This window comes from Gemmatimonadaceae bacterium (assembly GCA_020851035.1).
Classification (GTDB): domain Bacteria; phylum Gemmatimonadota; class Gemmatimonadetes; order Gemmatimonadales; family Gemmatimonadaceae; genus JACMLX01.
This window is the reverse complement of the sequence record JADZDM010000025.1, coordinates 230,382-288,052: the sequence shown is the minus strand read 5'-3', so window position 1 is coordinate 288,052 and position 57,671 is coordinate 230,382. Positions and strand designations below refer to the sequence as shown.

At 70.7% G+C, this 57,671-nt stretch carries 44 protein-coding genes and 2 tRNA genes (2 of these 46 cut by a window edge); 21 read left to right on the top strand and 25 right to left on the bottom strand.

Going from position 1 to position 57,671, the window contains the following annotated elements; genetic code table 11:
- The 5 genes from IT355_18580 to IT355_18560 form a co-directional block, all read left to right on the top strand.
- Positions 1 to 1,535, top strand: the 3' portion of a protein-coding gene (locus IT355_18580; protein MCC7055285.1) for a TonB-dependent receptor. It extends 571 nt beyond the left edge of the window; only the last 1,535 of its 2,106 coding nucleotides appear in the window; the start codon falls outside the window, past its left edge; it ends in the stop codon at positions 1,533 to 1,535.
- A gap of 134 nt (positions 1,536 to 1,669) precedes the next feature.
- Positions 1,670 to 2,059 (top strand): nuclear transport factor 2 family protein, encoded by a 390-nt coding sequence (locus tag IT355_18575; protein MCC7055284.1) that lies wholly within the window; start codon positions 1,670 to 1,672, stop codon positions 2,057 to 2,059.
- Between the two features lie 193 nt (positions 2,060 to 2,252).
- Entirely contained in the window at positions 2,253 to 3,584 is a 1,332-nt protein-coding gene (locus IT355_18570) for a flavodoxin family protein (protein ID MCC7055283.1), read from the top strand.
- Between the two features lie 124 nt (positions 3,585 to 3,708).
- On the top strand, positions 3,709 to 4,167 hold the full coding sequence (locus tag IT355_18565; protein ID MCC7055282.1) for a hypothetical protein: 459 nt from the start codon (positions 3,709 to 3,711) through the stop codon (positions 4,165 to 4,167).
- Positions 4,168 to 4,232: 65 nt separating this feature from the next.
- Positions 4,233 to 4,691 (top strand): hypothetical protein, encoded by a 459-nt coding sequence (locus IT355_18560; GenBank protein ID MCC7055281.1) that lies wholly within the window; start codon positions 4,233 to 4,235, stop codon positions 4,689 to 4,691.
- 83 nt (positions 4,692 to 4,774) lie between these two features.
- Here IT355_18560 and IT355_18555 read toward each other — a convergent pair whose 3' ends face one another.
- From IT355_18555 to IT355_18545, 3 genes are read right to left on the bottom strand one after another with little or no spacing between them, the layout of a single operon-like run.
- Positions 4,775 to 5,545, bottom strand: a complete 771-nt coding sequence (locus tag IT355_18555; protein ID MCC7055280.1) for a DUF4397 domain-containing protein — start codon at positions 5,543 to 5,545, stop codon at positions 4,775 to 4,777.
- 10 nt (positions 5,546 to 5,555) lie between these two features.
- On the bottom strand, positions 5,556 to 7,190 hold the full coding sequence (locus IT355_18550) for a RagB/SusD family nutrient uptake outer membrane protein (protein ID MCC7055279.1): 1,635 nt from the start codon (positions 7,188 to 7,190) through the stop codon (positions 5,556 to 5,558).
- 3 nt (positions 7,191 to 7,193) lie between these two features.
- Entirely contained in the window at positions 7,194 to 10,265 is a 3,072-nt protein-coding gene (locus IT355_18545; protein ID MCC7055278.1) for a SusC/RagA family TonB-linked outer membrane protein, read from the bottom strand.
- A 571-nt stretch (positions 10,266 to 10,836) separates the two neighbouring features.
- Between IT355_18545 and IT355_18540 the strand changes: the two genes are divergently transcribed.
- The gene (locus IT355_18540) at positions 10,837 to 11,286 is read left to right on the top strand and encodes a DUF2892 domain-containing protein (protein ID MCC7055277.1); all 450 of its coding nucleotides are present in this window, start codon (positions 10,837 to 10,839) and stop codon (positions 11,284 to 11,286) included.
- Between the two features lie 149 nt (positions 11,287 to 11,435).
- On the opposite strand, the gene mmuM is transcribed toward IT355_18540, so the two are convergent.
- Genes mmuM through IT355_18520 form a run of 4 tightly spaced genes read right to left on the bottom strand, consistent with a single transcriptional unit; the run spans position 11,436 to position 14,864 of the window.
- Positions 11,436 to 12,392, bottom strand: a complete 957-nt coding sequence (gene mmuM / locus IT355_18535) for a homocysteine S-methyltransferase (GenBank protein MCC7055276.1) — start codon at positions 12,390 to 12,392, stop codon at positions 11,436 to 11,438.
- A 13-nt stretch (positions 12,393 to 12,405) separates the two neighbouring features.
- Positions 12,406 to 12,669 carry a hypothetical protein gene (locus IT355_18530; protein ID MCC7055275.1) on the bottom strand — a complete coding sequence of 88 codons (264 nt, stop codon included), beginning with the start codon at positions 12,667 to 12,669 and terminating at the stop codon, positions 12,406 to 12,408.
- Complete coding sequence (locus IT355_18525; GenBank protein ID MCC7055274.1) at positions 12,666 to 14,099, bottom strand: radical SAM protein; 1,434 nt, start codon at positions 14,097 to 14,099, stop codon at positions 12,666 to 12,668. Before IT355_18525 ends, IT355_18530 begins: the two co-directional genes overlap by 4 nt.
- 3 nt (positions 14,100 to 14,102) lie before the next feature.
- Entirely contained in the window at positions 14,103 to 14,864 is a 762-nt protein-coding gene (locus IT355_18520; GenBank protein ID MCC7055273.1) for a prolipoprotein diacylglyceryl transferase, read from the bottom strand.
- 244 nt (positions 14,865 to 15,108) lie between these two features.
- On the opposite strand from IT355_18520, the gene IT355_18515 reads away from it, so the two are divergent.
- Both IT355_18515 and IT355_18510 read left to right on the top strand, forming a co-directional pair.
- Entirely contained in the window at positions 15,109 to 15,327 is a 219-nt protein-coding gene (locus IT355_18515) for a hypothetical protein (protein ID MCC7055272.1), read from the top strand.
- A gap of 46 nt (positions 15,328 to 15,373) precedes the next feature.
- Complete coding sequence (locus tag IT355_18510; GenBank protein ID MCC7055271.1) at positions 15,374 to 16,399, top strand: hypothetical protein; 1,026 nt, start codon at positions 15,374 to 15,376, stop codon at positions 16,397 to 16,399.
- Here the strand turns inward: IT355_18510 and IT355_18505 are convergent.
- On the bottom strand, positions 16,396 to 17,406 hold the full coding sequence (locus IT355_18505) for a Gfo/Idh/MocA family oxidoreductase (protein ID MCC7055270.1): 1,011 nt from the start codon (positions 17,404 to 17,406) through the stop codon (positions 16,396 to 16,398). The two genes, IT355_18510 and IT355_18505, sit on opposite strands and share 4 nt — an antisense overlap.
- A complete protein-coding gene (locus IT355_18500) occupies positions 17,403 to 20,582 on the bottom strand; it encodes a PD40 domain-containing protein (protein MCC7055269.1) in 3,180 nt (1,059 codons plus the stop codon). Before IT355_18500 ends, IT355_18505 begins: the two co-directional genes overlap by 4 nt.
- A 156-nt stretch (positions 20,583 to 20,738) precedes the next feature.
- Between IT355_18500 and IT355_18495 the strand changes: the two genes are divergently transcribed.
- Both IT355_18495 and IT355_18490 read left to right on the top strand, forming a co-directional pair.
- Positions 20,739 to 21,047, top strand: coding sequence for a helix-hairpin-helix domain-containing protein (locus IT355_18495; GenBank protein MCC7055268.1), 309 nt, complete (start codon positions 20,739 to 20,741; stop codon positions 21,045 to 21,047).
- A gap of 410 nt (positions 21,048 to 21,457) precedes the next feature.
- Positions 21,458 to 22,948 carry a nitronate monooxygenase gene (locus IT355_18490; GenBank protein MCC7055267.1) on the top strand — a complete coding sequence of 497 codons (1,491 nt, stop codon included), beginning with the start codon at positions 21,458 to 21,460 and terminating at the stop codon, positions 22,946 to 22,948.
- A gap of 74 nt (positions 22,949 to 23,022) precedes the next feature.
- Here IT355_18490 and IT355_18485 read toward each other — a convergent pair whose 3' ends face one another.
- The gene (locus IT355_18485) at positions 23,023 to 24,222 is read right to left on the bottom strand and encodes a membrane dipeptidase (GenBank protein ID MCC7055266.1); all 1,200 of its coding nucleotides are present in this window, start codon (positions 24,220 to 24,222) and stop codon (positions 23,023 to 23,025) included.
- A 125-nt stretch (positions 24,223 to 24,347) separates the two neighbouring features.
- On the opposite strand from IT355_18485, the gene IT355_18480 reads away from it, so the two are divergent.
- The 3 genes from IT355_18480 (at position 24,348) to IT355_18470 (ending at position 25,941) form a co-directional block, all read left to right on the top strand.
- A complete protein-coding gene (locus tag IT355_18480; protein MCC7055265.1) occupies positions 24,348 to 24,956 on the top strand; it encodes an MBL fold metallo-hydrolase in 609 nt (202 codons plus the stop codon).
- A 107-nt stretch (positions 24,957 to 25,063) separates the two neighbouring features.
- Positions 25,064 to 25,450, top strand: a complete 387-nt coding sequence (locus IT355_18475) for a VOC family protein (GenBank protein MCC7055264.1) — start codon at positions 25,064 to 25,066, stop codon at positions 25,448 to 25,450.
- A gap of 191 nt (positions 25,451 to 25,641) precedes the next feature.
- Complete coding sequence (locus IT355_18470) at positions 25,642 to 25,941, top strand: hypothetical protein (GenBank protein MCC7055263.1); 300 nt, start codon at positions 25,642 to 25,644, stop codon at positions 25,939 to 25,941.
- Positions 25,942 to 26,023: 82 nt separating this feature from the next.
- Here the strand turns inward: IT355_18470 and gltB are convergent, their stop codons facing one another.
- Positions 26,024 to 30,622, bottom strand: coding sequence for a glutamate synthase large subunit (gene gltB, locus IT355_18465; protein MCC7055262.1), 4,599 nt, complete (start codon positions 30,620 to 30,622; stop codon positions 26,024 to 26,026).
- A gap of 120 nt (positions 30,623 to 30,742) precedes the next feature.
- On the opposite strand from gltB, the gene IT355_18460 reads away from it, so the two are divergent.
- Positions 30,743 to 30,825 (top strand) — tRNA-Ser (locus IT355_18460).
- 142 nt (positions 30,826 to 30,967) lie between these two features.
- Here IT355_18460 and IT355_18455 read toward each other — a convergent pair.
- Positions 30,968 to 32,521, bottom strand: coding sequence for a serine hydrolase (locus IT355_18455; protein ID MCC7055261.1), 1,554 nt, complete (start codon positions 32,519 to 32,521; stop codon positions 30,968 to 30,970).
- Between the two features lie 65 nt (positions 32,522 to 32,586).
- A complete protein-coding gene (locus IT355_18450) occupies positions 32,587 to 33,468 on the bottom strand; it encodes a formamidopyrimidine-DNA glycosylase (protein MCC7055260.1) in 882 nt (293 codons plus the stop codon).
- A 282-nt stretch (positions 33,469 to 33,750) separates the two neighbouring features.
- Here IT355_18450 and IT355_18445 point away from each other — a divergent pair, with 282 nt between their 5' ends.
- Both IT355_18445 and IT355_18440 read left to right on the top strand, forming a co-directional pair.
- The gene (locus IT355_18445; GenBank protein ID MCC7055259.1) at positions 33,751 to 34,758 is read left to right on the top strand and encodes an NAD-dependent epimerase/dehydratase family protein; all 1,008 of its coding nucleotides are present in this window, start codon (positions 33,751 to 33,753) and stop codon (positions 34,756 to 34,758) included.
- Complete coding sequence (locus IT355_18440) at positions 34,755 to 36,227, top strand: hypothetical protein (protein ID MCC7055258.1); 1,473 nt, start codon at positions 34,755 to 34,757, stop codon at positions 36,225 to 36,227. The genes IT355_18445 and IT355_18440 overlap by 4 nt, the downstream gene beginning before the upstream one ends.
- Before the next feature lie 42 nt (positions 36,228 to 36,269).
- Here the strand turns inward: IT355_18440 and IT355_18435 are convergent, their stop codons facing one another.
- Together IT355_18435 and IT355_18430 are read right to left on the bottom strand one after the other, a co-directional pair.
- Complete coding sequence (locus IT355_18435) at positions 36,270 to 37,952, bottom strand: amidohydrolase (GenBank protein ID MCC7055257.1); 1,683 nt, start codon at positions 37,950 to 37,952, stop codon at positions 36,270 to 36,272.
- A 40-nt stretch (positions 37,953 to 37,992) separates the two neighbouring features.
- Positions 37,993 to 38,652 carry an SGNH/GDSL hydrolase family protein gene (locus IT355_18430; protein MCC7055256.1) on the bottom strand — a complete coding sequence of 220 codons (660 nt, stop codon included), beginning with the start codon at positions 38,650 to 38,652 and terminating at the stop codon, positions 37,993 to 37,995.
- Between the two features lie 211 nt (positions 38,653 to 38,863).
- Here IT355_18430 and IT355_18425 point away from each other — a divergent pair, with 211 nt between their 5' ends.
- Entirely contained in the window at positions 38,864 to 40,669 is a 1,806-nt protein-coding gene (locus tag IT355_18425; protein MCC7055255.1) for a GMC family oxidoreductase, read from the top strand.
- A gap of 143 nt (positions 40,670 to 40,812) precedes the next feature.
- On the opposite strand, the gene IT355_18420 is transcribed toward IT355_18425, so the two are convergent.
- Positions 40,813 to 41,205 carry a BON domain-containing protein gene (locus tag IT355_18420; protein ID MCC7055254.1) on the bottom strand — a complete coding sequence of 131 codons (393 nt, stop codon included), beginning with the start codon at positions 41,203 to 41,205 and terminating at the stop codon, positions 40,813 to 40,815.
- Between the two features lie 524 nt (positions 41,206 to 41,729).
- Between IT355_18420 and IT355_18415 the strand changes: the two genes are divergently transcribed.
- From IT355_18415 to lexA, 3 genes are all read left to right on the top strand, one after another.
- Positions 41,730 to 41,818 (top strand) — tRNA-Ser (locus IT355_18415).
- Between the two features lie 79 nt (positions 41,819 to 41,897).
- Entirely contained in the window at positions 41,898 to 43,346 is a 1,449-nt protein-coding gene (locus IT355_18410) for a glutamate--tRNA ligase (GenBank protein ID MCC7055253.1), read from the top strand.
- 45 nt (positions 43,347 to 43,391) lie between these two features.
- A complete protein-coding gene (gene lexA, locus IT355_18405; protein MCC7055252.1) occupies positions 43,392 to 44,042 on the top strand; it encodes a repressor LexA in 651 nt (216 codons plus the stop codon).
- Here lexA and IT355_18400 read toward each other — a convergent pair whose 3' ends face one another.
- From IT355_18400 to IT355_18385, 4 genes are read right to left on the bottom strand one after another with little or no spacing between them, the layout of a single operon-like run.
- Positions 44,043 to 44,945, bottom strand: coding sequence for a hypothetical protein (locus IT355_18400; GenBank protein ID MCC7055251.1), 903 nt, complete (start codon positions 44,943 to 44,945; stop codon positions 44,043 to 44,045). It abuts the gene before it with no gap.
- Positions 44,942 to 46,126, bottom strand: a complete 1,185-nt coding sequence (locus tag IT355_18395; protein MCC7055250.1) for an aminotransferase class I/II-fold pyridoxal phosphate-dependent enzyme — start codon at positions 46,124 to 46,126, stop codon at positions 44,942 to 44,944. The genes IT355_18400 and IT355_18395 overlap by 4 nt, the downstream gene beginning before the upstream one ends.
- On the bottom strand, positions 46,126 to 46,746 hold the full coding sequence (locus IT355_18390; protein ID MCC7055249.1) for a fumarylacetoacetate hydrolase family protein: 621 nt from the start codon (positions 46,744 to 46,746) through the stop codon (positions 46,126 to 46,128). The genes IT355_18395 and IT355_18390 overlap by 1 nt, the downstream gene beginning before the upstream one ends.
- A gap of 36 nt (positions 46,747 to 46,782) precedes the next feature.
- On the bottom strand, positions 46,783 to 49,371 hold the full coding sequence (locus tag IT355_18385) for a hypothetical protein (protein ID MCC7055248.1): 2,589 nt from the start codon (positions 49,369 to 49,371) through the stop codon (positions 46,783 to 46,785).
- Positions 49,372 to 49,578: 207 nt separating this feature from the next.
- Here IT355_18385 and IT355_18380 point away from each other — a divergent pair, with 207 nt between their 5' ends.
- On the top strand, positions 49,579 to 50,226 hold the full coding sequence (locus tag IT355_18380; GenBank protein ID MCC7055247.1) for a VPLPA-CTERM sorting domain-containing protein: 648 nt from the start codon (positions 49,579 to 49,581) through the stop codon (positions 50,224 to 50,226).
- A gap of 114 nt (positions 50,227 to 50,340) precedes the next feature.
- Here the strand turns inward: IT355_18380 and IT355_18375 are convergent, their stop codons facing one another.
- The 5 genes in view from IT355_18375 to rsmI are tightly spaced (each overlapping or abutting the next) and all read right to left on the bottom strand, a layout consistent with a single transcriptional unit that may run on beyond the window.
- Positions 50,341 to 51,603 carry a hypothetical protein gene (locus IT355_18375; GenBank protein ID MCC7055246.1) on the bottom strand — a complete coding sequence of 421 codons (1,263 nt, stop codon included), beginning with the start codon at positions 51,601 to 51,603 and terminating at the stop codon, positions 50,341 to 50,343.
- Positions 51,600 to 53,309, bottom strand: coding sequence for a hypothetical protein (locus IT355_18370; protein ID MCC7055245.1), 1,710 nt, complete (start codon positions 53,307 to 53,309; stop codon positions 51,600 to 51,602). Before IT355_18370 ends, IT355_18375 begins: the two co-directional genes overlap by 4 nt.
- A complete protein-coding gene (locus tag IT355_18365) occupies positions 53,306 to 56,740 on the bottom strand; it encodes a hypothetical protein (protein ID MCC7055244.1) in 3,435 nt (1,144 codons plus the stop codon). Before IT355_18365 ends, IT355_18370 begins: the two co-directional genes overlap by 4 nt.
- Entirely contained in the window at positions 56,737 to 57,453 is a 717-nt protein-coding gene (locus tag IT355_18360) for a DUF4159 domain-containing protein (protein ID MCC7055243.1), read from the bottom strand. Before IT355_18360 ends, IT355_18365 begins: the two co-directional genes overlap by 4 nt.
- Positions 57,450 to 57,671: the final stretch of a 16S rRNA (cytidine(1402)-2'-O)-methyltransferase gene (rsmI, locus tag IT355_18355; GenBank protein MCC7055242.1), read on the bottom strand. 600 nt of this gene lie beyond the right edge of the window; the window shows 222 of its 822 coding nt (coding positions 601–822); its start codon lies off the right edge, out of view; it ends in the stop codon at positions 57,450 to 57,452. Before rsmI ends, IT355_18360 begins: the two co-directional genes overlap by 4 nt.

Sequence of the window (57,671 nt, the reverse complement as noted above, 5' to 3'; positions counted from 1 at the left end):
ACATCGGCCGCCTCTCCACCCTCGCCGCGGAACGCATCGAGGTGGTGAAGGGCCCCTCGAGCGTGGAGTACGGCAGCGAGGCGCTCGGCGGCGTGATCAACCTCGTCACCGCGGCGCCGTCCGTGACCGGCCGCCTGGACGCCACGGTGCGCACCGGCGGGCTGGGACGCCGCGAGTCGAGCCTCGAGCTGAGCGACACCTATGGGCCCCTCGGTGTCCGGTTCACCGGCGGCTGGCGCGAGAGTGACCGCGTGACGGCCATCGATGCATCGGCCACGACCCTCGACCGCGTGTACGACTTCCGCAGCGACGCGCGGCTCCGCCTTGCCGAGCGCGTGCTGCTGCGCGGCGACCTCTCGTGGTCGCAGCAGCGCCAGCGCTGGCCCGTGGGCGCCGGCTTCAACGGCTTCATCGACAACCGCGCGCTGCAGGGGTTCGTCGAGCTGCAATCGTCCACCCTCGGCGGCCAGTGGCGCGCCCGCGTCTTCAGCCAGGGCTACACCTACCAGTTCCGCGAGGCCCTCGGCCTGCTGCCCGTGCGTGGGTCCGCCGACTCGCTCGAACAGCGGGAGCAGCTCACCCGCGCGCTGCTGGCCTACACCACCGCCATCGGCACGCGCTCGGGCTCGCACACGATCGATGCCGGCGCGCAGCTCTCGCGTCGACGCATCCGCTCACCGGGCAAGATCGATGGCGACGTGGCGGATGATCGCGTGGCCGAGCTCTTCGCCCGCGACGCCTGGGCGCTCGGCAGCGTCGTGCTCACCGCGGGCGCGCGGGCGTCCCGCAGTGGCATGTGGGGGAACGCGTTCTCGCCCAGCACCGGTGCCACCTGGCAGCCCGCACCGTCATGGCGGCTTCGCGCGAACGTGGCGCGCGGGTTCCGTGCGCCGTCGTTCAAGGAACTGCGCTACACCTTCATCAACGGTGCCGCGGGCTACCAGATCACCGGCAACCGCGACCTGCGTCCCGAATCATCGTGGAGCACCAGCACCGGCGTGACCTGGGCCCCGCGCAGTGACGTCACCATCGAGGTCGAGGCGTACCGCAATGCGCTCACGAACCTCATCGCCACGCGGGCCACCGGCGTCAATGCCGCCGGCCTGATCGTCTACCAGAACATCAACGTCGATCGCGCGCGCACGGCGGGGGTGGAGACCGGACTCCGCATCACGCAGGCCACGCGGGAGCTCGTCCTCGGATACGACCACCTCCGCGCCCGTGACCTCGCGACCGGCGCCACGCTCGATGGTCGCGCGCAGCACACCGCCCGCGCCGCCCTGTCGCAGCGGTGGCCGTCGTGGCGTGACCTGACCACCGATCTCGCGGCGCGGTACACCGGCAGCGCGCCACGCGGCACCGAGCGACTCGCGGGCTTCCTCTCGGTCGATGCGCAACTGCGCCTGCCGCTGCCCCGCGCCCTGGAACTGTCACTGGCCGCCACCAACCTGCTCGACGCCCGCCCCGCTGGCTGGACGGCAGCGTGGCAGCGGCAGCTCACGGTGGGGTTGCGCGGGCGCTTCCAGGGGAACTGAGGTCGCCGGCACGCCTGACGGCGAGCGCGCATGCCGGCAACCCGTTGCCGCGGCGTGACAGCGCCGGCATTGCGCGTGCCTTCCCCCCGCCCTAACGTCTGGCCGCTGCGCCAGACATTCACCCGGGGAGACCGATGACGAACACCGCACCGTTGGGCACGATGGAGGTGGCGAAGACGCTGGTCGACCTCTGCCGCCAGGGCCGGAACGACCAGGCGATTGCGCAGCTGTACTCCCCGGACGTCGTCAGTGTCGAGGCCGGGAGCCCCGAGCCCGGGGTTTCCCGCGAAGCGCGCGGCCTCGACGCCGTCGTCGCCAAGGGCACGTGGTGGGTGGAGAACCACATCGTGCACGACTCCAAGGTCGGCGGCCCGTGGCCACACGACGACCGGTTCATCGTCACCTTCACGTACGACATCACGCACAAGCCGTCCGGGCATCGCTTCGTGATGGAGGAGGCAGCGCTCTTCACGGTGGTGAACGGCAAGATCACGCGCGAGGAGTTCTTCTACAGCATGGGGTGACCTGGCTGGCGATGCGATCCCATGCGATGGCACGGGGTGGCACCGACGAGAGGAATACTCTCCGGTGCCGCCCCGTCGGGTGGCACACCACGCGCGGTCAGGGGAACGCCTACCACCGGAGTACGAGCGGCATGGCATCGTTCGCCCTCTGGCCTCGCCACGATGTTGCCAGCCTCCCCGAGCCCCGCCTGCCATGCGCGCCCTGATCCTGAACGCGGCCCCTGGCCCCGATCCGCAGCTCGATGAGCTCACGGCGCGCGTCGCCTCGGATTTCGTCGCCCGCCGCTATGCCGTGGAGACGTTCGCGCTGCGGGACGTGCCGGTGGCCTACTGCCAGGGCTGCTTCGAGTGCTGGACGAAGACCCCCGGCATCTGCAAGATCGACGATGCCGGCCGCGACCTCTCCGCGGCGTTCACCGTGTGCGACGTGGTCGTGCTGGTCACGCCGGTGCTCTTCGGCAGCTACTCCTCCGAGGCGAAGAAGGTGCTCGACCGCACGCTTGGCACGCTGCTGCCGTTCTTCCGGCGCATCGATGGCGAGGTGCACCACGTGCCGCGCTACAAGTACCCGCCGGCCCTCGGCGTGATCGCGGTGCTCGATTCGCCTGACCCGGATGTGGAGCAGGTCGTCCGGGTGCTCGCACTGCGCAATGCGATCAACTTCGGCGCACCGCTCCATTCGGTGGGCGTCGTCCATCGCTCCGGCCAGTCCGGCGCCGGCTTCGCGGCGTGCGACGCGCTCGTCAGCACCCTCACGGCCACGGCCGCCCGCGCCACGATCGAGGAGATCGAGGACGTGGACACGCTGCTGCCGGTGACGCCGCTGGCGCCGGATGCACCGCGGCCGACGCGCGCCATGCTCCTCATCGGCAGCGCGAAGCCACACGGCACCAGCACCTCGGAGTCGCTCGGCAGCGTGCTGCTGGAGCGACTCGCGCTGCACGGGCTGGACGTCTCCATGCGCTACGTCCAACGCGAGGCCCACGACGCGGCGTCACTGCACGCCTTCGCCAGCGCGGTGCGTGCCCACGACCTCCTGATCGTCGCCGCGCCGGTGTACATCGATGCGCTGCCAGCGCTCGTCACGCGGGCACTGGAGGCGATCCTCTCGGATCGCCAAGGTGATGCCGAGCCGCCGCCGCTGACGGTGGCGATGGTGCTCAACTGCGGCTTCCCCGAGTCGCGGCATGCCTCGGTGGCGCGCACGATCGGGGCGCTCTTCGCACGGCGCGCCAGGGCCCGGTGGGCGGGCGCGCTGCAGCTCGGCGGCGGCGGCGCCATCCACGGCGAGAAGCTCTCGGCGGCCGGACGGATCGTGCACCACCTGCCGCCACTGCTCGAGGATGCGGCGGCATCGCTGGCATCGGGGCGGTCGCTCACCGCTGCCGTCCGTGACGGATTCCGGCAGCAGCTCATGCCCACCACCCTCTACATGGCCGCGGGGGATGCGGGCTGGCTCTGGACCGCCTCGCACGAGGGAGCCCTCACGCGGCTCTGGGAACGACCGGCGGGCGCGGCTGGGTGAGCACTTCGTCCCGTCACCCGGGACCCCCTCCGGCGCATGCAGGTCCCGCTGCGCCGAATTAGTATCATGCGTGCGTCACGCCGCCGCGGCTGGCGCGCACTGCCATCCTACCCCCGGGGTCTCCATGCGCCGTCTCCTGCGTCCCGTGCTGCTCGCCGCAACCATCGGCCTCGTCGCGCCGACCACCGCGCGTGCGCAGGTGGTGGTGCAGGATACCCAGCCGCAGCCGGTGAAGAAGCGGCGCGGGGACATGATGCGCCTCACGAAGGAAGACTTCGAGGGCAACGGCAGCACCTTCGTCACCGCCATCGACATCATCCGCACGCTGCGCCCGCGCTGGCTGAACCCCACCATGGGCCGGATGGCCCAGGCCGGCGGCGACGGACAGCCCGGCGGCGGTGCCACCGAGATCATCGTCTACATCGACGGCAACCGGCAGCCATCCCTGAACGAGTTGATCACGCTGCGCGCGGCGCTCGTGCTGGAGATGCGGTACCTCGACCAGAACCGGGCGATCCAGATGCACGGGCCCGGGCATGAGCTTGGCGTGATCGAGGTGAAGACCACCGGCACGCCGCGCTGAGATCGCCATTCGTCCGGTACCCTCGCAGGACGATCGGAAGTCACTCCTCACAGATCGTTGCCCAGATGATCCGACGACGTCACCTCCTCCTCGCAGTGGCAGTCGCAGCCCTCACGCCGGTCGTCGGACACGCGCAAGACACCGCGGCGGCTCCACGGGCGGCACCGGCCAGGAAGAAGCGTGGTGACCTCAATCGCATCACGAGGGACGATCTCGAGGGTTCCATCGGGGCATACGTGAGCGCGCTGGACATCATCCGGGGGCTTCGTCCGCGCTGGCTCACCTCCGGGGGGATGGGGCGGGCGATGCCGGCGAACATCGGCGCCGACCTCCGCTACGGCGCGACCGAGATCGTCTACTACATCGATGGCACGCGCCAGCCATCGGTGAACGAAGTCAGCGTGCTCCCGGCGACCAGTGTCGCGGAAATGCGATTTCACGACCAGAATCGCGCCGTGCAGATGTTCGGGACGGGTCATGAGCTCGGTGTCATCGAGATCACCACGACCGCAAAGGCTCGCTAGCGTCGGCCACTGCGACCCCACCGTACGACGAACGCCCCCGGCAGCCTGCCGGGGGCGTTCGTGCCTGCACACTGCACATCCACCTACTGGTTCGCCGTGTTGTCCAGGAACGGGCGGTTGGTGGCCGTGGCCGAGGTGATGGTGATGTCACCGCGGGCCGAGACGGTGTAGACCTTGCCCGCCGAGAACGACACCGCCGTGCGGGCGATAGCGTTGGTGGACATGCCCGTGAGCCGTGCGGAGATGTCGTACACGCCGCCGGGGATCGCGATGAACGTGCCGGCACCCTTGTAGGCCACCTCGGTGCCGATCGCCGTCTCGGCCAGCGTGGTCGTGTGCTTCACGTACAGCGTGAGCGGCGCCGCGTTCGAGACCGCGTTCACGAAACGGACACGCGCCTGCGTGAAGTCCACCGCCGTGCTGAACGGATCCTCGACGATGAACGCATCCACCGTCTTCGTCGCCGTGCTGTACGGCCCGCTCTGGTAGAACGAGTAGGCCTTGCCGTCCACGAGCGTGGTGGTGAGGCTCGAGATGGCCAGGTCCTTGTCGGTGGCCGCCGCGATCTTGCCGGTGAGTGTGACCTCGCCCGGGTCGACTGAGGAATAGAACCCGCCCGACCCGACGGCACCGTAGGCCACGCCGGTGACAGCCTCAGTGCCCGTGGCCGAGGTGATGGCGGTCATCTTGATCGCGTTGGCGTAGAAGTTCACGCCCGGCGCGCCGAGGCCGAAGTTGTAGAACCGGATCCGTGCCCGCGGCACGGCGGAGGTGAGGTCCTGCACGGCGTTCTTCTCGCACGCGGCGAGGGACACCGCCCCGAGGAGCATCACCAGGGATCTGAAGAGTTTCATGGCAGTGCGCTCAGGGGAGGGTGATCCACATCGGCTTCGTGTGGTAGTCCAGCGCGAGCGCCCCGATGGTGCCGAGGCTGGCGCTGTTCCACACGTACTCGGAGTTGAAGCGCGGACGGATCCGCTGCACGATCTTCCCGCCGTTGTCGGGATAGAGGTTCGTCGGCGGCGCGAAGCCGGGGTAGACCTGTGCCGCACCGGCCGGATCGAGGTCGGTGTAGTGGTGGCGGCGCATGTCCATCCAGAGCTCGTTGTGGCCCCAGCCCCACTGCGCGATGTACTTCTGCGACATGATCTGCGTGAGCGTCAGGTCGCCCGGCGCCAGCGGCACGATCACCGGGTTGCCGAGGAAGGCCGCCTTCTCGGTGGCCGTGATCTGCGTGGGCGACTGGTTGTTGTCCAGGTTCCGCGCATTCACGAAGTCGAGGTGCGACGAGACGCCGTTGCGGTAGGCGAGCAGCGCCGTGGCCAGGTCACCCTTCCGGTACGCCGCCTCGGCCTTGATGAACTGCAGCTGCGCGTAGGTCATGGCCGGCATCTTCGCCTTGTCGTCGAAGAAGTAGCGGCCCGGCTGCTGCAGGCCACCCGTGCCGGGGAACCCGTAGAAGTTGTTCGGCTGCTGCGCGGTGGTGAGCGCCCCGACCCCGACGACGTTGATGTCGAGGCCGCGGTACACGCCGTCCGGCGCGGCCGGCAGCATCCGGCTCAGGCGCGGATCCACCACCCCGCCCAGCGCGGTGCCGTTCAGCAGGCCGACCACGAACTGCGTGGGCCGGTAGTTCTGCATGTTGGCACGCGTGCGGCCGAAGAAATTCATGTCGTCGTTCTGCGTCGCCGGGTAGGTCAGCAGCGCATCGTCCGCGTTGCTGGCGAACGCCAGGTCCACCAGCTTGATCACGCTGTCGGGGTTGTACGACGCCTTGTTCGAGTAGTGGTTCAGGTTCAGCGCCAGCATGCCGTAGGCGAGCTTGAGCCACTTCGCACGGTCACCGTTGTAGATCTTGTCGGTGCGGGCGAGGTAGGCCTGGTCCACCGCCCCGTCGGCGCGCTGGAGGTTCTTGATCGCCTCGCCCAGCAGCCGCTGGATCTCCTGGTACGCGAACTCCTGCGTGTCGTAGTTGAACACGAACTTCGACTGGTCGATGGCCTCCTTGACGATGATCTCGCCGTGGAGGTCGGTGGTGACCTGCCAGCCCCACGCCTTCAGGACCTGGCCCACGCCCAGCAGGTCCCAGCGCTGCTCGGCCTCGGCCTTCGTGTTCATGTCCACCAGGTTCTGGCCCAGGCTCCAGTACACGTCACGCCACTGCTGCGCGCCGTTGTCGCTGGACGGGTCGTAGCCCATCCGGTCCCAGGTGGAGAGCGACGTACCCGGCAGCGACCACTGCTGCGTGTAGCGCCCCACGAACCGGGCATCGAGCTGGGGGGACGTCACGAACCAGTGCAGCATCGGCGCCAGGTACAGGTTCGCCGAGACCACCTGCGGCCCGTTCGGGTTGGTGTTGACGTCGAGGAAGTCCTTGCAGCCGGCGGTGACCACCAGCAGGCTGGCGACTGCCGCCGTCCGGGTGGCCTTCCCCAGCGTCCGTCCCATGCGATTGGCGCGCGTCACGCGCACTCCCGTGGCTTCAGTGATGGATGACATGGCTCAGTACCTCACCGTCAGCCCGAACGCGAGGCCGCGCGGGATCGGGAAGTTGCCGTAGTCGATGCCCGACGCCCCGGAGCCGCCCACGGCAGCCGTGTTGCCGTTCACGATCGGGTCGAGGCCGGTGTAGTTGGTGAACACGAACAGGTCGGTGCCCGTCACGAAGACACTCGCGTCGCGCGCCATCAGGTACTTGCCGGGCATGCTGAAGCGCAGCGTCACGTCGCGCAGGCGCACCCAGTTGATGTTCCGCTCGATGAACAGCTCCTCGCTGATGTTCTCGTAGTACGCCGTCTGCGACGACGGCAGCACCACGATGTTGTTGGCGGTGGGCGTGGCGGAGTTCTCCTTGCCGTCGCGCAGCACGCCATCGATCACCCGGGCCTGGTCGCGGTCCAGCGTCCGGTTGCTCAGGCCACGCGATGTCAGGAACTGCTCGGTGGCGTTGAACACGTCCCCGCCCTTCCGGATGTCCACCAGGAAGTTCAGCGAGAAGCGCTTGTACCGGAACGTGTTCGTCAGGCCGATGGTGAAGTCGGGCTGGCGATCGTAGCCGGCATCGACGAACGCCGTCGAGCGCAGCGGCAACCCGGTGGTCGGGTCGATCAGCAGCTTGCCGGCGGTGTTCCGCAGGTAGAACTGGCCCGTCAGCGAGCGTGTCGAGAGGCCCGGCGCGGTGCCGTTGCGGATGTTGCCGAACAGCCAGGTGTCCGACACGTACGACTCCGGCAGCGCGTTCGGCAGCCGGAGCACCTTGCCCCAGGCATGCTCGAAGTTCGCCAGCACGTCCCACGTGAACCCGCGCTTCACCACCGGGCGGGCGCGGAGCGTGATCTCGGTGCCCTCGTTGCGCGTCACCGCCCCGTTCAGGTTGAACAGGATGAAGCCGGTCGCGTAGCTGCCGCGGATGTCGTTCACGATCTGGTCACGCGTCTGCTTGCGGTACCAGGTCACGTCCAGGCCCAGCCGGTCCTGCAGGAAGCTCAGCTCGGCGCCGAACTCGTACGACCGCGCGAACTCCGGCTTGAGCGCCAGGTTCGGGCCGGTGAAGCCGTAGCCATAGCCGCCGTTGGCCGTCGTCTTGCTCTCCAGCGACGGGCGGTACGCATACGGACGTGCGTCCTTGCCCACCTCGGCGTACGCCGCGCGCAGCTTGCCGGTCACGTACTTCGCCACCGACGGGAAGGCATCCGAGAACACGAAGCTGCTCGAGACCGAGGGATAGAAGAAGCTGTTCCGCTCGGTGGGGATCGTCGACGTCCAGTCGTTGCGCCCCGTCACGTTCACGAACATGTAGTCCCGGAACGACAGCGTCGCCTGCCCGTAGGCACTCACCAGCCGGCGCTGCGCCAGCGTCGTGCGGTTGGTCCGCAGCACCGTGTTGTTGATCGACACGAAGTTCGGGTCCAGGAAGTCCTGGCCCTTGAGCGCGTTGGCCTGTGAACGCAGGTCCGAGATCGAGTTCCCCACCAGGCCGCTGATCGAGAAGTCACCCACGAGCTTGCGGCTGTGCAGGTTCAGGATCGTCTGCGAGTTCAGGTTGCGCGTCACGTCGGTCGCGAGGTCCAGCACACCGTTGTAGGTGTTGCCGTACACGCTCTCCGGGTGCCGCAGGATCTGGTTCTCGTTGGTGTAGCCGTCGGAGCCGAACGTGGCGCGGATGTCGCCCCAGGAGAACGGCGTCAGCACGAGGCCGAAGTTCGCGATCAGGCGCCCGTTGGTGCTGGTGATCGCATTCCGATCGACGTTGAAGTACGGGTTGTCGGTCTCGGTGCTCGCGGCGAGGTTCGTGATCCGGCGGCGGGTGCCGGCCGGCGTCAGGTAGTCGCTGGCGTTGTCCGTCTGCGGCCACAGCAGCAGGCCGATCAGCGGGCCGTTGGTGCCCTTGTACACCTGCGAGTTGTCCGACTGCGCGTACTGGATCGACAGGTCGGCCTTGAGCCAGCTGGTGACCTGCGCCTGCGTCGCGCCGCTGAGATTCACCTTGCGGTAGTCCGAGTTCGGCACCACGCTGCCCTGGTTATCCGCCGACACCGAGATGCGGTAGTTCAGCCGGCTGTCCGCCGAGGCGCCGCTGAAGGCCAGGTTGTGGTGCTGAGTCATCGCCGGCTGGAAGAAGCCGTCGATGTTGTCGTAGAACGTGGTGCCGGCCGAGTACGGCGCGCCGAAGTACGAGAAGGCGCCGAGGGTGCCCCCAGAGATCGTCGACGGGCCGTAGGTGCGCTGGAGCGTGGGCCGCGCGCGCGTCTGGTCGACGCGGAACCGGTTGCTGTACTCCAGGCCACCACCCACCCGCCCGCGCTTGGTCGTGATCACGATCGCGCCGTTGGCGGCGTCGATGCCGTAGAGCGCGGAGGCCTCGGGCCCCTTCAGCACCACCATCGACTCGATGTTCTCCGGGTCGATGTCGGCGGCGCGGTTGGTGAAGTCCAGGCCGCGGTTGTTGAACGCGGTCACCGAGCCCGGCGCGTCCGACGCCAGCACGTTGGTGTTCAGCGTCTTGTTGTCCATCGGCAGTCCGTCGATCACCATCAGCGGCTGGTTGCTGGAGCTGATCGAGCTCACGCCGCGGATCGTGATCGACGACGAGGCGCCCGGCACGCCGGAGGTGCTCGTCACCTCCACGCCCGCCACGCGGCCCTGCAGCGAGTTCACGAAGTTCTCGCGGCCGGTCTGCGCGATGTCGGCACCGGCCACCGTCTGCTGCGAGGTGCCCAGGTTGCGCTGCACCGTGGTCTGGCCGAGGGCGGTCACCACCACCTGGTCGAGGGCGGCCGCCGTGTTCTCGAGGATCACGCGGATGGTGTTCTCGGCCCCCACGGTCCGCTCGCGCGGCAGGTAGCCGATCCGCCGGAAGCTGAGCACCTGCCCCACCTCGGCGCGGATCGAGAAGTCGCCCGCATTGTTGGTCATGGTGCCCTGCCCGGTGCCCTTCACGGTCACCGCGACACCCGCCAGCGGGATGCCTCCCTCACGTGACACGTTGCCGGTCACCGTCTTCTGCTGCGCGAGGGCCTGCGTCGCGAGCAGGGCGGTGCCGAGCAGTGCCGTGAGCACTTGTCTCATCTTCATTCCCTGTACCGGGTTGTGGTGGTCAGCGCGGGATGGCGGATTGCCAGGGGCATGCATCGCGTTGCGCTGAGCGCACTGCCTGACTGCTGGTACGACACCTGCATGGGTTGACCTGCATGGAGTGACCGACGTGCGATGTGAGCCGTGCGATGCGGGCCAGCAGACACGCACAGGCGCGTGCGAGGGCGACCGGGTCACCGGGAACGCCGCAGGCAGCCGATCCGCCGCGCTGGCGCACCGACCTGCGTCCGCTGGAATACCACGCACCGCGCCGCGCGCGACGCATGCGTGCTGGCACGCTGCGTGGGAGGTCAACCTGCAACCATTCGTGGGCGCAGCGGTCAGTGCGCGATAGGCTACCGCACGTGCACGATGCTGTCAAATCGCACGGTCACCGCGCACGCATCGACACCGTGCACACCGCGCGCCATTGACACACCGGTCACCCGTCCTTCAGGCCCGCGCGCCGCACGACACGGCGTGAATCCTTCGCGGCGGTTTCGGGCTCTCCTGCATGCACGCCACGATGCACGCCACGATGCAGCCCGACCGAACCCGTCACGGAGCACACATGACTCATTCCCGACCGATCCTGTTCCTTTTCGCTGCCGCGATCGTCGCGATGCCGGCCGCCACACACGCCCAGGCCGCGGCGGCGCTGTCCGGTGACGTCGCGATCGCCAGCACCGCCGGTGGCCCGCGCCTCGACGCCGCTTCGGTGACGGCGCAGCGGGTGGAGTCCGGCGCGCTGCGCGAGGTCGCCGCGCCGCGCCGCGACAACGGCTTCGCGTCGAGCGGGTTCGCCCAGTTCATGTCCAGCCCTGCCGGCCGCATCCTGCGCGTCGTCGCCGGCGCCGGCATGATCGGTGGCGGCATCGCGGCCGACAGCAAGGCCGGCACCACCGTCGCCGTCATCGGCGCCGTGCCCCTGCTGGCGGGTACGTTCGACTTCTGCATCCTGTCGCCGCTCTTCGGCGGGCCGCTCAAGGGCCGCGACATCCGCGCTGCCGCCTCGAAGTAACCGCGGCACCCGCACCCATCGCCGTCAGGAGGCCGCGCGCCCAGCCTGGCGGCGATGGTGCCGCGTGGACGGAATGCCGGCACGCGGTCGGCCGGTGCTGACCCGGGAGCGGACAGGAATCCGCGGTCCGAGCCCGCGGTGCGGCACACTCAGGCGCCACGCTCGGCGGTGAGTTCGCGCACCAGCGCCGCGATGTCTGCCGGTGTCGTGCGACAGCAGCCGCCGAAGATCGTCGCCCCGGCGTCACGCCAGACCGGCGCGCCACTGGCCAGCGAGAGGCCGTCGCGATCCGCCGTCCAGCGACGCTCGGCCGCCAGCCAGCACTCGCCGGAGTTCGGATAGACGAGGATCGGGGTGGCCGTCACCGCGCGGGCCGCGCGCACGAGTGACTCCACATGCGCGGGCGCCGTGCAGTTGATCCCCACCGCCGCCACCTGCGGGTCACCGTCGCACTCCGCCACCACCTCGGCGAAGCGTTCGCCGCTCGGCAGGCGTGCGCCATCCTGCGCCGTGAAGCTGAACCAGGCCTGCACCCCGGGCACCTCGTGCAGCAGCCGGCGCAGGGCGCGCGCCTCGGCCGCACACGGGATCGTCTCGCACGCCAGCAGGTCGGCCCCCGATGACGCCAGCAGGTGGAAGCGTGCCCGGTGCCACTCGACCAGTCCCTCCTCGTCGAGGGCGTAGTCGCCGCGGTACTCCGACCCGTCGGCGAGGAAGGCGCCATACGGACCCACCGACGCCGCCACCAGCGGACGTGCACGTCCCGTGCGGTTCGCCGCCACCGCCCAGAAGGCGTCGCGCGACTCGACGGCGAGCTGCACCGCGCGCCGCATCAGCGCGGCGGCGGCGCCGGCATCCAGCCCCCGCCGCCCCAGCCCCTCGAAGGTGGCCTGGTACGTGGACGTGATCGCGATGTCGGCCCCGGCCGCGACGTAGTCGTCGTGCACGGCGCGGATCAGCGCCGGCTGTTCCAGCAGCACCCGCGCCGACCAGAGCGCGTCTGAGAGATCGGCACCGCGACGCTCCAGTTCCGTGGCCAGCGCGCCATCCACGATCACCACGCCGCGCGCGGCGAGGAACGGGGCGAACAGGGCCCCTGCCGTCACGGCGTCACGCGTGTCACGGCAGTTCGTCGGTGGAGCGGATGCTGCCGGTCATCACGCGCGGTGCGCGCGAGCGCCGCACCCGTCGCACGACGTACGCGATCACGCCGAACACCAGCAGCGCGCCCACCCCGGTCACCGTGGCCGCCGTCGCGAAGTCCCCGTTGCCGGTGCCACCGTGCTTGCTGGCGTACTCCATGAACATCGCGCCGCAGAACGAGAGCACGAGCCCGATCGCACCGGTGATGAACAGGGCGATCCCCACCAGGATCCGCTTCACGACGGGCTCCGCGGTGTCACCTGGTACAGTGCCTCCACCTCGCCACGCCGCTCGGCCAGCAATGCGCGCCGGTCGTCGCGGTACAGCAGGTTGAACGACTCGAAGGGAATGATCCGCCCGTCCGGCTGCACGATGTGGACGCAGCTCTTCTTCATCGCGCGCACGTCGAACGCCGTCGCGTCCATGAAGGCCATGATCAGCACGCGGAAGACGCTGTCGTAGCCGATGCCCGGCGCGTCCACCGCCGGCAGGCAGCAGAGCAGTGAGGCGAGGTGCGTCGCCTGCGACTCCGGCGAGTGGTTGGTGGCGAAGAGCCGGAACACCTGGTCCTTGAGCGCCGGGTCCTGCTCGAAGACGATCGTGTTGCGGTCGCCCGCCAGCAGCACCTCGGGGGGCAGGAAGCGCGTGAGGGGCACGATGCCCGCCGGCGTGCGCAGGGCGTAGCCCATCGCCAGCGCATCGGCGTTGCACGGCACCGGGATCACGTCGTCGGGCTGGAAGATCGGACACTGGTCGAGCAGGCGCTGGCGCACCTCCGTCAGCGTCAGCCGCGCGGTGGTGCCCGGCACGCCGTCCAGCCGGCCGGCGAACTGGATCGGCTGCAGCGTGACGCCCCGGATGCACGGATGCTGCGTGGCCCACTGCACCACGTCGCCGATCTCCTGGTCGTTCACGCCGGCGGCCACGGTCATCACCAGCGTGGTGGAAAGCCCCACCCGGTCCAGGGCGGCCACGGCATCCTCGCGGATGCGGCGCAGGTCGGCCCCGCGCAGCGTCATCAGCGCGTCACGCTGCAGCGAGTCGAACTGCAGGTACACCTCGAATCCCGGCGCATACGTCGCCAGCCGCTCCGCGAACCCCGGTTCGGTCGCGATGCGGATGCCGTTGGTGTTCAGCATCAGGTGGTGGATCGGGCGCCGCTTCGCGGCATCGAGGATCGCGAAGAAGTCCGGGTGCGTGGTCGGCTCGCCGCCGGAGATCTGCACCACGTCGGGCGTCCCCTCGTTGGCCACGATCGCGTCCAGCATCCGCTCGATCGTCGCCAGGTCGCGCCGCTCCGTGCGGTGCGGGCCGCTGGCCGCATAACACACGGGGCACGACAGGTTGCAGTGGTCCGTGACCTCGAGGATGGTGAGGCAGGAGTGCTGCATGTGGTCGGGACAGAGCCCGCAGTCGTACGGACAGCCCCACGCCATCGGGGTGTTGAAGCGCTCCGGCATCTCGGGCGGCTTCATGTACACCTCGCGTCCCAGCCGCCAGAACTTCTCGTCCGACGCCACCAGCACCTTCGCGTGCCCGTGCGCCGGACACCACTTGTGCATCCACACCGCACCGTCACGGATGACGAGCTTGCCCTCGATGCGCCGCAGGCAGTGATCGCAGAGCGACACCACCTGGTCGTAGTACAGGAACGGCCGGGTCCGGGGCATCGGTCAGGGTGCAGGGAGCACAGCAGGCAGCGGCGCACCCGCACGCCGCGCACGGAACAGCCAGACAAACCACGTCACGCCACCCAGCGCGGCCCACTGGATCGCGGTCAGCCCCGCGTAGCGCGCCACCGGCAGCGTGCCGGTCGCGACCGGCCCGAAGGGCGGCTTGAGGAACTCGAGCACGAATCGCAGCACGCAGTACCCGAGCAGCAGCGCTGCAAATCGCGCGCCCGTGGTGGCCGTCCACCGCCGCCGGATCGCCACGAACAGCAACGTAACGGCGAGCATCTCGTACAGCGCGACGGGGTGCCGCGACAGGCCATCCCCGTAGTCCCAGCCCCATGGCAGCGTGGTGACGGTGCCGTACGTCTGGTCCCAGAGCCCCGAGAGCTGGCAGCCCATCCGCCCGATCACGAGCCCCGCCGTGATGGGCGCCACCCACGCATCGCCGGTCGGCACGCGCCAGTCGATCAGCCGCTTCCCCACCTCCACCGCCACGGTGCCGCCAAGGAAGCCGCCCAGCACCGACTTGCCCGCGAGGAAGAGCCGGGTGTCGTCCTGGGCCAGCAGCGCCGGCAGGTGTTCGAGCACATGCAGCACCTTCGACCCCACGGCGGCCCCGAACACCGCGCACCCCAGCAGCAGGAAGCGGTCGCGCGCCGGCGGCTGCAGGCCCGCACTCCGTTCGCGCCAGTAGAGCCGGCCGGCCACGAAGTAGGCAAGTGCCTCGAGCACGAGGTGCGGGAGCGTCGAGGTGGCGGACACATCCCAAAGCTGGGCAGGACGCACCCGGTCCGGCACCTCCCCGACGGTGCGGGGCTACAGTGCCCGCGCCACCGCAGCTATCGTCCCGTCACTGCAGCGGACCGCACCGACGGGATCGCCGTCGCGTCGTCCGAGCCCCCCCGCCATGCCGAATGGCTCGACACGCCAGCACCGAGGCCATGATGATGCACCACGCGCTGTCATTCCTGACGGACGGCGTACGCGCCGGCATCCGGGGAATCCGATGACACCGCCGCCGAGGCTCGATCCCGAGGCCGGCGGGTTTCCCAGGGGCATCTCGCAGCCCGCCCTGCGCGCACTGGCCGGCGTGAACGTCACGCAGGTCGAGCAGCTCGCGACCTGGACCGAGGCGGAGATCGCGCTCCTGCACGGCATGGGTCCGAAAGGCGTGCGGATCCTGCGAGATGCCCTGGCGCTCCGCGGGTTGAGCTTCCGCACCTGACACCCGCCCGCGGGACAGGACACACCTTCACGATCCGGAGCGCGACATGACATCAGGAAGCCACCCGATCCGACGGGTGTCCGGCGTGGCGATGGCCGCCCTGCTCCTCGCCGGCCGCGCGGGGGCACCCGGCGCGCAGCCCGCACCGGCCGGCACCCTGGTCGTGACCAACAAGGGGCCTGCGACCGCAACCATCATCGACATCGCGAGCGGCACCGTCCTCGCGACGCTGCCCACCGGCCAGGGGCCACACGAGGTCGTGATCACCCGCGCCGGCGGCACCGCCGTGGTGTCCGACTACGGGGCGCAGGTGGGCGGCAGCACGCTGACGGTGATCGACGTGGCGCAGCGGCGTGTGGCGCGCACGATCAGCCTCGGCGAGTACCGTCGCCCGCACGGCCTGGTCATGCTGCCCGGTGATTCCGCCGTGGCTGTCACCTCCGAGGCGAACCGGGTGGTGCTGGTGGTGCACATCGCGCGCGGCGAGATCCTGCGCGCCGTGCCGACGCAGCAGGCCGGCTCGCACATGGTGGGGGTCGCCGCGGACGGCCGGCGCGCATGGACCGGCAACATCGGCAGCCACAGCATCTCCGAACTCGACCTCGTGGCCGGTACCTTCGTGCGGAGCATCTCCGTGCCGGCGCAGCCGGAGGCGATCAACGTCACCCCCGACGGACGCGAGGTGTGGGTCGGCAGCAACGCGACGGGCGTGGTGAGTGTGGTCGACGTCACGACCGGCGCCGTCACCCCCGCCGCAACGGGGCTCGGCTGGCCGTACCGCGTGGCCTACACACCCGACACCGCAGTCGCGCTGGTGCCCGACCTGCGCGGCGAGGTGCTGCGCTTCATCGACCGGCGCACCCATGCGGAGCTCGCGCGCCTCGCCCTGGCGGGCACCGCACCCCAGGGGATCGTGGTCGCGCCGGACGGCCGGTTCGCGTACCTCTCGCTGAGCGCGAAGGGCACGGTGGCGGTGATCGACCTCGCGACACGGCGCATCGTGCGCGAGATCGCGGCCGGCGAGACGCCGGATGGCGTGGCGTATGCAGCGCCGCGGATGTCCAGTCGCTAGGTGCCGCCCCGCTCCGTCGCCACCAGCGCCCTCAACCCGTCCAGCATCGCCGCCACGTCCAGCGATTCCGCCTCGCTGATGCCGTTCCACTCCGCGCCCCGCACGTAGCCCGCGAACGCCTCTGCCTCCGCGCGGAAGCCGTTCATCCGTGCCACCTCGATCTCCTCCCACGCGTCGCGCCGACCCGTGCCGCGCCTGATCCGGATCACCGGCGGTGGACCCAGGTCGGAGTGGTTGGCGAACGTGGTCTCGATCGACCCCGCATCACCCGCGATGAGCGCCTGGCGGTGCACCGCCGTCTCGAAGCTGCACGCCGCCTGCGCCAGCATTCCATCCGCGAACTGCAGCGACACGATCGCCGCGCGATCCACGTCGAGCGCGTCCCAGTGCCCGAGCGCCTGCATGGCCACGGGTGCGGCGCCACTGATCATGCGGATGAGGCTCAGCGGATAACTCCCCAGGTCCATCAGCGCACCACCGGCTAGCTCCGCATCGAAGCGGATGTCGGTGCGGTCCACGAGCGGGAACCCGAAGCTGGCCTGCACGAGCTGCACCCTGCCGATCGCCCCCTCCGCCAGCAGCTCCTGCAACCGCAGCGTCTGCGGCTGCGAGCGGTACGGGTATGCCTCGACCAGCCGCACCCCGCACGCGCGGGCGGTGTCGTACATCGCCATCGCCTCGGTCACGGTGGCAGCGAGCGGCTTCTCGCACAGCACGTGCTTCCCCGCCTCCATCGCCCGGATCGACCACGCGCCGTGCAGCCCGTTCGGCAGCGGCACGTACACGGCGTCCACGTCGTCGTCGGCCAGCAGCGCGTCATACGACGCGTGCACCACGAGCGCCGTGCCGGTGTCGCGCACGAAGGCACGCGCCCGCGCCACCTCGCGGCTCGCGATGGCCGTCACCGCTACGGCCGGCGAGCCCGCCACGCCGGCCACGAAGCCGCGTGCGATGCGCGCCGCGCCAAGGATGCCGAGGCGGAGTGGGGCGGCGCGCCGCGGTGTCATCGCAGCCGCGCGAGCAGGTCGGCCACCGCCGCGTCGAGCTGCGAGTCACGCGCCGTGTACGACTCGCCCACCGGACGCACCACCAGCCGGTCCACCGGCCGCGGCACCAGCTCCATGTCCGCGCCATCCGCACCCTGGATCCGGATGAACGGCATCCGCAGGGTCGTGCCATCCACCAGCGTCGCACCCGAGGTGTAGATGATCCATCCCGACGTCGGCTCACCCACCACCGTCCCGAGCTTGAGCGCGCGCCACCCTTCCGTGAAGTCTTCGGCGTCGGACAGCGAGTGCTGGTTCACGACCAGCACCGCCGGCCGGTCGAACGAGCGCTGCCCGAGCTGCAGCCGCGCCGGCGCGCTGGGCGAGTCGCGGCGCGTCATCGTGAGGTACGGCCGCCGCGCGAACACGTCCAGTGCGTAGGCATTCACGAAGCCGCCGTTGTTGTTGCGCACGTCCACCACGATCCCGTCGCGGCCCTGGTTCTCGGCATCGATGTCGAGGAACAGCTGGTCCAGCGACCCCTGGCCCATGTCGAAGAGGTGCACATACCCCAGGCGTCCGTTGCTGGCCTGCGCCACGTAGGCGCGCCGTTCTTCCACCCACTGCCGGTACGCCAGCCCCTTGTCGGTGGCGGCATTCACCGGCCGGAGCGTCACGTCACGCTCGACACCCGCCGGCGTCGCGAGCCGCAACGTGGTGCGGCGGTCGATGCTGTGGGCCAGCAGCGAGTCCAGGTTCATGCCGCGCGTGATGCGGGTGCCGTTCACCGACACCAGCACCTCGCCCACGCGGGCATCGGTGGCGGTCGCGAGCGGGGAGAGTGGCGTGATGTCCGCGATCACCAGCCGGCCGCCGGCCTCGTAGGCCGCGCGCGCGAACCGGGCCCCGATGCGGCCCGTCGAGGGGGGCTGCGACGGTGGGCCGCCAGCACCCGAGTGCGACGCGTTGAGCTCGCCGACCATGAGGTTGAGCAGGCGCCGGAACTCGTCGGCCGTGCGTGCCCCGCGCACCTGCGGCGCGAAGGTCGCGCGCACGGCGTTCCAGTCGGCACCATGCATCTTCGGATCGTAGAACCCGTCACGCTGGTACGACCACGCCTCGTCGAACGCCGCCAGCCGCTCGGCCGCCACGTCGACATCCATCTCACCGCGGACGCTCACCGTGCGTGCGGCGCGCGTCTCCACCACCACCGACGTGATGCGGCCCGCCTCGGTGAACCACGCCTCGCGCCCGTCCGCGGCGTACTGCACCGACGACTTTCCACCGGGCGTGGTGGTGAGCTGGCGCGGCGCGGGCGGCTCGGCCGCGAGCGGGTCCAACGAGTAGATGTAGAGCGCCGGCGGCCCCGCGAACTGCCCCACCAGCAGCAGCGTCCGGCCATCCGGTGACAGGTCGCCCAGCGAGAACCCGGTGAGCACGACACTCGCGCGCCGGCGGATCCCGTCGAAGGCGATCGTGGTCCGCGGGGCCGGCCGCGGCGCGGTGCGGGCGCTGTCGCGTGACGTGGAATCGCGCGCCGCCGGTGGACGCGCCGTGTCGCGGACGGGCACGGTGGTGAAGAGGTCGCGGAACTGGTCTTCGCGGAACCGGGGCGTGCGCGGCACGAGGTCGATGCGCACGATCGCCGTGGCCTCGGTGCGCTGGCTCGTGTCGTAGAGCAGGAACTGCCCGTCGCGGCTCCACACGATCGAGCCGGCGAAGGCGTTGGCGAGGAAGCTGACGGCCCGCTTCGCACCACCGGCGGTGGGCACCACCCAGGCATTGGTGAAGCCGCGGTCCTCGGTGCTCAGGAACGCCACCCACGCATCATCCGGCGACCACGCGATGTCACCCGATCCCGCCAGCGGCGGCTTGCCGAAGTGGCCGGTGGTGAGCTCGCGATCGTCCGTGCCGTCCACGCCGACCACGCGGAGGCTGCGGCCGTTGTGGTGGTACGCGATGCGTCGCCCGTCGTGCGAGCGCACCGGCGAGACATCCACGCCGCCACGCGTGAGCACGAGTTCCTCGCGCGTCACGACGTCGGTGCGGACCAGTCGCCACTCGTCCCCGCGCTTGCTGCTGTAGACGAGCCGACGGCTGTCGGGGAGCCACACCGGTTCGTCGTCGGGCCCCGGGTTGGCCGAGATCCGCACCGCCTCCCCGCCCTCCTTCGCGCCGGTCACCCAGACCTCACCCCGCGCCACGAACGCCACCTTCCGTCCGTCGGGCGACACCGCGAGTGCGCTCGCACCGGTGGTGACGGTGGCGCGATCCGCATCCGCGACGGCCGGCGCCCCGCGCAGCGTGACCGGCACCTCACGCGTCTGGCCGCTGGCGATGTCATGGCGCCAGATCGTGAAGTTCCGCTCGAACACGATGGCCGACCCGTCGGCGCTGATCGATGGCCAGAGCACGCGGCCGCTGGTGAAGGCCGTCACACGGCGCGGCGCACCGCCTGCCACGCCGCGCTGCCAGAGGTTCTCCACACCGGCGGTGTCGCGCACGTAGAACAGCGACTGTTCGTCAGCGCTCCACATCGGCCACTGGTCCTTGCCGTCGCCGCCGCGGCTCACGGCGGTGTACGTGGGCACATCGCCGGACAGCGTCACGATCCAGAGCTCGCTCTCGTCCAGGTGCGAGTGTCCGCGCCGCCACCACTGCGCGGCGGTGGTCCCGCGCGCCGTGATCGCCACCCGCCGGCCATCGCGTGACGGCGCGGGCCAGTACTCGCTGGCGTACCGGTCGCCCGCCACGATCATCGGCGTCCCGCCGCCACTCGGAACGCGGAACACGTCGTTCATGCCCGCGATGTCGCGGCTCGACGAATGGAACCAGAGCCACTGCCCATCCCGCGACCAGGCACCCAGCACATCGGGCGCATCATCGAAGGTGATGCGTTGCAGTGCGCCGCTGGCGAGGGTGAGGACGTAGATGTCCCCGTTGCCACTGCGGGTGCTGGTGAACGCCAGACGCGTGCCGTCAGGCGACCAGAGCGGCCGGCCCTCCGTGGCGGGGTGTGACACGAGCAGGCGTGCGTCGCCGCCGGCCGCCGGCACCGTCCACAGGTCGCCACCCGAGGCGAAGACCAGCTCGCGGCCATCCGGCGACAGTGACGGCTCGATGAGCGTGGGGCGCGGCGCCTGCGCGTGCAGAGCACCGGCGGCAGCGGTGGCGAGCAGCAAGGCACGGATCATCATGGGGGCGTCGCGGTGGGAGGGCGTCGGGTCATCGGCGCAGAGGCGGGGTGGCGCGGTGCCGAGGCCAGCGCGCAATATGTGGTGGCGCCTGCCAGCGCTGCCGCGGCTCGTTGCCGACGGCCCGGCACTGCCGTTCCTGTCTTTCCACCTGGATCAATGCGCGCCGACCGCAGCAGTGTCACCCGCTTCGAGCAGATCCCGAACGTCGGCCGGGCCACGGCGGGCGACTTCGAGACGCTCGGCCTCTCGTCGCCCGCAGCGCTGGTCGGGATGGATCCCTTGGCGCTCTATGACAGGCTCTGCCATGTGACCGGTCAGCGACACGACCCCTGCTGCATCGACGTCTTCATCGCGGCTGTCCGGTACATGGAAGGGGGGCCGTCGACGCCCTGGTGGCACTACACGGCGGAGCGGAAGGCGCAGGTGGCCGCACGTGCGGCGCATCGCGGGCGTGCCACGGAGTGACGACCTCATCCGCTGGAACCGGAAACTGAGGCGCGGGACAGACGTCGCCCCGCGCGGCAGCCGATCCCGGAACGGAGGGGTGACAGGACAGACGCACGCGGAGACCGGCCGCGCGTCATGTCCCGGGCGTGTCGAGGGAGTCCGCAGCGTTTCTGGCAGACTGGACTGCACCGAATGGGACCGGGCACTGCCATCGCGTACCGACGGTTGATGATCATTGCGTGGCCGCGATCCGACACCCCCCACGCAGGGACTGAGGTCTTGCGACTGCCCCGGCCGAGCTCGACCGGATAACTTTCCGAAAGGGTTTGCCTGACAGGATGTGAGGCGTCCCAACGTTTCGGCCGCCGATCTGGCGGGATACTCTCCACGATTGCGGCGGTGGCCAACTTGGTCAGCGCGCCACCCGAATGCCATTTCTCATGTCTGTGACGTCTGCACTTCCGAGCATCATTCAGGGTGGCATGGGTATCGCCGTCTCGAACTGGGTCCTGGCGCGCGCCGTTGCATTGCGCGGCCAGCTCGGAGTGGTGTCGGGAACGGCGATCGACACGGTCCTCGTGCGCCGATTGCAGGATGGTGACGAAGGGGGCCACATCCGCCGCGCCATGCAGCGCTTCCCGCTGCCGAAGGTGGCCGAGGACGTGCTGGCGAAGTACTTCGTGCCCGGCGGCCGACCGGCCGAGGAGCCGTATCGCCTGCTGCCCGTGTACCGCCAGAAGGTCTCCGACGCACGCCAGCAGGTGACGATGCTGGCCGCGTTCGTCGAGGTCTGGCTCGCCAAGGAAGGGCACGAGGGCAAGGTCGGCATGAACCTGCTCACGAAGATCCAGATGCCCACGCTGCCGCTGCTGTACGGTGCGATGCTCGCCGGCGTGGACGTGATCCTGATGGGTGCGGGTATCCCGCGCGAGATTCCCGGCGCGCTCGATGCGCTGGCCCGCCACGAGGCCACGCAGATCCGCTTCGACGTCGCCGGCCTGGCCTCGGGCGAGTCCGAGTACCTCAAGTTCGACCCGCGCGCGGTGAACCCGATCGCGGATGCGCCGCTCCCGCGCCCGCTGTTCTTCCCCATTGTCTCCGCGGCATCGCTGGCGCAGACGCTGGCGCGCAAGGCGAACGGCCGCGTCGATGGCTTCATCGTCGAGGGCCCCACGGCCGGCGGCCACAACGCGCCGCCCCGCGGCACGCTCACGCTGGATGCGAGGGGCGAGCCGATCTACGGAGAGCGTGACGTGGTGGACCTTTCCAAGATGCGCGAGATCGGCCTGCCGTTCTGGCTCGCCGGTGGCTCCGGGTCACCGGCGGCGCTGGCGCACGCACTGGCCGAGGGCGCCGCGGGCATCCAGGTCGGGACATTGTTCGCGTTCAGCAACGAATCCGGCTTCACCGCCGCGATCAAGCGCGACACCATCGACGGGGCACTCGCCGGCGAGTTGAGCGTGCGGACCGACATCCGCGCCTCGCCCACGGGCTTCCCGTTCAAGCTGATCGAGCGCCGTGGCGTGGCGAACGAGGACAAGCGGGCGCGCATCTGCGACCTGGGCTACCTGCGCGAGGCGTACAGGCGCGAGGATGGCCGCGTGGACTACCGCTGCGCCTCCGAGCCGGTCGACACGTACGTGAAGAAGGGTGGCCTGGTGGAGGACACCATCGACCGGCGCTGTCTCTGCAATGCGCTCGAGGCGTGCATCGGCCAGCCGCAGGTCACCGAGGACGGCGGCGAGGAGCCGGTGCTCGTCACCAGCGGTGACGATGTCGTGCACCTCGCGAAGTTCCTCAACGGCCGCACGAGCTACAGCGCGGACGACGTGCTGGACTTCCTGCTGTCCACGCCCGCACCGACCGCCGCCTGTGCAACCGATGCGGCCGTGAACACCGGCGCCACCGCCGCCGTCTGACCGGCGCGCGGGGACCCACGTCGCACCGGGGTGCGGCCCAGGGACACGGGCCGCACCCCGTCGTGTCTCCGCCGTCAGCCCCGCCAGATCTCCGTCAGCACATGGCGGGCATTGTCGCCCAGCACGCCGCGGATGTTGCCGTCGGACCAGCGTCGGCGGATCAACCCCTCCGCCACATCGAACATCCGCTTCGGGTGGTCCAGCCCGGCCACCGTCAGCATCCGCTCGCCGTTCGCATCGACATGCATCCGGTAGCGGTCGAAGTTGGGCGTCGGTGGCACGCTCAGCGTGGCCCCGTTCACCGGGTTCGGATTGCCCACCACGTCCATGTCGCTGCCGATGGCCACGTGCTCCACACCCACCAGCTTCGCCACGTGGTCGAAGTGGTCGAACACATGCTCCACGGTGACCGGCTCGTCCGCGCGCACCATCATGCGCAGGAACGGGATGCCCATCACGCCGCCGCTGCGCGCCATCTTGCGGATCATCTCGTCGGTCTTGCAGCGCAGGTGCCCCGGCACCAATGCGCGGCAGCTCGCATGCGAGAACACCACCGGCCGCTTCGCGGCATCCAGCGCATCCAGCGTCGTGCGGTCACCGCAGTGCGACAGGTCCACCGCCATCCCCACCGCGTTCATCCGCTCCACCACCTGGTGCCCGAACACCGTCAGGCCGCCGTCGTTCGTCTCGAGGAAGCCCGAGCCCAGGCGGTTCTGGTAGTTGTACGTGAGCTGCGAGAGCCGCTGCCCCATCGCGTGGAACGTGTTCACGTCGTCCAGCGTCCGGAAATGGTCGGAGTTCTGGAAGGTGATCATGATCCCGACCTTCCCTGCCGCCGTCACCGCATCGAAGTCCGCGGCGTCGTCGATCCGCATGAACCACTCGGGATAGCCGGCGATGAACCCGTTCCAGTCGGCGAAGAAGCGCACGCCGCTCTCGTAGCTGTCCGGGCCGTGGCCCAGGCAGATCACGCGGTAGCCGGAGGTGCGATAGACCTCGAAGTCCTCGCGCGTCATGGACCGGGGCTTCGTCAGCCAGAGCGTGCTCCGCGGCGGCTTCTCCGCGAAGTCGGCGAAGCGGAACTGGTTGAGCAGGTCCAGCACCAGCGACTCCTGCACCAGCCGGATCGCGCGGGCGGAGTACTCCGTCGGCACGTCGGCAGCCAGCCGGTAGCGGCCGCGGAGGATCGCCGGGGCGGTGATCGCGACGGCCGCCAGGCGCTGGACGGCGTCCCGGCGCGAGATGGCGGGAGACCGGGGGCAGGAGTCAGGCATGGACGGAGTGTGTGGGAAGCGGGCGCCGGGCCGGCACCCGGGGATCGTATCCGTCGCCCCGGTGCCCGCAAGACGGCGCCGCACGGCCCTCCCGCGCCACGCGACGCGGCGCGTAGCTTGCCGCGATGGGCGCCAGCGCACCGCACACCATCGTCAACGTCGGCTACAAGTCCACGAACTTCTGGGTCATCAGCGCGGGCACGCGGCGCCTCTTGCTGGACCTGGGCTGGCCCGGCACGATGGGCCAGATGCGCGCTGCCCTCGACCGCGCCGGCGTGCCGCTGCGCGAGATCGGGCACGGCCTCGCCACGCACTACCACCTGGACCATGCTGGCCTGGCGCAGGAGCTGAAGGCCGCCGGCATGCGCCTGCTGGTGGCCGACGTGCAGGTGCCCTGGGTGCAACACCTGGGCGATCACGCCAAGCCGGCCGACCGCCTCGTCCCGGTGGACCCACGCGACAACCTCGTCTTCCCGCTCCAGGCCAGTCGGGCGCTGCTGGCCGGCCTCGGGCTCGCCGGCGAGGTGCTGCACACCCCGGGGCACTCGCCGGACAGCGTCTCGCTGCTGCTGGACGACGGCGCCGTCTTCACTGGCGACCTCACGCATCCGCTGTTCATGACCGAGGCCGAGGCGCCCATCACCGGCGCGAGCTGGGCCCTCCTGCGTGAGCGGGGTGCCCGCACCGTGTATGCCGGACACGGGCCGGTGCGCCCGATGCCCGAGCTCTGGTGACCGCAGTGGCGGGCCCCGGCCGTGAGTGGCACGATTCACGCGGCCGCAGCGATCTTTCCACCGCAGCACTGCAACACCCCCGTGCCACCCTCCCCGCCCGCATTCCGATGAAGATCAAGCTTGTGTCGCTCATGGTCGACGACCAGGACAAGGCGCTCCGCTTCTACACGAGCGTCCTCGGCTTCGAGCCCTGCGCCGATGTGCCGATGGGACCGTACCGCTGGATGACCGTCACCTCGCCCGACGGCATCGACGGCGTGGAGCTGGTGCTGGAGCCGATGTCGTTTCCGCCGGCAAAGGTCTACCAGGCCGCGCTGTTCAACGCGGGGATCCCGGCGACGGCCTTCATCAGCCAGGACATCCACCGCGACTACGCACGGTTGAAGAGCCTCGGCGTGATCTTCCGCGGCGAGCCGAAGAACCTCGGACCGGTGACCACCTGCCTGTTCGAGGACACCTGCGGGAACCTCATCAACCTCGCGCAGCCGTCCTGAGGCGCCGCACGGCCCCGCCGCCCCACCCGCCGCCCAACCCGCCGCCCCCATCCCGCCGGATCGCGAGGCGGCCGGCAGCGGACCGGGCTGGGCTGTTACGAGCCCTCCGTGGCGTCGTCTCCCAGTGTACGCCGGGTGCATCCCCCCGCGATCGCGGGGCAAGGCCGGGCGCAGACGGGAGGGAGAACGCGATGCCGCGTATTCACTTGGGTCGGGTCACCGGGGCGATCGCCGCCCTTGCGCTGGCCACAGGTCTCGCGAACTGGGGCGTCGTCTCGGCCATGCCGACAACCCAGCATCCTCCGCTCGCGACGCGCGACACCGCATCCGCCGCGGACCTGCGCACCCCGGCGAAGGACGTCTTCCGCTACTCCCGCCACGGCAGCACCACGCCGCAGCCGGCCTCGGCGTGCGCCTTCGACTGGCACAGCCGCCGCCGCATGTGCGTCGCGCCTGCGGTGACGGACACGCTGCCCGCACCGCCGCGCTGAGGCTGTTCCCTGCGTCAGCGCGCGGCTGCGATGCGGTAGTTCCCTGCGCTGGAGGCGGTGCGCTGCGTGAGCGCAGGACCGCTCAGCGACTCTGTACCACCGGGCCGGCGTCGGCGCCGAGCAGTGAGCCGACGCGCTGGATCCACCCCTGCCGGATCAGGCCTGCGGACTCGAACGTGCCGCGCGGCTGCACCTTGCGCCATTCGCCGAACGCGCGATCCGGACCGTCGATGATCGCCCGTGCCCGCGCGCTGCCGGTGCGCGCGAAGTGCAGCCGCAGCAGCAGGTCGAGCAGCACCTCGTCGTCGTCATCCAGACCACCCAGCAGCACCATCTCGTGGTTCACGCGGCTGGCGAACGTGCCCGCCTCGTCGAGCACGTAGGCCAGTCCGTTCGACATGCCGGCGCCGAAGTTGCGGCCCGCGCGTCCCAGCACCGCCACCACGCCTCCGGTCATGTACTCGCAGGCGTGGTTGCCCACCCCCTCCACCACCGCGCAGGCGCCGGAATTGCGCACCGCGAAGCGGTCACCCGCCTGCCCGGCCGCCAGCAGCAGGCCGTCGGTGGCGCCGTACAGGCAGGTGTTGCCCACGATCATGTTCAGGTGGCTGGCACCCACGTAACGCGCGTTGCGGAACGGCCGCACGCTGATCTCGGCGCCGTTCAGTCCCTTCCCCACGTAGTCGTTCGCCTCGCCCTCGAGGTCCATGCGCATGCCGCGGATGGCGAACGCGCCGAAGCTCTGGCCGGCCGTGCCCTTGAAGTGCGTGGTGAGCGTGCCGGGTGGCAGGCCCGCGTCGCCGTGCACCTCCGCGATCATGCCGGCCACCCGCGCCCCCACGGCGAGGTGGTGGTTCCGGATCAGGTACGAACCTTCCGCCGGTTCCGACTGCTTGATCGCGTCACCGGCGTCGCGGATGATCATGTCGTCGAGCACGATCACGCCGGGCCGGATGTTGCGGGCCACACTGCGGCGGCGCGGCTCACCCTCGCGCACGGCGGGCGTCAGCAGCAGCGACAGGTCGAGCATGGCCGACCGTGGCACCTCCGGTCGGTCGGCCCGCTGCAGGCGCTCGGCACCACCGACGATCTCGTCGATGCTGCGGACCCCGATCGAGGCCAGGATCTCGCGCACCTGCTGCGCGACGAACGTGAAGTACGCCACCACCTGGTCGGGGTTGCCGCGGAACTTCGCGCGCAGCTCCGCGCGCTGCGTGGCGATGCCCGTGGGACAGGTGTTGAGGTGGCACTGGCGCGCCATGTCGCACCCCATCGCCACCAGCGGTCCGGTGCCGAACCCGTACGATTCCGCGCCGAGCAGCGCGGCGATCACCACGTCGCGCCCGGTGCGGAAGCCACCGTCCACGCGCACCTCCACGCGATGCCGCAGCCCGTTGCTCACCAGCACATGCTGCGCCTCAGCCAGCCCCAGCTCCCAGGGCGCGCCGGCGTGCTTGATGCTCGAGAGCGGGCTGGCGCCGGTGCCACCGGCGTGGCCGGCCACCAGCACGTAGTCGGCGAACGCCTTTGCCACCCCCGCCGCGACGTTCCCGATGCCGCTCGACGAGACCAGCTTCACGCCGATGCGGGCGCGCGGGTTCACGGCCTTGAGGTCCAGCACCAGCTGGGCCAGGTCCTCGATGCTGTAGATGTCGTGGTGCGGTGGCGGGGAGATGAGCTGCACGCCGGGCGTCGCATGCCGGAGTCGCGCGATCAGCTCCGTCACCTTGTGCGCGGGCAGCTGTCCGCCCTCGCCGGGCTTCGCCCCCTGCACGATCTTGATCTCGATCTCGTCGGCACGCACGAGGTACTCCGTGGTCACGCCGAAGCGCGCCGAGGCCACCTGCTTGATGCGGCTGTCGCGCCGGTCGCCATCGGTGTGCCGGTAGTGCGCCGGATCCTCGCCGCCCTCACCCGAGTTCGAGCGCGCCGACATCCGGTTCATCGCGATGGAGATCGTCTCGTGCGCCTCCGGCGACAGCGAGCCGAGCGACATCGCGCTCGACACGAAGCGTGCGCGGATCGCCTCCACCGGCTCCACCTCGTCGATCGGCACCGGTGTGGCCTCGCGGAACGAGAGCAGGTCGCGCACGGCCGTCGGTGCACTCGCCTCCGTGCGCGCCACGAACGCCCGCCAGGCCTCGTCACCGGTGGCCGTCACGCGCGACGAGCGCGCGCTGCCCACCGACTGCTGCAGGGCCAGCACCGTCTGCGGCGCCCAGGCGTGCGTCTCGCCATCCTTGCGGAAGCGGATGCGCCCCTCGTCGGGGAGGCTGGTGCTGGCCGCCGACTCGGGGCCGTACGCCGCGCGATGCCGCGCCAGCACGTCCTCCGCCAGCTCGCGGAACCCGATGCCGCCCATCGGCGACGCGGTGCCGGCGAAGCAGCGGTCGATCACGTCGGCGCCGAGGCCGAGCGACTCGAACACCTGCGAGCCGCAGTACGACGAGAGGGTGGAGATGCCCATCTTCGCCAGCACCTTCAGCAGTCCCTTCTCCATCGCCATGCGGTAGCGCGACTGCGCCACGGCCGGCAGCGGGCGCTCGACGTCACTGTCGGCCTTGCCGTGCACCGCCTCGGTGAACAGCGTCGCGATCGTCTCCAGCGCGAGCCACGGGTACACCGCCTCGGCCCCGTAACCCACGAGCGTCGCCACGTGGTGTTGCTCCACCACGTCCCCCGCTTCCACCACGATGCCGACCTTGGCGCGCAGGCTGGTGCGCACGAGGTGCTGCCGGATCGCGCCGAGTGCCAGCAGCGCCGGGATCGGCACCCGCTCGGCGCCGGCCTTCCGGTCGCTGATGATGAGCAGCCGGGCACCCTTCTGCGCGGCGGCCTCGGCGCGCCGGCAGAGGCTGTCGAGGGCCGCCTCCAGCGCCTCCGGGCGCGACCGGGCGGGCCAGGTGGCGTCGAGCGTGACCGCCTTGAACCCCGGGAAGTTGCGCAGCTGCTCCATCTCTTCCGGCAGCAGCACCGGGTGCTCCACGCGCAGCATGCGCGCGTAGGTGGACTTCTCCTCGAGCGGCGACCCGCGCTGGCCCAGGTGCATGCGCAGTGACATCACCATCGACTCACGCAGCGAGTCGATCGGCGGGTTGGTCACCTGTGCGAAGCGCTGGCGCAGGAAGTCGTAGAGCGGCGGCATCCTGTGGGAGAGCACGGCCAGCGGCGTGTCGTCACCCATGCTCCACACCACCTCGGCCGCGCTGGTGGCCATCGGCTCGAGGATCATGCGCAGGTCCTCGTGCCCGTAGCCGAATGCGAGCTGCACCGGGCGCAGCAGGTCGCTCGACTTCACCAGCGGTTCCACGCCGTCCTGCGGCGCGAGCGTCGCCATGTACTGCTGGATCCAGCGGGCGTACGGGCGGCGCGTGGCCACCTCACGCTTGGCGGCCAGGTTGCGCACGATGCGGCGGCCCGCCGTGTCCACCAGCAGCACGCCACCCGGCCCCAGCTTGCCGCTCTCCACCACGTCACGCGGGTCGAAGTCGACGATCCCCACCTCGGAGCCCGCGACCACCATGCCGTCGGCGCGGATCTTGTACCGGCACGGGCGCAGGCCGTTGCGGTCCAGCGAGACCGCCACCTGCACGCCATCGCTGTACGCGAGCGCCGCGGGACCATCCCACGGCTCGATCACGCACTGGTGGTACTCGTAGAACGCCTTCACCGCCGGCTCCACGTCGGGATACTTCTCCCACGCCTGCGGCACCAGCATCATCACCGAGTGCACCGGGCTGCGGCCGGCGCGCACCAGCAGCTCCATCGCGTTGTCCAGGCTCGCCGAGTCGCTGCCGCGCGGGCGGATCGTGTCGCGGAGCCGCACGCCGTTGGTGCCGAACTGCGGCGAATCCAGCAGCCCGGAGCGCATCGCCATCGCATTCCGGTTGCCCCAGAGTGTGTTGATCTCGCCGTTGTGCCCGAGCATGCGGAACGGCTGCGCCAGTTCCCAGCGCGGGAGCGTGTTGGTGGCGTAACGCTCGTGGAACACCGCGATCGCCGACTCGAAGGCCGGATCGAGCAGGTCGGGATAGAATTCGGCCAGCTGTCCGCCGGTGAAGAGTCCCTTGTACACGACGGTGCGGCAGGAGAACGAGCAGAAGTAGAACGGCGTGAGCCCCAGGGCCTCGGCGCGATGCTCCATCTCGCGCCGCGCGAGGTACAGCAGCCGCTCCCACGCATCGTCGTCGGTGGCGGCCGTGGGGCGACCCACGATCACCTGCCGGATGCGCGGCATGGCATCACGCGCCGACTTGCCGAGGATCTCCGGCCGCACCGGCACGTCACGCCAGCCGATGAGCGGGATGCCGTCGGTGGCCAGCACCTCCTCGATCACGCGTACCGAGAGGCGCATGCCGTCGGCATCGGTGGGCAGGAAGCACATGCCGATGGCGAAGGCCGCGTCGGCGCTGAGGTTCAGCCCCTGCCGCGAGCCGGCGAGGATGAAGAGGCGACGCGGGATCTGGGTCAGCACGCCGGCGCCGTCGGCCGACTTGTCGGTGCCGGTCGCGCCGCGATGGGCAAGACGCGCCGAGGCCTCGAGCGCCAGCTTCACCACCTCGTGCGTGCGCTCACCGCTCTGCCGGGCAATGAAGCCCACGCCGCAGGCATCACGCGGGGCATAGGGGGATCCCGTCTCGTCGTCCGTGAAGCTGCCGCGCCGCTCGTGCACTGGGTCCACGTCCGTCCCCGCCTGTCGAGTGTGATGCCCGCAGTACAGCCCCCTGCGCATCATAGCGAGTTCCGGGGATGGTGCAATCAGGGCGAAACGGCGAGATTTCCCGCCGCAGCGCTGCTGTGGGGAGGGTTGGCAGAATGGCTATTGCACCGGTCTTGAAAACCGGCGTCCGCAAGGACATCAGGGTTCGAATCCCTGGCCCTCCGTGTTTCCGGCGGCGCCGTGGCCGACGGACGGCGCTGCCGCAGATGCCGTCCCGCGCGCCAGGCGTCGCGGGCCGTGCACACCGAGCATCGGCGCGTTCCCGGCGTCCGCGCTGACTCGCTGGCCCCCCCACGCTGAGGGCGCTCAGCGGGGGGCGGTACGTGTGAACGTGTACTCGTCAGCCCCGTCGAGGCGCAGCTCGATCATCGTCCCGTCGAGTCCCAGCCGGAACACGAGGTAGTTGTACCCACCGCGCCCATCGCCGAGCGCCACGCGGAAGGTGTCCTGGTGCCAGTGCTCCATCCGTCCGCGCATCTGCGGATCGGTGCCCATGCGCACGGCCAGCGCGTCACCCTCCTGCGTCACGACCACGTCGCCCCACGCCGCGTGCGCGTAGGTGCCGGCGTAGGCAGCCAGCGGGAGCGTCGGCTTCGTGCCCGCCACGCGCTTCTGCTCGAACGCCGCCTGTGCCGCCTTCCCCTCGGCCGCCAGCCCCGCGTAGAGCGGCAGGAACTCCGCACTCCAGTCGCGCGGCGCCCCGCCGTTGGTGCCGGCGAAGATGTCCAGCGCCTGCAGCATCAGCGCGTGCCGGAACTCGGCGTGGTCCAGGTTCCCGCCGATGAAGATGCCGGTGCGCGCATCCGGCAACAGCCCGACGATCGCCGTGCGACCCGACAGGCTGCCGGTGTGGAACGCCAGGAAGCGGCCACGATAGTCCTGCTCGAACCAGCCAAGCCCGTACGTCATCCAGTGCGGCTTCGTGATCCGCGCCGTGGGGTAGAACTCCGCCTCCGACACGAACGACTGCGGCTTGAGCAGCGCGCGGAACCCCGCCTCGCTCACCAGCCGCTTCCCGCCCACGCGGCCGCTGTCCAGCAGGAAGCGCAGCCACTTCCCCATGTCGGTGGAATTCGACCAGATCGCGCCCGCCGCCGGCAGCACGTCCACCGCCTCGTCGGCGATCACCCGGATCGTGTCGCGCAGGCGGAAGTGTGGCTCCGACTGGTTCGCACCGGCCGCCGCGCGCATCGCACCGTACGACGTGTACGACTGCGACATGCCGAGCGGCTCGAAGATGCGCGTGCGGGTGAAGTCCTCCCACGACATCCCCGACACCCGCGCCACCAGCTCGCCGGCCGCGCCGTACATCACGTTCTGGTAGGTGAACCCGCCGCGCAGGGAATAGGCCGCCGGCAGGTACCGCACGCGCCGGAGGATCTCGGCCCGTGTGAGGTCACCACGCGCCCACATCAGGTCGGCGTTGCCCATCCCGATGTTGTGCGTGAGCAGGTCCTTCACCGTCGCCTCACGGGTCAGGAACGGGTCCTGGAAGGCGAACTCCGGCAGGTGCTTCGTGATCGGGTCGGTCCACGACACCTTGCCCTCGTCCACCAGCATCGCCATCGCCAGCGCGGTGAAGGCCTTGGTGGTGCTCATGATGCCGAACTGCGTCTGCACGTCCACCGCACCGGCTGCCCCCAGGCGCCGCACACCGTAGCCCTGCGCGAACACCACCGAGTCGTTCCGCACCACGGTCACGGTGAGGCCGGGAATCTCCCAGTCGCGCACCCCCTTTCGGATGACGGCATCGAGCTCGCGCACCTGCGCCGCCGTGCTGCGGACCTGGGCCGGCAACGCGGGCATGGCGACGAGGGTGAGGACGGCCAGGAACCGCAGGCGGACCGGGAGGCGTGTCATGGATCGGGGAGGCAGGAGTGACGGGATCGCGGCGCCGGCGCCGCTGCGAGGGAGCTTAACGACAGTCAGAGTTCGTCGAGTGACCGCGGCCAGTCGTCCTTCAGCAGCCGCGACATCGCGCGGTCCGCCAGCAACCGGCCCCCGGTCTGGCAGCGCGCGCAGTAGTTGGTCTCGTTCTCCGCATACCGGATGCGCTGCACCGGCGCAGCGCAGTCGGGACAGGGCTGCCGGAACCGGCCGTGCACCGCCATCTCGGGCCGGAACGCGGTCACCTTCTCCGGCCAGCCGCTGCCCATCTCGGTGCGGAAGAGGTCGATCCAGTGCGCCAGCGTCGACCGGATCGCGAGCACCAGCCGCAGCGCATCGTCGTCCCGGAGATTCGCGGAGAGCTGCAGCGGCGAGAGGCGCGCGGCATGCAGGATCTCGTCGGAGTAGGCGTTGCCGATGCCATCGAACAGTCGCGGGTCGGTGAGCGTGCGCTTGAGTGTGTGGTTCTCGCTCCGCAGCCGCGCGACCATCGCCGCGTCGGTCGAGGTCATCACGTCCAGGCCGCCGCGGTCCATCGCGGCCAGCGCCGCGCGACCGGCCACGGCCGTCAGCGACGCGCGACGCTTCGTGCCCGCCTCCGTCAGCACCAGGGTCCCGGTGTCGAAGGTGATGCAGGCCAGCCCGGCCTTCGGCGGCGGCTTCTTCGACGCCGACACCCACTTGAGCCGGCCGGCGATCATGAGGTGGATCACGAGGAACATCTCCCCCTCGCACACCAGCACGATCCGCTTCCCGAGTCGCTCGATGCCGGTGACGCGCCGCTCCGTGAACGCCGACAGCGGCGGCTCCACGGAACGCAGCACGAATGGGCTGCCCACCCGCACGTCGCGCAGCACGGCGCCCGTGGTGCGGGCCGCCAGCGCCTCGCGGTAGACGGTGATGTCCGGAAGCTCAGGCACGGCGTGACGCTAGCGCGCCGACCGCCGCCGGGCCAGTGAACCCGTCCGGGGCGCGGTGGCACTCCGCCCCGCGCGGCCGTATGCTCCGCGACGTGGCACCGCGTCCCGCACCGTGCCCGCGCTGCCCCACGCCCCGGAGCCCCGATGTCCCTCTCCCGCCGCACGTTCCTCGCCTCCTCCGCCACCCTCGGCGGTGCCCTCTCGCTGGGGCTCCCGTCACTGGTGCACGCCCTCGAGTCGGCGCCGGCGACGATGGGCCGCGGCCGGCGCGCCGGCGCCCCGCTGCGCATCCTGATCCTGGGCGGCACCGGCTTCATCGGCCCATACCAGGTGCAGTACGCCATCGACCGCGGCCACTCGGTGACGCTGTTCAATCGCGGTGTCACGAACGCCGGCCTCTTCCCCGGCGTGCCGCGGCTGGTCGGCGACCGGAACCTGCCCGATGGGCACAAGGCGCTCGAGGGCGGCGAGTGGGACGTCGTCATCGACAACCCGACCGCGAACCCGAAGTGGGTGCGCGACGCCGGCCGCGCGCTGAAGGGGCGCACGAAGCACTACCTCTTCGTCTCGACGATCTCCGTCTTCGCGGAGCTCGCGACCCCGATCGACGAAGGCGGCACGCTGCTGCCGCCGGCGGACATCGACGCACCATATGACGCGAAGCTCTACGGCCAGAACAAGGTGCGCAGCGAGATCGAGGCGCGGGCGCAGTTCGGGTCCGCCGTCACGATCGTGCGGCCCGGGCTCATCGTCGGCCCCGGCGACCTGTCCGATCGCTTCTCGTACTGGCCGGTGCGCATCGACCGCGGCGGCGAGGTGCTCGCGCCCGGCACGCCGAACGACCCGGTGCAGTACGTGGATGCGCGTGACCTCTCCGAGTGGATCGTGCGACTGGCCGAGTCGCGGGTGCTCGGCACCTTCAATGCCACCGGCCCACGGACGCCGACGACCATCGCCGAGATGCTGCACGGCATCAAGGCCGTCACGACGAGTGGCGCACAGTTCACGTGGGTGCCGGCCGCGTTCCTGGCCGCGAACCAGGTGCGCGCCTGGAGCGACATGCCGGTCTGGGTGCCGCCGGAAGGCCGCACGGCGGGGTTCGCGCGCGTGATCTGCCGCAAGGCGTACGACGCCGGCCTGACCTTCCGCCCGCTCGCGGAGACTGCGGCGGCCACCCTCGCCTGGTACAAGACACGGCCCGCGGCCGAGCAGGAGAAGGCGCGCGCGGGGCTCGCGCCGGAGCGTGAGGTCTCGGTACTGGCGGCGTGGCACGCCACCGGCGCGAAATGACCGCCGCCGACGGCGCGGCACTCCTCCGCACCGCCTTCGATCCCGCCGGGTTCCGGCAGCAGGGCGACCGCATGCTCGACACGCTGGCCGGATTCCTCGCCGCCGAGCTCGAGGGACGCACGCCCGTGCTGCCCTGGGTCGATCCCCGTGCGATGCACGCGTCGTGGGATGTCGACTTCGCCGACGCGCGAACCCGCGACACGTCGTCACCGGCCGCGATCCTCGAGGCGCTCACCGCGAAGATGCTGGCCGGCGCCACCCGCCTGCACCACGCCGGCTTCGTGGGACACCAGGTGGCGCCCCCGCTGCCCCTCGCGGCACTTTGCGACCTCGCGGCCGACCTCCTGAACAATGGCCAGGCCGTGTACGAGATGGGTCAGGGTGGCACGGTGATGGAGATGCACGTGATCCGCTGGATGTGCGACACCATCGGCCTCGGCGACATGGCCGGTGGGGTGCTCACGTCCGGCGGCACGCTCGCCACGCTCAATGCCCTGCTCGCGATGCGGCAGGCCAAGGCCGGCTGGGACGTCTGGACACATGGCGCGGTGGGTGGACCGATTCCCGCGGTGCTGGTGAGCGAGCAGGCGCACTACTGCGCCGACCGCGCCGTGCGCATCATGGGCTGGGGCGCGGATGGCCTGGTGAAGGTGCCCGTGGACGCGCAGTTCCGCATGCGGACGGACCTGCTGGCCGACGGCCTGGCGTCGGCGACGGCGTCCGGGCGGCGTGTCATCGGCGTGATCGCGAGTGCGTGCAGCACGGCCACCGGAGCCTTCGACCCGCTCGGGCCGATCGCAGACTTCTGCGCGGCGCACGACCTGTGGATGCATGTCGACGGGGCGCACGGCGCCGCGCTCGCGCTGTCACCACGCCACCGTCACGTGCTGGACGGCATCGCGCGCGCCGACTCCGTGGTCTGGGACGCGCACAAGATGCTGCTGCAGCCGGCGCTGGTCACCGCCGTGTTGTTCCGCGATCAGCGGCACGCCGCCGGCGCGTTCGCGCAGGACGCCTCCTACCTGCTCGACGCCGCGAACGACGACGCCTGGTTCGACCTCGCATCGCGCACCTTCGAGTGCACGAAGCGCATGATGAGCTTCAAGCTCTACGCCACGCTCGCAGTCTACGGCCCGGGGCTGCTCGCGGCCTACGTGACCCGGGTGGTGGACCTCGCGCGCGAGTTCGCGGCCCTGCTGCGTGCACAGCCCGACTTCGAGCTCGCGGTGGAGCCCGAGTGCAACATCGTCTGCTTCCGCCACCGCCCCGCCGGCTTCGACGGCGACGCGGGCGCCCTGGATGCGCTGCAGGCCGAGTTGCGCCGGCGGGTCATCCGCGGCGGGCACTTCTACCCCGTGCAGACCCGCCTCCGCGGCAGCCTCTGGCTGCGCACCACGCTCATGGGCCCGTTCACCAGCATCGACGACCTGCAGCGCCTGCTGCACGAGCTCCGCCGCGCGGCGGCGTGACGGGCGTCGGCGCCCGCGGCGCGGTGCGCACCGACGGCACGCCTACTTCCGCTCGAACACCGTGCGGCCACCCACCACCGTGCGCATCACGCGCACGTCGCGGATCTGCTCCGGCGGGATGCGGGTGATGTCGCGTTCGAGCAGGGCGAAGTCGGCCAGCATGCCCAGTTGCAGCGTGCCGCGGTTCGCCTCGTCGAAGCCGGCGAACGCCCCGCCCCGCGTGTGGGCGCGCAGCGCCTGCTCGACGGTGATCTTCTGCGCGGGGTACCAGCCGGCCGGTGTGCGGTCGTCCAGCGTGCGTCGCGTCACGGCGGCGTAGATCGCCTCGAGCGGCCGCGGCGGGGCCACGAACCAGTCCGACCCGAACGCCACCGCCGCGCCGGCGTCGAGCAGCGACTTGAACGCGTAGGTGCGCGACGACCGGTCGGTGCCGATCACCCGGTCCGCCCAGCGGCCGTCATCGATGGCATGGTACGGCTGCATCGACGGGATCACTCCAAGGGACCTGAACCGACCGAAGTCGCGCGCGGCGATGTGCTGCGCATGCTCGATCCGGAAGCGCCGGTCGCGCGCGCCGTTCTCGCGCGCCACGCGGGCGAAGATGTCGAGCTGCGTGGCGATGGCGCGGTCACCGATGGCGTGCACCATCACCTGCAACCCCGCACGGTCCGCCCCCGACACGCGAGCATATAGTGACTCGGGGGCCGTCACGAACAGCCCGCGGTCGCCCGGCTTGTCCGTGAAGTCTTCGAACATCGCCGCCGTGTGCGACCCGAGCGAACCGTCCACGAACCCTTTCAGGCCCCCGATGCGCAGCCAGTCATCGCCCCGCCCGCGCACGGCGACGGTGTCGCGCAGCCGCGTCCACTCGGCCAGTGGTGTCATGGCGTAGATGCGCGTGCGCTGTCGCGCGGTGCCGTGCGCACGCCGGAAGATGGTGAGGTCGTGCCAGCTGCCCATGCTGTGCACGCTGGTGACGCCGTACGACGCCACGTGGGCCATCGCCGTGTCCAGTGCGCGGTCCTCCACCGCCACCGGCGGGGTCCGCATCGCTCCCGCCACCAGGTCCTGCGCATTGTCCTTGAAGATGCCGGTGAGCTCACCGGCGGCGTCGCGCACGATCTCACCCCCCGCCACGTCGGCGGTGCCCCGCGTGAGGCGTGCGGCCTGCAGCGTGAGCGTGTTGGCGAGGTTCATGTGACCGTCCAGCCGGTTGATCCACACCGGGTTGTCGGGTGTCACGCTGTCGATCCAGTCCCGCCGCGGCAGCTCGCCGCCCCAGTTCTGGTGGTCCCAGTCCCCGTTGGTGACCCAGGCGCCCTTCGGCAGCGTGCGCGCGTGGTCACGGATGCGGCGGATGAACTCCTCCTTCGTGCGCGCGTCACGCAGCCGCACCGAGGCCAGGCCGAAGCCCCCCTCGATGAAGTGGACATGTGTGTCCACGAACCCCGGCACCACCATCTGGCCCTTGGCATCGATCACCGTGCCCGCGCCAAGCTGGCCGACCATCCGGCTGCTGCCGATCGCCGTGATCCGGCCCGCGCTGTCGACCGCCAGCGCTTCCGCCCACGGCCGCGCCTCGACGCCGGTCCAGATGCGGGCGTTCACCACCGCCAGCACCGGCCGCGGACCAAGGGAGGAGAAACTCGCGCAGGAGACGAGGATGACGGGCGTGGCGACGGCCAGGCACGCGGCGACGAGCCGACGGATGGTCAGGGGACGCATGGCGGATCGACGGGAGGAAGGGGGTGACGGTGCGTGGTGCTCAACGGCGCGCCAGCGCCTCGGCGATCGCGGCCTCGGCCAGGGTCGCCATGATCCGGTAGCCTGCCTCGTTCGGGTGCACGCCGTCGTCACCGAGGCCGGCACGCAGTCCGTCGCGATCATCACGCATCGCCGTGTGGTAGTCGAGGTACACCGCCCCGACGCGCGCCGCATACGCCTTCATCCAGGCATTCAGCGCCACGATCTTCGGTGCCGGCGTGAGGCCGGGCTTCCATGGGTAGTCGAACACCGGCAGCACCGACGACAGCACCACCCGGATCCCGTTCGCCTGCGCGATCTCGGTCATGCCGGCGAGGTTGTCCTCGATCATCCCGAGCGTCGACGGGCCCGTGTTGCCGGCGATGTCGTTCGTGCCGGCGAGGATCACCACCACCGATGGCTTCAGCGCCACCACGTCGGCCCGGAAGCGCACCAGCATCTGCGGCGTCGTCTGGCCACCGATACCGCGCCCCACGTACGGCTTGCCGGGGAACATCACCGGGAAGTGTCGCGCCCAGCCGTCGGTGATCGAGTTGCCCATGAACACCACCCGACGCTCGCCGGCGGCCGGTGCACCGAGGGCCGCGTTCGCGTCGCGGTAGCGCGCGAAGTTGGCGTAGTCGTTGCGGAAGGCGAGGTTCTCGGCGCGCTGGCGGGCCATGGCGGCGGTGTCGGGGGTCGGGGCCGCCGCGTCGGGCGATCCTGCGCGCGGGCCGCAGGCGACGAGCAGGAGCAGCGCGGCAGCGGTGCGCGCGCGGGCGACGGGGGCAGGCAGCATGCGAGAGGCCGGGAGCAGGGGGACGCCAGCCGTCGCCGGATCGGCGCCGACGGGTGATGTCGCGCGGGGCACGACGACCGCCGTGCTGCCTCATATGCTAGCCACCGGGGGACGGCGACGCCCGGGGGCGCCGTGGCGCCACTCCTGCCCGCGATCCAACTTCCCCACCGCCCTGCCGCACGGCAGGATCGGAACCGGCTTGCGAGGGGAGGATGCGGTGGCGGATACCTGGGATGCGATCGTGGTGGGCTCCGGCATCGCCGGTGGCTGGGCGGCGAAGGAGCTGACCGAGAGGGGGCTGCGGGTGCTGTTGCTCGAGCGTGGACGCAACGTGGAGCACATCAAGGACTATCCGAACGCCACCAAGGCCCCGTGGGAGTACCCGCACCGCGGCGGCAACACGAACGCGCTCCGCGCGACGCACCCGGTGCTGGAGCGCAGCCGGTTCGCGTGCAACGAGAAGAACCCCGACTTCTGGGTCAATGAGCAGGAGGCCCCGTACACCGAGGTGAAGCGCTTCGACTGGTATCGCGGCTACCAGGTCGGCGGCCGCTCGCTGATGTGGGGGCGGTGCAGCTTCCGCTGGAGTGACCTGGACTACGAGGCGAACGCGAAGGAAGGCGTGGGCACCGACTGGCCCATCCGCTACGCCGAGATGGCCCCGTGGTACAGCCACGTCGAGCAGTTCGCGGGCATCGCCGGGTCGATCGAGAACCTGCCGCAGCTCCCCGATGGTGACTTCCAGCCGGCGATGCCGCTCAACTGCGCCGAGGAGTGGTTCGCCGGCCAGCTGAAGGGGATGTACGGGGGCAACCGGCGCATGATCTCCAGCCGCACCGCCAACCTCACCGTGCCACTGCCGGGCCGCGGCGCGTGCCAGTCACGCGATGCCTGCTGGCTGGGGTGTCCGTACGGTGCCTACTTCAGCACCCAGTCGTCCACGCTGCCGGCGGCGCTGCGGACCGGGCGCCTCACGCTCAAGCCGCACGCGATCGTGAGCGAGATCGTGTACGACAAGGATCGCAGGCGTGCCACCGGCGTGCGTGTCGTCGACGCGCTCACCAGCGCGACGGTCGAGTACGACGCGAAGGTGATCTTCCTCTGCGCATCGACGCTGAACTCGACCTGGCTGCTCCTGCGGTCCGCCACCGAGGTCTGGCCGGGTGGCCTCGGCAGCAGTTCGGGGGAGCTCGGCCACAACCTGATGGACCATCACTTCAGGCTCGGTGCCGAGGGGCGCCTGCCGGGCATGTTCCTCGACAGGATCCAGGTGGGCCAGCGCCCCAACCCGAGCTACATCCCGCGGTACCGCAACCTGTTCGGCGACAAGCGCAACTACCTGCGTGGCTTCGGCTACGAAGGGGGCGCCAGCCGGCAGGGGTGGGCCCGTGCGGTCGGCGAACTCGGGATCGGGGGTGACATGAAGGACCAGGCCACCGAGCCGGGGGAATGGACCATCGGCGGCACGGCGTTCGGCGAGATCCTGCCGAACCACGCCAACCGTGTGCGTCTCGACGAGACGCGGAAGGACAAGTGGGGACTGCCGGTGCTCGCGATCGAGTGTGACATCGGCGAGAATGAGCGCAACATGCGCGTCGACATGATGCACGACATGGCCGAGATGCTGAGCGCCGCTGGCGTGAAGGACGTGAAGACCTTCGACTACGGCTATGCCATGGGCCAGGGAATCCACGAGATGGGGACGGCGCGCATGGGCACGGCACCGACGAACTCGGTGCTCAACAAGCACAACCAGGTGTGGGATGCGCCGAACGTGTTCGTCACCGACGGCGCCTGCATGACCTCGGCCGCGTGCCAGAACCCGTCGCTGTCGTACATGGCCTTCTCGGCCCGCGCGGCGGAGTTCGCGGTCTCGGAGTTGAACAAGCGGAACCTCTGAAGTCGTCGCTGAGGCGGACCGTTTTCAAGGGGACGGGGATCTTGAATGTGAGTTCAAGATCCCCGTCCCCTTGAACCGGCGCGCAAGGAACGGCGCCGGCCCTGAAATCCAGAACCGGCGACGCACCTGCCACGACGTCGGGACTACTTCTTGATCGTCAGGTTGTTCACCACCGTGTACTCCGGCGCCTTCGACTTCGCCACCTGCTCCGCCAGCACCCGGTCGGAATCCGACGGTACCGTGCCGTTCAGCGTCACCGTCTTCGTGTCCTTGTTCGTGTCCACGTTGATGCCGGTGGCCTTGATGCGCGTGTCGGCCAGCAGCGCCGTCTTCACGTCCGCAGTCTCCATCGCCGCACCCATGCTCGCGCCGGCGTTCTCGGTCGCGTTGGCCGTCGCATTCGCTGCGCGATCGGTGGTCTCGGCCGCCTTCTCGCCCGCATTCTCCGCATCTTCCTTCACGCCCTTCGCCGTGTTGCTGCAGGCGGTGCCAACGGCGAGCAGGGCGGCAAGCGCCATGGTGTTGAATCGCGTCATCCTTGCGTCTCCTGTCCAGCAATGTGAGCGCACGTCGTCACGCCATCAGGCGAACTGAGGTGCGGTGATGTTCCATGCAAGCGTCGCCGTGCCATCGTACGCATGCTCGAAGGGCAAGAAGCGTGCACGCATTGCGATCCGTGACACATCACCCCGCGCCACACTCGAGCTTCGTGCGGTGGTTCGGGATCGTGAACGGCGCCAACGCAAAGTCGCAAAGAACGCGAAGGGATTGGAGCACGCGGCACCGGCCAGCGCGCACGAGACGCATCGCATTCGAGGGGAACAGCGGTTGCGGTTGCAGTTCCAACAGCTATGCGATGCCCCGCTCCGCGTGGAAGGCGGCCGCATGCGCCGGACGCTTTGCGTCCTTCGCGTCTTTGCGTTGCAGCCGTTCAGGATGCAGGCACGGCATCGATGATGGCCCCCGACAGGCGCTCCCCGCCCGGCCGGCCCCGGAACCGCCCGAAAGCCGGCCGGGACGTTGTGCCGCCCCACGGACGAGGGTACGTTTGGGGGCTGTTGGAGCGATGGCCGAGAGGCTGAAGGCACCGGTTTGCTAAACCGGCATAGTGGGAAACTGCTATCGAGGGTTCGAATCCCTCTCGCTCCGTGCCAACGGGCCCATCATCTGTCGGTGGGCCCGTTTTCATATGGCCCCCAGATGAGCGCCCCCCGCCGCCGAGTCCTGCATGACCGCGCCCCGCCTCCGCTTCGCCCCCTCCCCCACCGGCTACCTCCACGTCGGCGGCGCCCGGACGGCGCTGTTCAACTGGCTCTGGGCGCGGAAGACCGGCGGCAAGTTCCTCCTCCGCATCGAGGACACCGACAAGGCCCGCAGCACCGAGGAGAGCACCGCCGCCATCTTCCGCGGCCTCGAGTGGCTCGGCCTCGACTGGGACGAGGACGTCGTCTACCAGGGCGCCAACGTGGAGCGACACAAGGCCGACGCCGAGCGCCTCGTTGCCAACGGCACCGCCTACCGCGACTTCACCACCGTCGCCCAGCTCGAGGCCCTTCGCGCCGAGGCCGACAGCCGCAAGGAGCCGTTCCGCTTCGACCGGCGCCTCGCCCAGTGGTCCGACGCCGAGATCGCGCAGAAGCTCGCCGCCGGTGAGCCCTACACCATCCGCTTCCGTGTCCCCGACGGCACCACCGCCTGGGAAGACATCGTCCACGGCCGCATTGCGTTCGAGAACAAGGAGATCGAGGACTTCATCATCCTCCGCTCCGACGGCACGCCGATCTACAACCTCGCCGTCGTCTCCGACGACATCGCGATGGGCATCACGATCGTGATGCGCGGCGATGACCACATCTCCAACACACCGAAGCAGATCCTGCTCTATCACGCGCTCGGCGCCGCACTGCCGCAGTTCGCACACGTCCCCATGATCCACGGCACCGACGGCAAGAAGCTCAGCAAGCGGCGCGATGCCGCCGCCGTGGGCGACTGGGAGTACAAGGGCATCCTCCCCACCGCGATGGCGAACTTCCTCGCGCTGCTGGGCTGGAGCCCGGGCGACGACCTCGAGGTGATGATGCCGGATGAGATGCTCCAGCACTTCACGCTCGACCGCCTGCACAAGAAGGCGGCGATCTTCGACACCCAGAAGCTCGAGTGGATGAACGGCCAGCACCTCTCCCGGCGCCCGCTCGAGGAAGTGCTGCCCCGCGTGACCGACGCCCTCGTCCGGCACGAGGTCGCGACCCCGGAACGCCTCGCGGCCGACCCGGCCTGGACCGCGCACCTGGTGGACCAGCTCCGCGTCCGCGCCCGCACGGTCGAGGAGATCGTGAAACAGGCACGACCGTATCTCCTGGACGAGGTCGAGTACGACGCCGAGGCCGTCGCCAAGGCCCTGCTGAAGGATCGGGCACAGAGTGCCGACATTCTCTCCGCGACACGGGACGCACTCGTGAACGCTCCGGCCTGGACGGCGGAGGCGCTCGAGCCGGCCCTGCGAACACTCGCGGAATCGCGGGGACTCGCCGCGGGAAGGATCTTCACCCCGCTGCGCGTCGCCGTCACCGGACTCTCCGTCAGCCCCGGCATCTTCGATGTCCTCACGCTGATCGGCCGCGACCGGTGCCTCGAGCGTCTCGCGCGCACGCTGGACATGCTGGCGACGACGGCGTAGGGCCCACCTCCGGGCTCCCTGCGCACCGGATCGCAGGGGAGCCCCATGAGTGACGTTCTGACGCCGGTCGAAGAGAAGGTCTACCAGTACCTCATCGAGTTCCTCGCAGCCAACAGCTACCAGCCGAGCATCCGCGAGATCGGCCGCGAGTTCGACATCAAGTCGACCAAGACGGTGTCCGACGTGCTCGGCAGCCTGGCCCGGAAGGGCTACATCCAGCGCAACCAGGCCCGCTCGCGAGGGCTGCGCATCCTCGGCGCACAGGCCGGCGCCACCCGCACCGTCCCGTTCTACGCCCGCGTCTCCGCCGCCGGCCCGGCCATCACGCCCGAACTCCGCAGCGACGCGATCGTCGTGGACCGCCGCCTCGTGCCGGGCGACAACGCCTTCTTCGTGCGCGTCGTGGACGATGGCATGCTGCGGTGCGGCATCCGCCGCGACGACACCGTCCTCGTGAACCCCGACTACGCCGCCCTCGACGGCGACCTGGTGGCCGTGCGCATCGGCGATGAGGCCACTGTGCGCACCGTCGAACAGCGCGGGGCGGAGACGGTGCTGGTGGCGATGGGCGATGCGGCACCGGCAATCACCGTCGCTGCGGGCGACACGCACACGGTGCTGGGCGTGGTCAGCGGGATCTTCCGCGCGCAGTTGCAGGTCGAGGCCGAGGGCCCCGACGCCGAAGCCGCCGCCTGATCAGCGATCCGGCTGCGGTGGTGCCGCCTGCTGGATCGGCTGCTGGATCGGCTGCTGCACGGACGGTTGCCCCTCGCGCGCCTCGCGACGCTCGCGGTCACGGCGCTCGCGGATGCGCTTCACCCGCTCGTTGAACGTCTCGGCGTTCAGTGCCACCTGGGCACCGGCCTGGATCTGGTTCCGCATCTGCGTCGGGAACTCGCCACGCATCAGCGCTGACGGGTTGCCACCGATGTTGTTGAGTGGCAGCAGCGCCAGCAGCGGCGCAGGCAGCGTGTACTTGCCGAGCACGATGCCCTTCCGCGTCCAGCCGTAGGTCCGCCCGCCACGCTTGAACGTGAGGTCGGCACGCCCGTCCTGCGTCACATTGCTCTGCGGCGCGTTGGCAAGGCTGTCCTCGTACTGCGCGAACCGCTCGGCGATCACGCTGTCCAGGCGCTCCTTCGGCGTCAGCGCCTCGCGCGGCGGCGCTTCCGGCGAGCCCGGATAGAGGCGAGGGTCGTACCCGGGCACGATGCCCCGGGCAACGCCGGACCCGGTGCCGCGGCCATAGCCGTTGCCGGTGCCTCCCCCCGCCCCGCCGCGGCCTCCGGCGGCATCTGGCGCCGCGGTCGGCGCGGCCGATGGGGCCACCAGCGGCCCGGGAGCACGCGAGACGCTGGGCCGGATGGTCGCGCTCTCCGCGGCCCCGCCCGCTGCCGAGTTTCCTCGCGGCGGCGTCACGGCCACCACCACCACCCTCTCGCTCTGCGCCCGCCCCTCGGGGCCCACCAGCCACTCGGCGATGCCGTTGTGGCCGAGCACCACCCGCAGCAGCCCCACCCCCAGCACGAGGTGCAGCGCGACCGAGATGGCGATCGCGCCGGGCGAACGCTGCTCGGGGGGGCGACGGGAGAAGATCATGCGACGGGGGCAGCGAAGGAGGCGAGCACGCGACCAGCCCGCACCGCCGCCTCGCGAAGCCGGTCCGGCGTGGTGATGAAGCTGATGCGGTAGAATCCTTCACCCCCCGGACCGAATCCGGTTCCCGGCATCACCACCACGCCCTCGTCCTCCAGCAGCCGCTCCGCGAAACGTTCCGACGGGATGCCCTCCGGCAGCGGGATCCAGAGGTACATCGTGGCCTGCGGCACCGCGCAGGCGAACCCGGCCGCGCGGAACGCCTCCACCGCCGCGTCCCGGCGCGCCTGGAACACCGCGGTGTTCCCCGGCACGAAGTCGGCCCAGCTCCCGATCGCCGCCGCACCGGCCTGCTGCACGGCCATGAAGTGCCCGGTGTCCACGTAGCTCTTGATCTTGGCCAGGGTCGCCATGACATCGGGACGCCCGCATGCCCAGCCGCACCGCCAGCCGGTCATGTTGTACGTCTTCGAGAGCGAGTGGAACTCGATCGCCACGTCGCGGGCACCATCCGTCTCGAAGATGCTCGGCGGCACGTAGCCGTCGAACCCCATCTCGGAGTACGCGTTGTCGTACACCAGCAGCAGGTCCAGCTCGCGGCACCGCGCCACCACCCGCGACAGGTAGTCCGGCGGCGCAATCGCGGCGGTGGGATTGTTCGGGTAGTTCAGGTAGAGCAGTCGCGCGCGCCGCAGCACGTCGGCCGGGATGGCGTCCAGGTCCACCAGGAAGTCGTTCTCCGGACGCAACGCCACCTTGTACGGCTCGCCATCGCTGAGCAGCGTGCCGCCGGTGTACGGGCTGTAGCCGGGCTCGGGGATGATGGTGACGTCACCGCGGTCCACGTAGCCGAGTGCCAGGTGCGACAGCCCCTCCTTGCTCCCGAGCAACGGCACGATCTCGGTGGTGGGGTTGAACCGCACGCCGAACCGGCGCTCCATCCACCCGCTGATCGCGTCACGATAGGCCGGGTTGCCGAGTCCGAAGCCGTAGCGGTTCATCGCGGGCACGCGCGAGGCGTCGGCCAGCGCCTGCACCGCCGCGGCGGGCGGCGCGAGGTCGGCATCGCCGGCACCGAGGTCGATCACGTCCACGCCACGCGCCAGCAGTTCCCGCTTCCTGATCGGAATCAGGGCCAGCGGGTACTCGGGGAGCGACTCGAACCGGCGCGAGCGGGGAGGCATCAGCTTTCGGCGACGACAGGGTTTGACACGGTGCTCAGTCCGACCACTTCGACCTCCACCACATCCCCGGGCGCGAGCGGGCCCACACCCGCCGGCGTGCCGGTGGCCACGATGTCCCCCGGCTCCAGCGTCATGACCTGGGAAATGTAGGCCAGCAGCACCGGCACGGAAAACACCATCTCGGCCCCGGTGCCCCGCTGGCGGACGACACCGTTGACCCGGCAGACCACCTCGAGGGCGGCGAAATCGGGGATGCCGGCCCATTCCGGGCCGATCGGGCAGAAGGTGTCGAACCCCTTGCCGCGGGTCCATTGGGGGTCGGACTTCTGGATGTCGCGGGCGGTGACGTCGTTCAGGGCGACGATCCCGCGCACCGCGGCCAGCGCCTGAGCCTCGGTGGCCCGCCTGATGGGACGGCCGATGACGACGCCGATCTCGCCCTCGTGCTCGACCTGGCGGGAGAGCGCCGGCGACACGATCGCCTCGCCGGAGTGGATGATCGACGAGGACGGCTTCAGGAACAGCAGCGGCTGCGACGGCACGGCATTGCCGAGTTCCTTCGCATGCTCGCGATAGTTGCGGCCGACGCAGACGATCTTGCCGGGGCGCTCGAGGGACATGGGCAACTCTGGGACAGGAGGGTGGGCGGCGGAGGCTCAGGTACTGCCGACGGCGGCGGGAGGAACGGCATAGAACGCGGCGATGCTCCGCTCCGCCTCGGCCCACGGCGCCAGCACCCGCCGCGCCGGCGGCAGTGCGTCCAGCACCCCGCGCCCGTACCGCTTCGTCACGACACGCACGTCGTCCAGCACGATCACGCCACGGTCACTCGCGGTGCGGATGAGGCGACCGACGCCCTGCTTCAGGCGCAGCGTGGCGTGCGGCAGCATGTACTCCATGAAGGGATCGCCGCCGCGCGACTCGATCGCCTCGCACTGCGCCGCCACCATCGGCTCGGTGGGCACGCGGAACGGCAGCTTCGTGATGACCAGCCCGCGCAGTGCATGGCCGGGCACATCCACCCCCTCCCAGAACGTCGCGGTGCCGATGAGGATCGCCCGTCCCGATTCCCGGAAGCGGCGGAGCTGCGTGTCGCGACCGTCCTCACCGTGCACCAGCAGCGGCCAGCCGTTGGCGATGCACGCCTCACGCAGCGCGTTCGCCAGCGACTTCACGTCCCGATGGCTCGTCGCGAGCACGAACAGCCCACCGTCACTCGCCTCCGCCACGTCCAGCACGTGCGTCACCACAGCCCGCTGGTGCCCCGCCGGGTCCACGTTCGGCGCCGGCGTGTCACTCGGCACCACCAGCAGCGCGTTGGCGCGATAGTCGAACGGTGACGGGAACAGCGCCGTCTCGACGTGCGCATCGGTGTCGGACAGCCCGAGCCGCCCCATCAGGAACCCGAAGTTCGCGTCGGCGGTGAGCGTGGCGCTGGTCACGACGGTGCTGCTCAGCCGGCCGAACAGGTCCTCGCGCAGGATCGGCGCGAGATCCAGCGGGACGCTGTAGAGCAGCACCGTGGGCGAGGCCAGGGTGCCCCGCGCCGTGAACATCGCGCTGTTGCCGCGCAGCTCGGCCCATCGCACGTAGCCTGGCGCACCGTCGGTGGGATCGAGCGTGGCACGCAGGGCGTCACGCTGCGCCGCCGTCCGCGACCCGACCGCGCGCAGCTCGGCGAGCAGCTGCAGCAGCGCATCGTCACGTTCATCCTCGGTCTCGAGGCGTTCGCGGATCAGCCGCAGGTTCTCGCCGATGGTCTCGAGCGCGTTCACGAGGTTGCCGAGGGCGATGGCCAGCCCGTCGCGCCACACCGCCTCGCCATGCAGCGCCGGTGTCAGCCGCACTGTGGCCACCTTCCCTTCCTGCATCCAGAGGGCCACCCGGTCGAACAGCATGCCGGCATCGCCGCGTGCCACCTCCACCGCGGGGCGCAGGCGCGCGCGCAACAGGTCGAGGCTCGCCACGCTGAGCAGGTCACCGCGCGCCATGAGGCGCGTCTCGAGCGTGGGCAGCAGCCCCTTCGGCTCGCGGCCGCCGCGTCGCTCGAGCCGGTTCAGCAGCTTGGTGATCGCGCGGTTCGACACGCTGCTGCCGAGGTGGTTCGCGGCGGCATCCTCCAGGTGGTGCCCCTCGTCCACCACGAGGTGCGAATAGGCCGGCAGCACCGCCGCCTCGGCCCAGTTCTGCGACTGGCGGCGCACGGCCACGTCGGCGAGCAGCAGCGAGTGGTTCACCACCACCACGTCGGCGGTGGCCGCGGCCCGGCGCGCCTTGAACACGAAGCAGGTGTCGAAGTGCGGGCACTTGAGCCGCGTGCAGAGGTCGCCCTCCGCGGCCACCTCGTCCCACACGTCCGGGCGCGGTGGCGTGGGCAGGTCGCTCACCGACCCGTCCGCGGTGACGCGCGCCCACGCCGAGAGCATGGCGAGTTCCTCGCGCTGCGGTGCCTCGAACAGCGAGGCACTCCCCGCCTCCGCCTGAACCAGGCGCGAGAGGCAGAGATAGTTCCGCCAGCCCTTCAGCAACGCGAACCGCACCGGCTGGTCGCTGAGCAGGTCGGCCAGCAGCGGCAGGTCCTTGCCGACGAGTTGCTCCTGCAGCGTGATGGTGTTGGTGCTGACGACCGTGCGCTCTTTGTTGGCCGCCGCCCAGCGCAGCGCCGGCACCAGGTACGCCATCGACTTGCCGACGCCGGTGCCCGCCTCCAGCAACGCCACGCCACCATCGGCATACGTCCGGGCGATGGTGGTGGCCATGTCGCGCTGCCCGTCGCGGGCCTCGTACGCGGCGAACCCCTTCGCCAGTGGACCGTCGGCGCTGAAGTCTTTCTCCATCACCGCGCCCGGCACCACTACCCGGGGTGCCACCCGTGGCACCTCAGTCACGACGTACAGGTCGGTGACGTCGTTGTCGCAGATGCCGAAGCCGATGCCGTCGTCGTGCAGGCGGGCCGCGATGTGCAGGTCGGCGTCGCTGGGCTCGAGCCATCCCGAGGGATGGTTGTGCACCAGCATCTCACCGCGCTGCGCGACGTTCGGAAGCGCCAGCACCTGCGCCGCGGTGCCACGCGCCACGGCCCGGGCCGAGACCAGCATGCCGTCGCCATCCACCGCGCACACGAAGCACACCTCGCGGCCACCGGCCAGCCGGATGGCGACGCGCATCGCCCCGGCAGCGGCCGCGGCGATGCGGAAGTCCGGCAGTGTCTCCTCCGCCCGTGCGGCCCTGACTCGGCGCGTCATCGCGGGAATGTACGCACTTTCGGGCGTGTTCGGGCGCGTCCCCCGCTGCCGGGACGGGTGGACATGGCGGATGAGACGATTCTGCTCGCTCCTGCGCGTGGATGATGACAGGACCGTCACTCGCCACGGTGCCGGCCTGCGTTCCCCGACTGCCCGGCACCACGCCGCGCGCGGGGATCCCTCACCCTCTCGAATGGAGTGTGCACGATGAAGTCGCTTTTCCGCAGGATTGTGGTCGCGGGACTGGCCGTCACGATGCCGCATGCGGCTGACGCACAGTTGCTCGTGAGCACCGGCGCGAGCCAGGCCGGCGGGCTCGATTCCCGCTGGCAGGTCTCCACCAACCCGCTGGCGGGAACGCCGACCTGGAACGCCGCCTCCATCGTCGTCACGCCGCCCGGGCAGTGGACCGGCGGCGCACCGGGCGGCACGTGGATCGCCGCAACCCCGACCGGCACGGGCGGCGGCGGCAGCTACGCCATCCGGTCACTCTTCACGCTGGCCACCGGTGACGCATTCTCGCTGCAGCTGCGGTGTGCCGCGGACAACGGTCCAGTCTCGATGTTCATCAACGGCGCCGCCGTCGCCGGCGGCAGTCCCTGCCCCAACATCTGGCAATGGGGATCGTTCGTCACCCTGACGGAGGCGGCCTTCCAGTCCGGCGCCAACAGCATCGAGTTTCGCTGGACGGGTGACAACGTGACCGACGGCATGGCCGTGGAGATCGCAAGCCTCACGTTCACGCCGGGCGGGCCTGGCAGTCCGAGCGTCGTGCCGGAGCCGGCCTCGGTGGTTCTCATGGGTACGGGCCTGGCCGGCGTCGGGCTGGTCGCACGCCGTCGCCGCGTGCGCTGAGGCGGCGCTGACGCAGGCGGAACGCTGTACCACGCCCCCGTCGCGATGCGCGCGCGGCGGGGGCGGTCGTCGAGTGGCCGGAGCACCGCATCACCCCCGGCGCCGCTCACCCGCTCACGTCTTGCGCGGCTTCTTCTGCGCGGCCGGGAACAGCACGTTGTTCAGGATCAGGCGGTACCCTGGCGATGACGGGTACAGCGACAGGTCCGTCGGTGCGGCCCCCACCTCGTGCTGCGGGTCCTCGGGATCGTGCCCGCCCAGGAAGGTCCAGGCACCCTTGCCGTAGCTGCCGTGGATGTACTTCGCCAGCGGCATTCCATCCTCGTTCGCCAGCACCCGCGTGCCCGGCTTGAGCGTCGTCTTGGTGAAGCTCGTGGTCACGCCGTAGAAGTCCTGCAGCACCGAGCGATGGTCCTGCGTGAGCATGGTCGGCACCGGGTCGAGCTTGGCCGAGAACGCGAACAGGCTGAAGGTCCCCAGCGGCCGGCGGCGGCCCGGCACGTTCACCTGGTGCCCGTCGATGTCGCTCATGCTGTTGATCAGCGGGCTGGGCTCGATGTGCGCATTCTGCACCGCGAAGGCACGGGACCAGTCCATCTTCTGGTCGGCGTCGGCGTCCATCGGCGTGCCGTCGGCGAAGCTGCTCGAGATGTCCACCGTGGCGCCGGCGATGGCCAGCTCCAGCGTCTCGGTGGCCCCGCACATCGCGAACAGGAAGCCGCCGTTCTCCACGTACGCGCGCATCCGTTCCGCCACCGCCTTCTTCAGCGCCGGCACATTGCTGAACCCGAGCTGCCGCGCCTGCGCCACCGTGCGGTTCACCTGCGTGATGAACCACGGGCTGCCGCGGTACGAGATGTAGAACTTGTTGTACTGCCCCGTGAAGTCCTCGTGGTGCAGGTGCAGCCACTCGTACTTCGTGAGGTCACCCGCCATCACCTCGGGGTCCCACACCTTCGTGTACGGGATCCCCGCGTAGTCGAGGGCGATTGTCACCGCGTCGTCCCACGGGTTCGCGCTCGGCGGCGAGTAGATCGCCACCTTCGGCGCCCGTTCCAGCGGCACGGCGTCGAAGTTGCCACCCGCCATCTCGGTGCGGATCGCCGCCAGCGCATTGTCGTCCAGCGACGTCACCGACACCCCGTCGATCCCGGCGCGACGCCGCGTGGCCGGCGTGTCGAGCAGCAGGAACGAGCCGCCACGGTAGTTCAGCAGCCACTCCGCCTTCTCCGTGCGCTGCAGCGCCGCGTACGTGAGGCCGTAGGCCTTGAGGTGGTTCCGCTGCTCGTCGTCCATGGCCACCAGCAGGTGCTGCGCGTCCGCTGGAACGGATGTGACCAGCGCCAGCAGCGCCGTGAGGCCCCAGCGACGGGTCACGAGGTCCCCGCCAGTCGACGCGCGGCGTCCAGTTCGCGGCGGGCCTGCGGGGCGAGCGCGCTCGTCGGATAGGTCAGCAGGAGGTGCTCCAGTCGGGTGATGGCGGTGGTGCCGTCGCGCGCCCGGATGGCCGCGCGTGCCCATTCGAGGTCCCCCTCGGGGGCCTCGGGGCTGGTGCTATAGTCCGTCACGATCCGCGTCCACAGCGGCACCGCGCGGGCGTCGTCACTGCTGGCCGTGAGCAGCCGCGCCGACATCGCGAGCACCAGCGGCGCCGCATCACCCACCTCCGCCGCGGTGCCCAGCAGCTGCGTCAGCGCCTCCGCCGTGTCACGCCGCGCCAGCGCCGCGAATGCCGCACCCAGCGCCGGTGACGACGGCAGCGAGGTGCGCGACAGCAGGGCACGCGGCAGCAGCAGCAGCGTGTTGGACGCGTCCGCGTTGCGCAGCGCCGTGCGCGCCCGGTCCAGGTCCCCGTCGTAGATCGCCAGCAGCGCGGTGGCCTCGTCCTCGTCGAGCCGCGCCACGAACGGCCGCGCCCGCGTCGCGTCGCCCACCCGCAGCCACGCCCACATCAGCTCCCGCTCCAGCAGCTGCAGCTGGATCGGCACCACCTTCGGGCGCACGGAATCCACCAGCGCCAGCGCCTCGGTGGCCTTGCCCAGCGCCGCCAGGGCCCGCAGCCGCAGCGGCACGGCATCACGCAGGCCGAGCTGTGGCGTCAGCCGGCCCTGTGCCGACGACGCGAGCTGCAGCGCGCTCGACGCCTCACCACTGGTCAGCGCCGCATCGGCGGCACGCAACCCCGTCGCGGCATCACTGGTCTTCGCGTACACCGCCGCCCACGCCTCGCGCGACGCCACCGGCATCGCCCGCGCGTCGGCGTCCTCACCGAACTCCTTCCACGCCGCCAGGACCTCGGCGTCGGGCTTCAACCCGCTGAACGCCTGCCACGCCTGTCGCGGACGGCCCCAGATCAGCTCCAGCGACGCCAGCACGCGGCGCGACGGCAGCCACACGGGTTCCGCCAGCAGGGCCGTGCGGATCGAGTCGCGGCCGGCGCAGGACGCCGTGCCCAGCGCGAAGACGGCCGCCTGGTGCAGCTGCGGCGTCTGCGTGAGCGTCTCGCGCCAGCGGCGCGCGGCCTCGTTCCACATCCGCTGCGCCGATGCCACCTGCGCCAGCTCGCTGCTGAAGTCGCGCGGGTCGCGCACCATCCGCGACGCCGTCTGGAGCACCGAGTCGGCCGCCGCCGAGCGTCCCGCCTCGAGCAGGATGCGCGCATACTCCTTGAACGGCGCCGCCTCACCCGGCACGGCGCGCACCCAGTCACGGAACGCCGCCGTCAGGTCGTCGTCGCGCTGCAGCGCCGTGAGCGTCCGCAGCTGCACCGAGCGCACCACGCCGTTGCGCGGCTCGCTGCGGATGGCCTGGCGCACCAGCGGCACCAGCGAGTCCACCATGCCGAGGTTGGTGTACACCCGCTCCAGGCCAAGCAGCGCCGGCACCATCGCCTCGCCGGCGAAGGCGCGCCGGTAGAGCGCCGCGGCGTCGCGGGGCTTGCTCTCCTCGAGGTCCAGCGCACGCAGCACGAGCGAGTCAGCGGTGCTCGTCCCCATCTCCTGCGCGCGCGCCGGCGCCGCCAGCAGCAGGATCGTCACCGCCAGGGCACACGCCTGCCGCCGCGCCGGTGGGTGCCTCCTCACGGCTTGGCCCCGGTCTTGTTCAGGCGCTCGAAGTACTGCAGCACGGCGCGGCGTTCGTCGTCGCGCAGGCCACGCAGTTCCTCCCACGAGGGTGGCGTAACGCGCGACGCCGGCGCGCCGACCGCCTGGATCGCGGGCGGCGCGAAGGCCGCGGTGCCGATGCCGGGCTTCGATTCGCGCGGCCCTTCCTTTTCCTGGTCCTCACGCCGCAGCGTGCGACCGGCGTCCAGCAGCCGCTGCAGGAACTGCTCACGCCGCGCCGCCGTCTCGGGATCGCTGGCGGCCCGTTCCATCGCGTCGGCGAGACGCTTTGCTTCCTTCGCGAGCGCGTCGGCGCGGCCACTCTGGTCGCCGGTGCCCACGTCGTCCAGCCGCTGCGCGATCTGCCGCTGGCGGCGTGCGATCTGCTGCGCGAGCTGCTGCGCCTGGGCCCCCGACTCGCCGCCAGGCATCATCGACATGCCCTGCGCCTGCCCGTTCACCTGCTGTTGCTGGCGGGCGAGCTGCTGCATCTCCTCCATCATCTCCGGCAGTCCCGATGCCGAGCGCGCGCGGCTCGCCCGCTCGCGATCACGCACCAGGCTGGACGCGGCACGCTCCATTGCGGCGGCCGCATCCCGCATCGCGGCGGCCGATTGCTCGCCGTTCTGCTGGCCCTGCTGCCCGCGCTGCGCCTGCTGCGTGGCTTCCTGCGCCCGCTGCAGCGCCTCCTGCATCGCACGCTGCGATCCCTGCGACACATGCTGCGACCGCCGCGCCGCCTCCTGCAGTCGCTGCGCCGCCTGCTGGACGCCGTTCTGCACCGTCGCCTGCTCAGCGGCCATCTGCTGCTGGGCGTTCTGCTGGCCCTGCTGGCCCTGTTGCGGCTGGCCCTGCGGGTTCTGCTGCCCCTGCTGGCCCTGCTGCTGCTGCCCCTGTTGTTGCTGTTGTTGCTGTTGTTGCTGTTGTTGCTGTTGTTGCTGGCCCTGCTGGCCCTGCTGCCCCTGCGGCTGTTGCTGCTGCGCGCGCTGCTGGGCGGCGTCTGCCATCTGCCGCTCCTGCTGGCTCAGCTGCATCATCTCCTGGATCGACTGGTCCAGCTCCGACGTGGTCTCCCGCTTCCAGTCGTTCACCTGCTCCTGCCGCGCCTGCGCCAGCTGGTCCGCGGCCTGCTGCATGGACTGCGAGGCACGCTGGGCGCTCTGCTGCGCCGACTGCGGGTCGCGCGCCGCCTCCTGCATCTGCCGGTTCGCCGCCTCGCTGTTCTGGCGCGCCTGCTCGCTGCGCTGCGCGCCGCGCTGGGCATCGTTGTCACGCAGGCGCTTGGTCAGGTCGTTGATCTGCCGCGTGAGCGCCTCGTTCTGCCGCGCCAGCCGCTCGGCCTGCTGCGCGCGCTGCGCCGCCGTCGCGCCGCCCGATGAATCCGCCAGCTGGCGCTGCGCCCGCGACAGGTCCTGGGCCTCGTCGCGCAGCGTCTCCATGCTGCCCTCCAGCGCGGCACGCTTCAGCATCTCGGCGTTGCGCTCGAGCTGTTCGCGCAAGGCCTGCTGCTGCTTCGCGAGGTCGTCCAGCGACTGGCGCGTGGCAGCCTGGTCGAGCCGCTGCGCCGACTGCTCGAGCTGCTGCAGTCGCTGCATCATCTGCGGCGCCATCGCCTCCTGCATCATCCGCTGCGCCTCCGCGATGCGGCCGGCCAGGGCGGAGTCCAGCGCACCGGCCCCCTTGAGCTGGTCGGCGAGCTGCTTCGCCTGCTGCTGGAGCTGCTGCGCCTGCTGCTGCAGTGCACGCTGCTGCTGCGCCATCTGTGACGCCTTCTCCCGGGCATCGAACGACATCGGCTGCCCGTTCTCCCCCCCGGCCCGGGCGCGGCGTGCGGCATCCGACGTCTGCTGCGCAAGCTGCTGCTGCTGCTGCGCCAGCGACGAGGCACCCGCCGCCACGCTGTCCGCCGTCGCGCGCGCCTGCTCGCGTCGCTCTGTCACGCCGGCACGACGCAACACGAGCGTGCGGCTCCGTCCCACCTGGTGCCACGGTGACGCATCCGTGGCCGTCACGTCCACCCGCAGCGCGCCGTCGTCACCCCGGAGCCCCAGCGCATCCAGGTCCAGCGGCACGCTGCCCTCGAAGGCGGGGCCGCGCACCGACATGATCTCGCGACGCGCCACCACCGTCTCACCGGACCGCACCGTGAGCATCACGCTCGCCAGCGCGTGGTCGTCGCTGGCCAGCACCGTCACCGTGGCCGACGCACCGGCCAGCAGCAGCGTGTCGCTCGTGCTCGCGATCTGCACCTGCGGCGCCGAGTCCGCCCGGATGTCGAGTGCGAACGAGGGCGGCAGCTCCTGCAGTGGTGTCGCCGACTGCGCCGCCCAGGTCCAGCGTGCACTGCGCTCGGCCACCAGCCGCCCATCCACGGCGTCGCCACTGACCGTCAGGGGCACGCTCGCGCCCTCGTCACTCCGCAGCGTCACCGTCGTCAGTGGCACCGACGCGTGTCCACGCAGCGTGAGCACGGTGCCGCGGGGCAGCACCAGCACGCCGGCCAGCGCCACGTCCTCGTCCACCCGGCCGAGATAGGCCGGATAGCTCGCCTGCGCCACCACGTCGCCCAGGTACGGCTTGTCCGTCACGCGGATGCGGTGCGGCGCGGAGGTGGCGCGGCCATCGCTCACCGTGAGCACCACGTCCGCGTCGAGCACCGGCAGCACGCGCGTGCCGACCTCGTCACGCAGCACCAGTCGCTCCGTGACCACCGTGCCATCGCTCTTCTGCATCGCCACCGCCACCGCCGCACGCCCGCGCCCCGTCACGCGGATCGACGGCGCACTCCCGCGCAACGCCACCACCGGCGCGTCGAGGACCAACTCTGGCAGCAGCGTGCCGTTCCACGCGCCGACCGGGTTGCCGAGCGCCTCGGCGCCGTCGGTCCACGTGAACCCGGCGGCGACCAGCGCCAGCAGCGCGGCGCCAGCCCAGAGCACGGCGCGCTGCCGCACCGCGCGCAATGCGCCGAACGCCTGCGGCGCGCGCGGCAGCGTCGTGCCGGCCAGCGCTCGCGAGGTGCTGAGCGCCGCATGCGCCCCCAGCGGGCCGCTCGTCGCCACTTCCTGTGCGACGCGAATCGCGCCCCGTCGCAGAAGCTGCTCCTGCTCGATGGACTCCGCCACCGCATCCGCCGTCGTCACGCGACCGTCCTCGGCGCGACGCAGGCGCCACGCCCACACCGCCGCACCGATGCCCGCCGCCCAGAACACGAACGGCAGCACGCGGGGCAGCTCCAGCCACCGACCGCTGCCCAGCACCGCCACGCCCACGGTTCCGGCCGCGAGCAACGGCAGCACCGTGGTGGCGAGACGCGTCTGGCTGGCGAGGGCGAGCCGCGCGCTGCGTTCGTCGCGGACGATCGCCTCGAGCTGGCCGAGGGCGCCCTGCGGCATCGGGGGGGCGGTCATGGCTGCAGGCGGCTGGTGACGGCGTAGGTGACGAGGTTCACGCCCATGCGAAGGGCCTGTTCGTGCAGTTCCGGCGGATCGGTGGGATAGGTCCCCACGTCCTCCCAGCCGTTCCCGAGGTCCGTCTGGTACGTGTAGTAGAGCGCCAGCCGGTCACCGATGAAGATGCCCATGCCGCGCGCGGGCTTCGCGTCATGTTCGTGGATCTTCGGGACGCCCCGCGGGAACGGGTACACCAGCCGGTAGATCGGGTGGTTCAGCGGCACGTCCACCAGCGGGCGGTCGGGGAAGAGCTGCCGCACCACGATGCGGAAGCTGCTGTCGAGCCCATAGTTGTCGTCCACGTGCATGAAGCCGCCGCGCAGCAGGTAGGCGCGCAGGCGCGTCACCTCGTCGGGCTGCATCGTCATCGTGCCGTGCCCGGTGACGTGCAGGAACTGGTAGTCGGCCAGTTGCGGGTCGCGGAAGGTGACGACGTGCTCCTCGCGGTCGATCGGCAGCGAGGTCCGCTCGGCCACGGCCCGGATCAGGTTCTTCAGGCTCGACGCGTTGGCGTACCAGTCCCCGCCCCCCTCGTAGTGCACCCGGGCGATGCGGACACGCGCACCGACATCCGGCGCCTTCGCGGCGTGCGCGGCCGCAGGGCCACGCGCGAGCACACCGGCGAGCAGCGCCGCCATCACCACGCCGCCGAACGACAGGGCCCGCCTCATGCGTCCTGCGCCAGCCTGTAGGCCTCGTTTCGCGACACGCCGAACTCCTCCTGCAGGTGACGGACGGTGTCACGGACCGACTGGCCACCGGCCCGCAGTGACTGTGCGCGCCGGGCGGCACCCTCCTGGTCCGGCACCACGGGGGGCGCCCCATCGATCAGCACGACGACCTCACCCCGTGGTGGGGTCGCTTCGTAGTACGCAGCGAGTTCCGACAC

Excerpts from the sequence above, each read along its gene's own strand:
- IT355_18575 (MCC7055284.1), top strand. The coding sequence starts at position 1,670 with ATGACGAACACCGCACCGTTGGGCACGATGGAGGTGGCGAAGACGCTG.
- IT355_18570 (MCC7055283.1), top strand. The coding sequence starts at position 2,253 with ATGCGCGCCCTGATCCTGAACGCGGCCCCTGGCCCCGATCCGCAGCTC.
- IT355_18565 (MCC7055282.1), top strand. The coding sequence starts at position 3,709 with ATGCGCCGTCTCCTGCGTCCCGTGCTGCTCGCCGCAACCATCGGCCTC.
- IT355_18560 (MCC7055281.1), top strand. The coding sequence starts at position 4,233 with ATGATCCGACGACGTCACCTCCTCCTCGCAGTGGCAGTCGCAGCCCTC.
- IT355_18555 (MCC7055280.1), bottom strand. The coding sequence starts at position 5,545 with ATGAAACTCTTCAGATCCCTGGTGATGCTCCTCGGGGCGGTGTCCCTC.
- IT355_18550 (MCC7055279.1), bottom strand. The coding sequence starts at position 7,190 with ATGTCATCCATCACTGAAGCCACGGGAGTGCGCGTGACGCGCGCCAAT.
- IT355_18545 (MCC7055278.1), bottom strand. The coding sequence starts at position 10,265 with ATGAAGATGAGACAAGTGCTCACGGCACTGCTCGGCACCGCCCTGCTC.
- IT355_18540 (MCC7055277.1), top strand. The coding sequence starts at position 10,837 with ATGACTCATTCCCGACCGATCCTGTTCCTTTTCGCTGCCGCGATCGTC.
- IT355_18525 (MCC7055274.1), bottom strand. The coding sequence starts at position 14,099 with ATGCCCCGGACCCGGCCGTTCCTGTACTACGACCAGGTGGTGTCGCTC.
- IT355_18515 (MCC7055272.1), top strand. The coding sequence starts at position 15,109 with ATGACACCGCCGCCGAGGCTCGATCCCGAGGCCGGCGGGTTTCCCAGG.
- IT355_18510 (MCC7055271.1), top strand. The coding sequence starts at position 15,374 with ATGACATCAGGAAGCCACCCGATCCGACGGGTGTCCGGCGTGGCGATG.
- IT355_18505 (MCC7055270.1), bottom strand. The coding sequence starts at position 17,406 with ATGACACCGCGGCGCGCCGCCCCACTCCGCCTCGGCATCCTTGGCGCG.
- IT355_18500 (MCC7055269.1), bottom strand. The coding sequence starts at position 20,582 with ATGATGATCCGTGCCTTGCTGCTCGCCACCGCTGCCGCCGGTGCTCTG.
- IT355_18495 (MCC7055268.1), top strand. The coding sequence starts at position 20,739 with ATGCGCGCCGACCGCAGCAGTGTCACCCGCTTCGAGCAGATCCCGAAC.
- IT355_18490 (MCC7055267.1), top strand. The coding sequence starts at position 21,458 with ATGCCATTTCTCATGTCTGTGACGTCTGCACTTCCGAGCATCATTCAG.
- IT355_18485 (MCC7055266.1), bottom strand. The coding sequence starts at position 24,222 with ATGCCTGACTCCTGCCCCCGGTCTCCCGCCATCTCGCGCCGGGACGCC.
- IT355_18480 (MCC7055265.1), top strand. The coding sequence starts at position 24,348 with ATGGGCGCCAGCGCACCGCACACCATCGTCAACGTCGGCTACAAGTCC.
- IT355_18475 (MCC7055264.1), top strand. The coding sequence starts at position 25,064 with ATGAAGATCAAGCTTGTGTCGCTCATGGTCGACGACCAGGACAAGGCG.
- IT355_18470 (MCC7055263.1), top strand. The coding sequence starts at position 25,642 with ATGCCGCGTATTCACTTGGGTCGGGTCACCGGGGCGATCGCCGCCCTT.
- IT355_18455 (MCC7055261.1), bottom strand. The coding sequence starts at position 32,521 with ATGACACGCCTCCCGGTCCGCCTGCGGTTCCTGGCCGTCCTCACCCTC.
- IT355_18440 (MCC7055258.1), top strand. The coding sequence starts at position 34,755 with ATGACCGCCGCCGACGGCGCGGCACTCCTCCGCACCGCCTTCGATCCC.
- IT355_18435 (MCC7055257.1), bottom strand. The coding sequence starts at position 37,952 with ATGCGTCCCCTGACCATCCGTCGGCTCGTCGCCGCGTGCCTGGCCGTC.
- IT355_18430 (MCC7055256.1), bottom strand. The coding sequence starts at position 38,652 with ATGGCCCGCCAGCGCGCCGAGAACCTCGCCTTCCGCAACGACTACGCC.
- IT355_18425 (MCC7055255.1), top strand. The coding sequence starts at position 38,864 with ATGCTAGCCACCGGGGGACGGCGACGCCCGGGGGCGCCGTGGCGCCAC.
- IT355_18420 (MCC7055254.1), bottom strand. The coding sequence starts at position 41,205 with ATGACGCGATTCAACACCATGGCGCTTGCCGCCCTGCTCGCCGTTGGC.
- IT355_18410 (MCC7055253.1), top strand. The coding sequence starts at position 41,898 with ATGACCGCGCCCCGCCTCCGCTTCGCCCCCTCCCCCACCGGCTACCTC.
- lexA (MCC7055252.1), top strand. The coding sequence starts at position 43,392 with ATGAGTGACGTTCTGACGCCGGTCGAAGAGAAGGTCTACCAGTACCTC.
- IT355_18400 (MCC7055251.1), bottom strand. The coding sequence starts at position 44,945 with ATGATCTTCTCCCGTCGCCCCCCCGAGCAGCGTTCGCCCGGCGCGATC.
- IT355_18395 (MCC7055250.1), bottom strand. The coding sequence starts at position 46,126 with ATGCCTCCCCGCTCGCGCCGGTTCGAGTCGCTCCCCGAGTACCCGCTG.
- IT355_18390 (MCC7055249.1), bottom strand. The coding sequence starts at position 46,746 with ATGTCCCTCGAGCGCCCCGGCAAGATCGTCTGCGTCGGCCGCAACTAT.
- IT355_18385 (MCC7055248.1), bottom strand. The coding sequence starts at position 49,371 with ATGACGCGCCGAGTCAGGGCCGCACGGGCGGAGGAGACACTGCCGGAC.
- IT355_18380 (MCC7055247.1), top strand. The coding sequence starts at position 49,579 with ATGAAGTCGCTTTTCCGCAGGATTGTGGTCGCGGGACTGGCCGTCACG.
- IT355_18365 (MCC7055244.1), bottom strand. The coding sequence starts at position 56,740 with ATGACCGCCCCCCCGATGCCGCAGGGCGCCCTCGGCCAGCTCGAGGCG.
- IT355_18360 (MCC7055243.1), bottom strand. The coding sequence starts at position 57,453 with ATGAGGCGGGCCCTGTCGTTCGGCGGCGTGGTGATGGCGGCGCTGCTC.